49 protein-coding genes and 1 tRNA gene (2 of these 50 running past the window's edge) are annotated in these 57,671 nt (G+C 43.8%); 24 read left to right on the top strand and 26 right to left on the bottom strand.

Annotated elements, in window-relative coordinates:
- The 11 genes from GVT53_RS16720 to GVT53_RS16670 all read left to right on the top strand — a co-directional run.
- Positions 1 to 1,044: the 3' portion of a TolC family protein gene (locus GVT53_RS16720; RefSeq protein ID WP_166249628.1), read on the top strand. The gene continues 291 nt to the left of window position 1, outside the view; 1,044 of the gene's 1,335 nt are visible here — the last part of the coding sequence; the start codon falls outside the window, past its left edge; it ends in the stop codon at positions 1,042 to 1,044.
- An 8-nt stretch (positions 1,045 to 1,052) separates the two neighbouring features.
- Entirely contained in the window at positions 1,053 to 2,303 is a 1,251-nt protein-coding gene (locus GVT53_RS16715; protein ID WP_166249627.1) for an efflux RND transporter periplasmic adaptor subunit, read from the top strand.
- 64 nt (positions 2,304 to 2,367) lie between these two features.
- Positions 2,368 to 3,063 carry an ABC transporter ATP-binding protein gene (locus GVT53_RS16710; RefSeq protein ID WP_166249626.1) on the top strand — a complete coding sequence of 232 codons (696 nt, stop codon included), beginning with the start codon at positions 2,368 to 2,370 and terminating at the stop codon, positions 3,061 to 3,063.
- 28 nt (positions 3,064 to 3,091) lie between these two features.
- Complete coding sequence (locus GVT53_RS16705) at positions 3,092 to 5,473, top strand: ABC transporter permease (protein WP_166249625.1); 2,382 nt, start codon at positions 3,092 to 3,094, stop codon at positions 5,471 to 5,473.
- On the top strand, positions 5,356 to 7,914 hold the full coding sequence (locus tag GVT53_RS16700) for an ABC transporter permease (RefSeq protein WP_240905064.1): 2,559 nt from the start codon (positions 5,356 to 5,358) through the stop codon (positions 7,912 to 7,914). The genes GVT53_RS16705 and GVT53_RS16700 overlap by 118 nt, the downstream gene beginning before the upstream one ends.
- A 24-nt stretch (positions 7,915 to 7,938) precedes the next feature.
- Positions 7,939 to 10,338 carry an ABC transporter permease gene (locus tag GVT53_RS16695; protein WP_166249624.1) on the top strand — a complete coding sequence of 800 codons (2,400 nt, stop codon included), beginning with the start codon at positions 7,939 to 7,941 and terminating at the stop codon, positions 10,336 to 10,338.
- A gap of 21 nt (positions 10,339 to 10,359) precedes the next feature.
- Positions 10,360 to 12,807 carry an ABC transporter permease gene (locus GVT53_RS16690; RefSeq protein ID WP_166249623.1) on the top strand — a complete coding sequence of 816 codons (2,448 nt, stop codon included), beginning with the start codon at positions 10,360 to 10,362 and terminating at the stop codon, positions 12,805 to 12,807.
- Between the two features lie 20 nt (positions 12,808 to 12,827).
- Complete coding sequence (locus tag GVT53_RS16685; protein ID WP_166249622.1) at positions 12,828 to 15,266, top strand: ABC transporter permease; 2,439 nt, start codon at positions 12,828 to 12,830, stop codon at positions 15,264 to 15,266.
- Between the two features lie 47 nt (positions 15,267 to 15,313).
- Positions 15,314 to 17,725: an ABC transporter permease gene (locus tag GVT53_RS16680; protein WP_166249621.1), complete on the top strand. Its 2,412-nt coding sequence runs from the start codon at positions 15,314 to 15,316 to the stop codon at positions 17,723 to 17,725.
- Between the two features lie 45 nt (positions 17,726 to 17,770).
- Entirely contained in the window at positions 17,771 to 20,197 is a 2,427-nt protein-coding gene (locus tag GVT53_RS16675; protein WP_166249620.1) for an ABC transporter permease, read from the top strand.
- Between the two features lie 11 nt (positions 20,198 to 20,208).
- Positions 20,209 to 20,871 (top strand): ABC transporter ATP-binding protein, encoded by a 663-nt coding sequence (locus GVT53_RS16670; protein WP_166249619.1) that lies wholly within the window; start codon positions 20,209 to 20,211, stop codon positions 20,869 to 20,871.
- Positions 20,872 to 20,889: 18 nt separating this feature from the next.
- Here GVT53_RS16670 and GVT53_RS16665 read toward each other — a convergent pair whose 3' ends face one another.
- The 7 genes from GVT53_RS16665 to pdxA all read right to left on the bottom strand — a co-directional run bounded on the left by GVT53_RS16665 (position 20,890) and on the right by pdxA (position 27,082).
- Complete coding sequence (locus tag GVT53_RS16665) at positions 20,890 to 22,005, bottom strand: NAD(P)/FAD-dependent oxidoreductase (RefSeq protein WP_166249618.1); 1,116 nt, start codon at positions 22,003 to 22,005, stop codon at positions 20,890 to 20,892.
- 34 nt (positions 22,006 to 22,039) lie between these two features.
- Positions 22,040 to 23,398 carry an acetyl-CoA carboxylase biotin carboxylase subunit gene (accC, locus tag GVT53_RS16660; protein WP_166249617.1) on the bottom strand — a complete coding sequence of 453 codons (1,359 nt, stop codon included), beginning with the start codon at positions 23,396 to 23,398 and terminating at the stop codon, positions 22,040 to 22,042.
- A gap of 86 nt (positions 23,399 to 23,484) precedes the next feature.
- Positions 23,485 to 23,982, bottom strand: coding sequence for an acetyl-CoA carboxylase biotin carboxyl carrier protein (gene accB / locus GVT53_RS16655; RefSeq protein WP_166249616.1), 498 nt, complete (start codon positions 23,980 to 23,982; stop codon positions 23,485 to 23,487).
- 25 nt (positions 23,983 to 24,007) lie between these two features.
- On the bottom strand, positions 24,008 to 25,003 hold the full coding sequence (locus GVT53_RS16650) for a beta-ketoacyl-ACP synthase III (RefSeq protein WP_166249615.1): 996 nt from the start codon (positions 25,001 to 25,003) through the stop codon (positions 24,008 to 24,010).
- 174 nt (positions 25,004 to 25,177) lie between these two features.
- Positions 25,178 to 25,378 (bottom strand): 50S ribosomal protein L32, encoded by a 201-nt coding sequence (gene rpmF, locus GVT53_RS16645; protein ID WP_100816683.1) that lies wholly within the window; start codon positions 25,376 to 25,378, stop codon positions 25,178 to 25,180.
- Between the two features lie 7 nt (positions 25,379 to 25,385).
- Positions 25,386 to 25,919 (bottom strand): YceD family protein, encoded by a 534-nt coding sequence (locus tag GVT53_RS16640; protein WP_166249614.1) that lies wholly within the window; start codon positions 25,917 to 25,919, stop codon positions 25,386 to 25,388.
- Positions 25,920 to 26,029: 110 nt separating this feature from the next.
- The gene (gene pdxA / locus GVT53_RS16635) at positions 26,030 to 27,082 is read right to left on the bottom strand and encodes a 4-hydroxythreonine-4-phosphate dehydrogenase PdxA (RefSeq protein WP_166249613.1); all 1,053 of its coding nucleotides are present in this window, start codon (positions 27,080 to 27,082) and stop codon (positions 26,030 to 26,032) included.
- A gap of 58 nt (positions 27,083 to 27,140) precedes the next feature.
- Here pdxA and GVT53_RS16630 point away from each other — a divergent pair, with 58 nt between their 5' ends.
- Positions 27,141 to 27,731 carry a riboflavin synthase gene (locus tag GVT53_RS16630; RefSeq protein ID WP_166249612.1) on the top strand — a complete coding sequence of 197 codons (591 nt, stop codon included), beginning with the start codon at positions 27,141 to 27,143 and terminating at the stop codon, positions 27,729 to 27,731.
- An 8-nt stretch (positions 27,732 to 27,739) separates the two neighbouring features.
- Here the strand turns inward: GVT53_RS16630 and GVT53_RS16625 are convergent, their stop codons facing one another.
- On the bottom strand, positions 27,740 to 29,548 hold the full coding sequence (locus GVT53_RS16625; protein WP_166249611.1) for a sodium:solute symporter family protein: 1,809 nt from the start codon (positions 29,546 to 29,548) through the stop codon (positions 27,740 to 27,742).
- Between the two features lie 69 nt (positions 29,549 to 29,617).
- On the opposite strand from GVT53_RS16625, the gene GVT53_RS16620 reads away from it, so the two are divergent.
- From GVT53_RS16620 to GVT53_RS16610, 3 genes are all read left to right on the top strand, one after another.
- A complete protein-coding gene (locus GVT53_RS16620) occupies positions 29,618 to 30,373 on the top strand; it encodes a sulfite exporter TauE/SafE family protein (RefSeq protein WP_166249610.1) in 756 nt (251 codons plus the stop codon).
- Positions 30,374 to 30,628: 255 nt separating this feature from the next.
- A complete protein-coding gene (locus tag GVT53_RS16615; RefSeq protein WP_166249609.1) occupies positions 30,629 to 32,293 on the top strand; it encodes a SulP family inorganic anion transporter in 1,665 nt (554 codons plus the stop codon).
- Positions 32,294 to 32,523: 230 nt separating this feature from the next.
- A complete protein-coding gene (locus GVT53_RS16610; RefSeq protein WP_166249608.1) occupies positions 32,524 to 32,895 on the top strand; it encodes a hypothetical protein in 372 nt (123 codons plus the stop codon).
- Positions 32,896 to 32,945: 50 nt separating this feature from the next.
- On the opposite strand, the gene GVT53_RS16605 is transcribed toward GVT53_RS16610, so the two are convergent.
- The 8 genes from GVT53_RS16605 to GVT53_RS16570 all read right to left on the bottom strand — a co-directional run bounded on the left by GVT53_RS16605 (position 32,946) and on the right by GVT53_RS16570 (position 42,762).
- Positions 32,946 to 35,561, bottom strand: coding sequence for a M14 family metallopeptidase (locus GVT53_RS16605; protein ID WP_166249607.1), 2,616 nt, complete (start codon positions 35,559 to 35,561; stop codon positions 32,946 to 32,948).
- A gap of 135 nt (positions 35,562 to 35,696) precedes the next feature.
- Positions 35,697 to 36,104, bottom strand: coding sequence for an alternative ribosome rescue aminoacyl-tRNA hydrolase ArfB (gene arfB, locus GVT53_RS16600; protein ID WP_166249606.1), 408 nt, complete (start codon positions 36,102 to 36,104; stop codon positions 35,697 to 35,699).
- The gene (locus tag GVT53_RS16595; protein WP_166249605.1) at positions 36,082 to 37,077 is read right to left on the bottom strand and encodes an ABC transporter ATP-binding protein; all 996 of its coding nucleotides are present in this window, start codon (positions 37,075 to 37,077) and stop codon (positions 36,082 to 36,084) included. Before GVT53_RS16595 ends, arfB begins: the two co-directional genes overlap by 23 nt.
- A gap of 42 nt (positions 37,078 to 37,119) precedes the next feature.
- Positions 37,120 to 39,276, bottom strand: a complete 2,157-nt coding sequence (locus GVT53_RS16590; protein WP_166249604.1) for a prolyl oligopeptidase family serine peptidase — start codon at positions 39,274 to 39,276, stop codon at positions 37,120 to 37,122.
- Between the two features lie 76 nt (positions 39,277 to 39,352).
- Positions 39,353 to 40,366 carry an aspartate-semialdehyde dehydrogenase gene (locus GVT53_RS16585; RefSeq protein WP_166249603.1) on the bottom strand — a complete coding sequence of 338 codons (1,014 nt, stop codon included), beginning with the start codon at positions 40,364 to 40,366 and terminating at the stop codon, positions 39,353 to 39,355.
- Positions 40,367 to 40,551: 185 nt separating this feature from the next.
- Positions 40,552 to 40,962, bottom strand: coding sequence for a large-conductance mechanosensitive channel protein MscL (gene mscL / locus GVT53_RS16580; RefSeq protein WP_166249602.1), 411 nt, complete (start codon positions 40,960 to 40,962; stop codon positions 40,552 to 40,554).
- Positions 40,963 to 41,015: 53 nt separating this feature from the next.
- Positions 41,016 to 42,125 carry an alanine racemase gene (gene alr / locus GVT53_RS16575; RefSeq protein WP_166249601.1) on the bottom strand — a complete coding sequence of 370 codons (1,110 nt, stop codon included), beginning with the start codon at positions 42,123 to 42,125 and terminating at the stop codon, positions 41,016 to 41,018.
- On the bottom strand, positions 42,118 to 42,762 hold the full coding sequence (locus GVT53_RS16570) for a thymidine kinase (protein ID WP_166249600.1): 645 nt from the start codon (positions 42,760 to 42,762) through the stop codon (positions 42,118 to 42,120). Before GVT53_RS16570 ends, alr begins: the two co-directional genes overlap by 8 nt.
- A gap of 155 nt (positions 42,763 to 42,917) precedes the next feature.
- Between GVT53_RS16570 and GVT53_RS16565 the strand changes: the two genes are divergently transcribed.
- From GVT53_RS16565 to GVT53_RS16555, 3 genes are read left to right on the top strand one after another with little or no spacing between them, the layout of a single operon-like run.
- Entirely contained in the window at positions 42,918 to 43,610 is a 693-nt protein-coding gene (locus GVT53_RS16565; protein ID WP_166249599.1) for a hypothetical protein, read from the top strand.
- A gap of 48 nt (positions 43,611 to 43,658) precedes the next feature.
- Positions 43,659 to 44,330: a 16S rRNA (cytidine(1402)-2'-O)-methyltransferase gene (gene rsmI / locus GVT53_RS16560; RefSeq protein WP_166249598.1), complete on the top strand. Its 672-nt coding sequence runs from the start codon at positions 43,659 to 43,661 to the stop codon at positions 44,328 to 44,330.
- A 38-nt stretch (positions 44,331 to 44,368) separates the two neighbouring features.
- Positions 44,369 to 44,941 carry a uracil-DNA glycosylase family protein gene (locus GVT53_RS16555; protein WP_166249597.1) on the top strand — a complete coding sequence of 191 codons (573 nt, stop codon included), beginning with the start codon at positions 44,369 to 44,371 and terminating at the stop codon, positions 44,939 to 44,941.
- A 6-nt stretch (positions 44,942 to 44,947) separates the two neighbouring features.
- On the opposite strand, the gene GVT53_RS16550 is transcribed toward GVT53_RS16555, so the two are convergent.
- The gene (locus tag GVT53_RS16550; protein ID WP_166249596.1) at positions 44,948 to 45,550 is read right to left on the bottom strand and encodes a carboxymuconolactone decarboxylase family protein; all 603 of its coding nucleotides are present in this window, start codon (positions 45,548 to 45,550) and stop codon (positions 44,948 to 44,950) included.
- 55 nt (positions 45,551 to 45,605) lie between these two features.
- On the opposite strand from GVT53_RS16550, the gene GVT53_RS16545 reads away from it, so the two are divergent.
- The 3 genes from GVT53_RS16545 to GVT53_RS16535 all read left to right on the top strand — a co-directional run bounded on the left by GVT53_RS16545 (position 45,606) and on the right by GVT53_RS16535 (position 49,291).
- The gene (locus tag GVT53_RS16545) at positions 45,606 to 46,028 is read left to right on the top strand and encodes an OsmC family protein (RefSeq protein WP_166249595.1); all 423 of its coding nucleotides are present in this window, start codon (positions 45,606 to 45,608) and stop codon (positions 46,026 to 46,028) included.
- 308 nt (positions 46,029 to 46,336) lie between these two features.
- Positions 46,337 to 48,025, top strand: a complete 1,689-nt coding sequence (gene recJ / locus GVT53_RS16540) for a single-stranded-DNA-specific exonuclease RecJ (protein ID WP_166249594.1) — start codon at positions 46,337 to 46,339, stop codon at positions 48,023 to 48,025.
- 6 nt (positions 48,026 to 48,031) lie between these two features.
- Positions 48,032 to 49,291 carry an MFS transporter gene (locus GVT53_RS16535; RefSeq protein ID WP_166249593.1) on the top strand — a complete coding sequence of 420 codons (1,260 nt, stop codon included), beginning with the start codon at positions 48,032 to 48,034 and terminating at the stop codon, positions 49,289 to 49,291.
- On the opposite strand, the gene GVT53_RS16530 is transcribed toward GVT53_RS16535, so the two are convergent.
- The 6 genes from GVT53_RS16530 to GVT53_RS16505 all read right to left on the bottom strand — a co-directional run bounded on the left by GVT53_RS16530 (position 49,288) and on the right by GVT53_RS16505 (position 53,683).
- A complete protein-coding gene (locus GVT53_RS16530; RefSeq protein ID WP_166250520.1) occupies positions 49,288 to 50,046 on the bottom strand; it encodes a UDP-2,3-diacylglucosamine diphosphatase in 759 nt (252 codons plus the stop codon). The genes GVT53_RS16535 and GVT53_RS16530 overlap by 4 nt on opposite strands.
- Positions 50,047 to 50,060: 14 nt before the next feature.
- On the bottom strand, positions 50,061 to 50,327 hold the full coding sequence (locus GVT53_RS16525; RefSeq protein ID WP_166249592.1) for a type II toxin-antitoxin system RelE family toxin: 267 nt from the start codon (positions 50,325 to 50,327) through the stop codon (positions 50,061 to 50,063).
- Positions 50,324 to 50,590 carry a hypothetical protein gene (locus tag GVT53_RS16520; RefSeq protein ID WP_166249591.1) on the bottom strand — a complete coding sequence of 89 codons (267 nt, stop codon included), beginning with the start codon at positions 50,588 to 50,590 and terminating at the stop codon, positions 50,324 to 50,326. Before GVT53_RS16520 ends, GVT53_RS16525 begins: the two co-directional genes overlap by 4 nt.
- A gap of 394 nt (positions 50,591 to 50,984) precedes the next feature.
- A complete protein-coding gene (locus GVT53_RS16515; protein ID WP_166249590.1) occupies positions 50,985 to 51,752 on the bottom strand; it encodes an enoyl-CoA hydratase/isomerase family protein in 768 nt (255 codons plus the stop codon).
- A gap of 83 nt (positions 51,753 to 51,835) precedes the next feature.
- Positions 51,836 to 53,170 carry an MATE family efflux transporter gene (locus tag GVT53_RS16510; RefSeq protein ID WP_166249589.1) on the bottom strand — a complete coding sequence of 445 codons (1,335 nt, stop codon included), beginning with the start codon at positions 53,168 to 53,170 and terminating at the stop codon, positions 51,836 to 51,838.
- Positions 53,171 to 53,182: 12 nt separating this feature from the next.
- The gene (locus GVT53_RS16505) at positions 53,183 to 53,683 is read right to left on the bottom strand and encodes a GNAT family N-acetyltransferase (protein WP_166249588.1); all 501 of its coding nucleotides are present in this window, start codon (positions 53,681 to 53,683) and stop codon (positions 53,183 to 53,185) included.
- A gap of 53 nt (positions 53,684 to 53,736) precedes the next feature.
- On the opposite strand from GVT53_RS16505, the gene GVT53_RS16500 reads away from it, so the two are divergent.
- Both GVT53_RS16500 and GVT53_RS16495 read left to right on the top strand, forming a co-directional pair.
- Complete coding sequence (locus GVT53_RS16500; RefSeq protein WP_166249587.1) at positions 53,737 to 54,534, top strand: universal stress protein; 798 nt, start codon at positions 53,737 to 53,739, stop codon at positions 54,532 to 54,534.
- A gap of 57 nt (positions 54,535 to 54,591) precedes the next feature.
- A tRNA-Ala gene (locus GVT53_RS16495) sits at positions 54,592 to 54,665 on the top strand.
- Positions 54,666 to 54,871: 206 nt separating this feature from the next.
- Here GVT53_RS16495 and GVT53_RS16490 read toward each other — a convergent pair.
- The 3 genes from GVT53_RS16490 to GVT53_RS16480 form a co-directional block, all read right to left on the bottom strand.
- Entirely contained in the window at positions 54,872 to 55,396 is a 525-nt protein-coding gene (locus GVT53_RS16490; RefSeq protein WP_166249586.1) for a hypothetical protein, read from the bottom strand.
- 32 nt (positions 55,397 to 55,428) lie between these two features.
- Entirely contained in the window at positions 55,429 to 56,019 is a 591-nt protein-coding gene (locus GVT53_RS16485) for an RluA family pseudouridine synthase (protein WP_309474612.1), read from the bottom strand.
- A 276-nt stretch (positions 56,020 to 56,295) separates the two neighbouring features.
- Positions 56,296 to 57,216 carry a TolB family protein gene (locus GVT53_RS16480; RefSeq protein ID WP_240905062.1) on the bottom strand — a complete coding sequence of 307 codons (921 nt, stop codon included), beginning with the start codon at positions 57,214 to 57,216 and terminating at the stop codon, positions 56,296 to 56,298.
- 171 nt (positions 57,217 to 57,387) lie between these two features.
- Here GVT53_RS16480 and GVT53_RS16475 point away from each other — a divergent pair, with 171 nt between their 5' ends.
- A protein-coding gene (locus GVT53_RS16475) for an SDR family oxidoreductase (protein ID WP_166249584.1) crosses the window boundary here: on the top strand, positions 57,388 to 57,671 show its 5' end (the start). The gene runs 427 nt beyond the window's last position; only the first 284 of its 711 coding nucleotides appear in the window; it begins with the start codon at positions 57,388 to 57,390; its stop codon lies off the right edge, out of view.

The following is a 57,671-nucleotide window of genomic DNA, read 5'->3' as shown; positions in this document are numbered from 1 at the left end:
CTAAATGCCAGCTTGGACCTCTTCCGCGGTTTTCAAAAATTAAATTCGATAAGGGCGTCAAAATTTATTTACAAAGCCACCCAAGAGGATATTTTACAGGAAAAGTTCTTGTTGGCCTTTAGGGTGATGAGCGCTTTTTACGACATCAAGTTCTTCGAAGGATTGGTGGCCAACACCTTGGAACAACTCGAAATTTCGCAGGCCAATTACGATTTGGTCGAAAAACAAGTGGAATTGGGATTAATGGCCGGAGCCGATCTTTACGAAGCGGAATCCAATCTTTTGGGCGACAAATTTCTATTGACCCAAAACAAGAACCAATTAACAAATGCCAAATTGGTGCTCCTACAGGAAATGAACCTGATCGGTGCCACCGATATTAAAATTCAGGAAAGCCTTGAAGAAACATCGCTCAACCAACAAGTGACCCTGGATTCGCTGTACCGATCCGCACGCGGATTTGTGCCCTTGGTAAAAGCTCAGGAGTATCGGGTTTCCGCAGCCAAAAAGCAAATGCAGGCCACAAGAGGGGACCTGTTTCCATCTTTGTCCCTGTTTGCAGGTTACGGAACCAGCTATTTTGAGACCAATGTGGATGAGAATGGCAACGTGATACCATTTAAGACCCAGTTCAACGACAACCAATCCAAGTTTGTGGGCGCCCAGTTAAACATACCCATAAGCAATGGATGGGCCAACCATTCCAGGGTAAAGCAGCAGAAAATTGCGTATTTGCAGGCCAAGAACAATCTGGAAATACAGGAGCAGGAATTATTTCAGTTATTGCAACAATTGGTCCAGGATAATAGTGCATTGGTGGCGGAGTATGAGCAGAGCCTAAAAAAGGTAGAAGCCCAGGAATTGGCATTCACCATTGCGCAAAAAAGATATGAAAAAGGATTGATCAACGCATTGGAGCTGTTTCAGGCCAAGAACCTTTTTGGTGTGGCACAAAATGAGAACTTACAGGTGGGATTAAGGTTAAAAGTGAACCAAACAACGATTGATTTTTACAGCGGTCTGCCCATATTTAACATCAACTAAAATATACCATGGATATACAATTAGAAAAAAAGAAAGGACTTAAACTCAAGCATTACGGCTACATCGCTTTGGGCATATTGCTCTTGTTCGTTGGCTATAAGTTGATTTTTGCCAGTTCCATGTCCACCTTTAGGACAGAGAAGGACCGTTTGTCCATCTCCTCGGTGACCGAAGGTAAATTTGACGACTACATAACCATTAATGGAAACGTGGCGCCCATCGCTACGATTTATATGGATGCCTATGAAGGCGGGCGTGTTTCCGAAAAGTTGATCGAGGAAGGTTCCATGGTAAAAAAGGGGGACATTATCCTTAAGTTGGAGAACATGGCCCTGTACGAGCAGATTTTGGCAAGCGAAAGTAACTTGGCCCTTAAACAGAACGACCTGCGTTCCACCAAGCTTACTTTTGATTCCAGACAAGTGGAAGGAAGAAAATCCTTGGCAACCGCTCAATATGATGTGCAGAGGCTAAAACGCGCCTATGAGCAGAACGAGGAGCTGTACAAGGAAGAATTGGTTTCAAAAGAAACCTACCTAAAGTCAAAAGAAGATTACCAACTGGCAGAAAAGCAATTGGAAATCGTGAAGCTCCAAACAGAACAGGATGATGAATTAAGGAAAACATCCCTAAAAGGATTGGACACCGATTTGGAACGTATGCAAAAGACGCTTTCCATGGTGTATGAACGGTTGGACCACTTGAACGTTCGAGCCCCCGCAGATGGACAATTAGGGTTTTTGGATGCAGAAATCGGTCAAAATATTTCACAGGGACAGCGAATCGGCCAGATCAATGTGCTTACCGATTTTAAAATTGAGGCCGATATCGACGAGCATTATATCGATCGCGTAAAAAGAGACCTCTCCGCAACATTGGAGCGTAACGGGAACGAGTACAAACTGCGCTTGCGCAAGGTGTATCCCGAAGTTAGGAACGGAAGGTTCCGCGTAGACCTGGTTTTTGTGGATGAAAAACCGGAGACCATAAGAGCGGGACAGAGCTATAACATACGATTACAATTGGGCGAATCCAACGATGCCATTTTATTGCCCAAAGGAGGCTTTTTCCAAAGCACAGGTGGGCAATGGGTTTTTGTAGTGGGCCCTGATGGCAACGAGGCCATTAAGCGCAATGTACGATTGGGAAAACAAAACTCAAGATATTATGAAGTTCTGGAAGGGCTTCAACCAGGAGAACAGGTCATTACCAGTAACTATGATAGTTTTGGCGATGCGGAACGGATCGTGTTAAAATGATCCGTAGAATGTAACAATCATCAAAAATGAACAGTCTTTAAAAAACAATCAAACAACCATTACAATGATAAAAATTACAGATCTTAAAAAAAGTTTCCGAACAGAAGAGGTGGAGACCTTGGCCTTAAATGGAGTAAACCTAAAGGTGGAAGATGGGGAATTTGTGGCGATAATGGGTCCTTCCGGATGTGGAAAGTCCACCCTCTTGAACATTATCGGTATGCTGGACAACCCCACTCAGGGCAGCTACAATTTTGCGGGCCACGAAGTTGGCGGGTTAAAGGAAAGTCAGCGAACCCAACTGCGAAAGGGGAATTTGGGCTTTGTGTTCCAAAGTTTTAACCTGATAGACGAGCTCACCGTTTTTGAAAATGTGGAACTGCCATTGATCTACCTTAAAATGAACAAGGCAGAGCGCAAGGAAAAAGTACTGAAGGTTTTGGAGCGCATGAAGATCGCCCATCGCGAAAAGCACTTTCCACAACAACTTTCCGGTGGTCAGCAGCAAAGGGTGGCCATTGCAAGGGCCGTGGTCACCAATCCAAAACTGATCTTGGCGGATGAGCCCACAGGTAACCTGGACTCCAAAAACGGGATCGAGGTAATGAACCTGTTGACCGAGCTGAACCAAGAGGGCACTACTATTGTAATGGTAACACACTCCGATCGGGATTCGCATTACGCTCATAGGGTCATCAATCTCTTCGACGGTCAAATTGTGACCGAGAGCCAAAATAAGCCCATGAAAAGCATGGTATAGGAGTTTAATTCATCAATCAAATCAATTTATGTTCAGGAACAATCTAAAAGTAGCGTGGAGAAATCTCAAGTCCAATAGACTTTTTTCAATAATCAATATAGTGGGACTTTCAATAGGCCTCACTATTGTGATGATGTTGTTTCTGTTCATTTCGTACGAAAGGAGTTTCGACTCCATGTTCCCAAAAAAGGACAGGATACAACGGGTTTTATTAAAAACCAATGGAGATTTTGGTTTTGAGACTTGGGCCACAGTACCCCCGGTAACGGCCTTGGCCATGAAAGAAGAGGTTACGAATGTGGAAAGTGCCGCCAGGTTGTTGAAACACAATTTTGGCGATCCCGCCTCATTGCGCATAAACAATCAAAACTTTACCGAAAACCTGTTTTATTGGGTAGATAAGGAGTTGCTTACCATTTTTGATATTGAAATGGTTAAAGGAAGTTCTACCGGCGCCTTGGACAGACCCGGTACGGTAATTCTTTCTGAAAAAGCCGCCCAGACCTATTTTGGCAATCAAAACCCGATCGGACAAACCATCGTGGTCGATAACAATCGTGAGCTTGAAGTAACCGGGATATACAAGGATTTCCCTGAAAACAGTACCCTTGATGCGGACATTATGGCGTCGAGCAACGGATATTGGTTCTACGACAGAAAATCTTGGAGCAATGCCAGTTTTGAGACCTATTGTTTGTTAAAGGAGAATGTTTCTGTAGAGGCCACTCAGGCACAAATTGACCAAATGTTGAAGGCAAATATTGAAAAAGAGGGCCAATGGTACACTTTTGGTCTGCAACCTTTGGAAGAGGTACATTTATATTCGGCATCTTTTGCGAGCGGTTATGCTTCTCGCATTGGGGACATCAATGAGGTTCGCAACCTTACCTATTTGGCCATTTTGATTCTTTTGATTGCCTGTATCAACTATATGAACCTTACCACGGCCCGTTCCCAAAAGCGTTCCAAAGAAGTGGGAATCAGTAAAACCCTGGGAGCCTCTTCGAAGTCTCTAGTATGGAGATTTTATCTGGAAGCTGGACTCATTACGGCTATTTCCATTGTGTTGGGCATTGTGTTGACCGTGTTGTTGCTACCCAGCTTTAATGCCCTCACAAATCAAAATTTGACGATGGATTTATTGTTGACCCCGCCTTTTTTACTGGCAATATTGGGGATTTGGGTTGTTACCACCTTCTTTTCTGGCCTATACCCTTCCTTGTACCTATCCAGGTTTTTGCCCAAGGAAATCCTGTCGCCATCGTTAAAGCAAGGAAAAGGAAATTTATTGATCAGAAAGGGATTGGTAGTCATGCAATTTGCCGCCTCTGCCGCATTGATTGTCGGGGTCATGGTCATCTATCAACAAACAAAATATATCCAGAACAAAAACCTGGGCTTTGCCGCAGACAACGTTATGGCCATTTCCATTGGGGGATTGAATGGTGATGAAAACCGTAATGCCCTGGAACAGGAGTTCAAAAAACTATCGGAGGTAACCGCCGTATCCATGGTACAGGGGTATCCCGGAATGGATGTGAGCGGACGGACCCTTAGAAAAAACAGCACCGATGAAAAAGGGATCAACATCCAGACCAATGTATCGGATGAAGGTGTCTTGGAGGCGCTCAAACTACGACTTTTGGCGGGTAAAAGCTTGCCCAAAACCAAAAGTAAAACAGATACTCTGGTAGAAGTGGTATTGAACAAAAAGGCAGTTGATTTTTTGGGGTATTCCCCAGAAGAGGCCATTGGCAAGGAAGTATTTATCGGGGTTCCGCAAACGATAGTCGGCGTGGTGGATGATTTTAATTATGAATCGTTGCACCAACCCATAGGCGCCTATGCATTTCACAATAATTCAAGCGAAAACAAATCTCACATGCTTGTGCGGTTCAAGTCTGGCAATTTGGCCAATACAGTGGCCGACCTTAAGAGTACTTTTACCAGTGTGGCCACCCATCTGGATTTCAACTATTCTTTTTTGGACCAAAACATTGCAAGATTGTACGCCAAGGAAAAAAGGGCAGGACGGATTAGTGTTGTGTTCTGTATGCTGGCCATTTTTGTGGCAGCATTGGGCCTTTTTGGTCTGGCAGCCTATACAGCGGAACAACGAAGAAAGGAAATCGGCATACGAAAAGTATTGGGAGCATCTGTGGCAAAAATCAGCCAAATGTTATCTACGGATTTTACAAAGTTAGTGTTCGTAGGCCTGGTCATAGGATTTCCGGTGGCCTATTTTTCCATGGAAAATTGGCTGGAAGGTTTTGCTTATAGAATCCAGATTCAATGGTGGGTATTCGCTTTGGCCGGATGTATTGCTTTGGGCATAGCGCTTGTAACCGTCAGTTTTCAGTCGATAAGGGCGGCATTGGCCAACCCGACGAAAAGCCTGAGAACAGAATAGATCAATCAAAAATCATCAATCACATGTTCAGGAACCACTTAAATATCGCTTGGAGAAGTATCAAAAAGGACAAGCTCTTTACATTTATTAAGATAGGAGGGTTCGCCGTAGGTATTGCCGCTTGCCTATTGATAACCCTATTTATAGGTAACGAAACCAGTTACGATACCCACTACCAAAGGAAGGACAATATCTATAGAGTGGTATTTCAAGGAATGCTCCAAGGGGAAGTAATGAAAAGTACCCACTTTCAATTGCCTTTTGCCGAAGCACTTGAGTCTGATTTTGCCGAAATAACCAAGGCGGGAAAAGTGAACACTATTGAGATTTTTGGTGCGGGCAAGCGAGGTTTCAGGGTGAACGGCGCTCAGGAGAACACTTTTGAGGAGAACTTTATTATTGCCGACCAAGAGGCATTAGAAATATTGGAGATACAATTGGAACAAGGTGATGCGGCAACGGCCTTGACCAATCCAAAGAGCATCGTAATTTCTAGATCTAAAGCGGACAAATACTTCCCGAACGGAAATGCCATAGACCAAGTAGTTTTTTTGGACAATGACACTTCCGAACCCTACACCGTAACAGGGATAATGGAGGATATTCCAGAAAATATGCACCTGAATTTTGATTTTATGCTTCCAGTGGAAGATACCGAGGGTAGCTGGACCAATCAGAATTATTTCACTTATGTGTTGGTCAACCCTAATGCCAATATTGAGGAACTGGAGCAAAAAATGTCCTCAATTATTGAAAAATATATCATTCCGGCTCAAGTGGAGCGGGGTCGCTCGGCCAGTTTTATAGATGTGCTGCGTACCGCGGAATACAAACTGCAACCGGTAACGGACATTTATCTGAAGTCGGACCTTAAAATGCAGGATGGACTAAAGCATGGCGATGTTAAATTTGTTTGGCTATTTGCGGCCATAGCCATTTTTGTACTGCTTTTGGCCATTATCAACTTTATCAACCTTTCCACAGCAAAATCCGCCAACAGGGCCAAAGAGGTGGGTTTAAGAAAGACCATTGGGGCCTATAGAAACAGTTTGGTCAACCAATTTTTGACCGAATCGGTGATGTTCAGTATTATCTCGTTTGTTTTGGGCGTTGTTTTGGCTTGGGCGCTCTTGCCTTTCTTTAATGAGATTGCCTCCAAGAGCATCGAACTGCCTTGGTCCCATTGGTGGTTTGTGCCCACCTTGCTTGCTGCTGCATTGTTCGTGGGTCTTTTGGCAGGAATTTATCCCGCATTTTACCTTTCGGCATTTAAACCTGCAAATGTTCTCAAGGGGACGCTGAGCGTGGGAAGCAAAAGTGGAAGGCTGCGTAGTGGATTGGTCATCTTTCAGTTTACCACTTCGGTCATCTTGATTATTGGCACATTGATCATTTACCGCCAGATGGATTATATCGTCAGCAAGGAGTTGGGATATGACAAGGAACGGGTCGTGGTACTTGAAGGGACTAATATCCTTGGCAACAAAACCGAATCCTTTAAACAACAATTATCATCCTTATCGCAGGTAAAAAGTGCAACATCGACCAACTATTTGCCTATTGATGGAGGTAGCCGAAACGGAAACACCTTTATGGTCGATGGCCAAGATGATGGGGGAAGAGGCATCCCGGCCCAAATATGGCGGGTGGACTATGATTATATCGAAACCTTGGGCATTCAGCTTGAAAAGGGAAGAAGTTTCTCCAAAGAGTTTGCTTACGATTCCGTCAATTCAATCGTCATCAACAGTAAAATGGTGAGGGATTTGGGATTACAGGACCCAATTGGCAAAAAACTGAACAACAACAGTGAGGTTTTTGAAGTTATAGGGGTAATAGAGGATTTTCATTTTAAATCCTTGAAAGAAGATATTTCCGCATTGTCGTTGGTGATAGGCAAAGATTATGGAGCTGTTTCGGTAAAACTCCAAAAAGGAAACCCTACCGATGCCCTGGCCGCTATTGAACAAGTTTGGAACAGAAATGTTCCGAACCAAGCACTCAACTATTCTTTTCTGGAGCAGGAATTTGCCCAAATACACGAAGATGTGCAGCGCATGGGCAAAATATTCAACAGTTTTGCGCTGTTCGCCATCCTTGTGGCCTGTCTGGGGCTGTTTGCCCTATCTGCCTTTATGGTGGAGCAGCGAAGAAAGGAGATAAGTATTCGCAGGGTGCTCGGCGCGCCTTTCCAAAATATTTACAAACTGCTCACTTTCGATTTTCTGAAACTGATCATCATTTCCATTGCGATTGCCACGCCCATTGGCTGGTATTTAATGAACAGGTGGTTGGAAGGCTTTGCCTACAGAATAAGTATGGGCTGGGAGATTTTTTTAACGGCAGGACTCATCGCTCTTTGCATTGCCGTACTAACCATCAGCTATCAATCAATAGGTGCGGCCTTTTTACAACCGACCAAAGGCCTGCGCAATGAATAAATCAATCAAAAAACACCATCAATCATGTTAAAGAACTATATCAAAATCGCCTGGAGAAACCTTGCCAAGAACAAGGGCTATACCATAATCAATGTAGGGGGGCTTGCCTTGGGCATGGCGGTAACGCTCATTATCGGTCTATGGGTAAAAGATGAGCTGAGCTACAACAATTACAACACCAACAAGGACAAAATTGCCCAAATATTCCAATCGCAAACATTCAATGGTGAAACTGGTACCGGGCCTGCTATACCAAGGCCATTGGAGAAAGCCTTCAGGGATGGCTATATGGATAATTTTGAGTATTTGGTGATGTCTTCGTGGAATACCGCCCAATATTTGAAATACAAGGAAACAAGCATCTCGCGCGACGGTTATTTTATGCAGCGGGAAGCTCCCGAAATCCTTGATATAAAAATTTTAAAGGGAGAAAGGGACGGTGTTCGGGAAATCAATTCCATAATGTTGAACGAGTCCACCGCAAGGGCACTTTTTGGGGAGGAAGACCCGATCGGGAAGGTGGTTGAAGTCAATAGCCAATACGATATGATGGTCTCCGCCGTTTACGAGGACCTTCCTTTTAACGCCTCTTTTAATGATGCAGAATTTATTATGCCATGGGACAAATATGTTTCGGTGAACGAATGGATAAAAAATGCCGAAGATCAATGGGGAAACAATTCGTTTCAGATGTTTGTCCAAATCGCGGATAATACAACCATGGAATCCGTTACCTCAAAAATTCTGGAAGTAAAACAAAAGCTAAACGAAAACTCCAGGGAATTCAACGCACAAATGTTTCTATTTCCAATGAAGGATTGGCACCTGCGCAGCAATTTCGAAAACGGGAAGCAGGCTGGGGGCAGAATCAAATATGTTTGGTTGTTTGGAATTATCGGAGGATTTGTACTGCTTTTGGCCTGTATCAACTTTATGAACCTGAGTACGGCCCGCTCCGAGAAGAGGGCCAAGGAAGTAGGGATTAGAAAGTCTATCGGCTCACAGCGTTCCCAATTGATCAACCAGTTTTTGGGCGAATCCTTTTTGGTGGTATTATTTGCATTCGCGATCGCGGTATTGATTGTTGTGGCGTCGTTGAGCGGGTTCAATAATTTGGCAAGAAAAGAAATATCCTTCCCTTGGGGCTCCCTTGCATTTTGGGGAGTTTCTTTGCTCTTTATAATGGTCACCGCTCTTTTGGCGGGCAGCTATCCCGCTCTTTATTTATCTTCTTTTAGACCTGTGGACGTTTTAAAGGGAACTTTCAAGGCAGGAAAGCACTCCGGTTTACCAAGAAAAATTTTGGTGGTGGTTCAGTTTACGGTTTCCGTGGCATTCATAATTGGGACCGTGATCGTAATGCAACAGATCAATTATGCAAAAAACAGACCCATTGGGTACGATAAGGAGGGTCTGGTACAGATCCCGACAATGAGTCAAGATTTTACGGGCAAGTTTGAATTGATGCGGGATGAGTTTATCAATTCAGGTGCGGTTGTGGAAATGTCCACATCCAGCGCCCCGACCACGAATATTTGGTCCAACCGGAGCGGATTTGTGTGGGAGGGCAAACCAGAAGGGTTCCAAGAAGATTTGGCATGGACCGAAGTTTCCCCAGAGTATGCCAAAAGCCTCAATTTAAAGATTGTGGAGGGAAGGGATTTTTCACGAGAGTTTCCCTCGGACTCCAATGCAGTGCTGATCAACGAAACAGCAGTGAAATACATGGGGCTCAAGAATCCAATTGGAAAGTTTATTAAGGATGATGATGAGGAAGACCCGTCCCCACCTTTAAAGATCATTGGTGTGGTCCAGGACATGATTGCACAATCACCGTACGAACCGGTTAAACAAGGGATGTATGTTTTTGATAAATACGGCAATGCTTCCTATTACAATATGAGATTGAACCCGAACCAAAGTGCCAGCCAAAACTTGGCCGTGATTGAGAGGGTTTTTAAAGAACATTTCCCGAACATTCCTTTTCAGTACGATTTTGTGGACGAGGAATACGCTGAAAAATTTGCGTCCGAAGAACGAATAGGCACGCTATCCGGTATTTTCACCGCACTTGCCATATTGATAAGCTGTTTGGGGCTTTTTGGACTCACCTCTTTTGTGGCCGAGCAGCGCACCAAGGAAATAGGGGTCCGAAAAGTACTCGGAGCCTCGGTATTCAATGTGTGGAACATGTTGTCCAAGGACTTTTTAAAGTTGGTGATTATCTCGTGTTTTATCGCGGTCCCCATCGCTTATTATGTGATGAACGGGTGGCTTCAAGAATATCCGTACAGAGTGATTTTGAAATGGTGGATTTTTGGTTTGGCCATGCTCGGGGCACTTGCAGTAACGGTGCTCACGGTAAGTTTTCAAGCCATACGGGCAGCAAAATCCAACCCGGTCAAAAGTTTAAGAACGGAATAACATCATCAAAAAACGAGAACCATGTTCAAAAACAACATAAAAATAGCCTGGAGAAGCCTAAAAAAGCAGCCATTCTTCACCTTCCTCAACATATTTGGATTAGCTATAGGAATGGCTGGTGGGCTTTTGCTAGGCCTTTATATTTATGATGACCTGAGCCACGACAAAATGTTCACGGATGCGGAACGCATCTACCGAATAAATGCATATATGAAATTCGGCGGTACCGAGGAAAATACATCAGAAGTATCGGCCCCCATGGCACAGGCATTGGTAAACGACATACCCCAAGTGGAAATGGCCACAAGGTTCAGGAACATAGGGAGCGTATTTATCCGCCCCCAAGAGGTAACGGACAACGTGCGAGAGCCGCAGGTGGCCTATGCAGACTCTACATTCTTTAAAATGTTCGGAATCGACCTGTTGTACGGCGATGAGCGTACCGCATTGGTAGAGCCCAATACCTTGATCATGACACGCACCGCGGCAGAAAAACACTTCCCTATAAACCAAGCCGTAGGGCAAACATTGATAATCAATGATGATGAGGTCTACACAGTTACAGGTGTATTGGACGATTTGCCCAAAAACTCCATTTTTAGGGACAAGACAACTTTTTTATCTATGTCCGGATATGAAGATGCACAACTTGCGGAATGGGGAAACCATAATTATTACACTTTCGTAAAACTAGTGCCCGGGGCCAAGGGAGAGGATATACAGCAAGAGATGCAGACCATGGTCGGCAAGTACCTGATTCCATATGCGCAACGGTTTTTTCCCGGTATAACGGAACAGCAGTTTTTGGATTCGGGAAATTATGTGAACTACTCCACCATCCCATTAATGGATATTCATTTGTATTCAAAGAGGAGCCCAGAGTTCAGTACGGTTAGCGATATCAAAAATGTTTATATCCTTGGCGCTATCGCTTTGATTCTTTTGGTGCTGGCAAGCGTTAATTTTATGAACCTTTCCACGGCCCATTCCCTTAAACGGTCAAAAGAAGTCGGTATCCGAAAAACATTGGGTTCCCAGCGTAGTGGATTAATTGGTCAATTCTTGACCGAATCTGGACTGATAGCTTTAGGCTCATTGATTTTTGCACTTTTGATTGCCGCCCTTGTAATGCCACTGTACAACGACCTTGCCGGCAAAGAGTTGTCCATCCCCTATTCCAACCCTGTCTTTTGGCTGATTTTGATCCTGGCAACTTTGGTTCTTGGATTGTTCTCGGGCAGTTATCCGGCATTCTTTATGTCGCGTTTTGTTGCCGCAAAGGTACTGAAGGGCCAAGGGGACAATTCCATTGGCGGCGGTAGGGTAAGAAACGCACTTGTCATATTTCAGTTTAGTATATCCGTATTTCTGATTATGGGAACCCTAACGGTTTTTCAGCAATTGCGTTTTATACAAGGAAAAGACCTTGGTTATGGAAAAAACCAAGTATTGGTTATTGGCGGTGTAAACGGACTGGAAGGGAAAAGGCAGGCGTTTAAAGATGCGGTGGTTCGACTTAGCCAGGTTAATACCGCTACGTTGAGCAGCTATTTGCCCACACCATCTTCGCGTAGCAGCGGAACCTACATGTTAGCGGAAAATCGTAGTCAGGAAAAATCCATCAATATGCAACAATGGACGGTTGATGAAGATTATCTATCAACAATCGGACTATCCCTTGTTTCCGGTAGGGCTTTTGATCTGGACAGGTTTGCTACGGATTCTTCGGCAGTAATTCTTAATGAAAAAGCCGTCGCCGTTTTGGGAAAAACACCAGAAAGCGTAATCGGCACCCAGTTTGTGGGAGGTTTGGTGGGAGTTGAGGAAGAAGAGGGTAATTTCACCACTGTAATTGGGGTGGTCAAGGATTTTCATTATGAGACGCTTAGGGATGAGGTGGGCTCATTGGCCCTTTTCCATGGGGGTGAATCTGCCAGCAACCTTGCCATTAAACTCAATGGTGGAGATGTTTCCCAGACCGTCGCCCAAATTGAAAACATTTGGAGGGATATGGCGCCGACCCAGCCATTTGACCATTATTTCATGGATGACTCCTTCAATTCCAGTTATGATGCGGAACAGCGCTTGGGACGGATATTTATGATATTTACCCTCCTATCCATTATAATCGCTTGTTTGGGATTATTGGGTCTGGCCACCTTTAACGCTCAAAAGCGGGTGAAGGAAATCGGGGTGAGAAAAGTATTGGGTGCCGGTGTTGGACAGATCGTTTACAGACTGTCCGTAGACTTTTTAAAACTTGTTGGCCTAGCTGTGGTTATCGCCTTGCCCTTGGGCTGGTACGCCATGAATAGATGGCTGGAAGACTTCTCTTACCGAATAGACATTCCGTGGTGGATTTTTGTGCTATCGGCATTGTTGGCCGTGGGAGTGGCATTGGTAACAGTGAGTTATCAAAGTATAAAAGCGGCAATCGTGAATCCGGTGAAGAGCCTAAGAACGGAATAAACCAACCAAAACTAGACAGCATGTTTTTGAACAACCTAAAAATAGCTTGGAGAAGTATTCTCAAGAACAAATTGTTTTCCTTTATCAATGTGATCGGGCTTTCCATTGGGCTCTGTTCCGCCCTTGTAATAGGAGCCATTGTTTATTTTGATTTTTCGTTTGATACATTTCATAAAGATAGAGACCGCATCTACCGGGTGACCACGCTTTTTGAATCCGGTGAGAATGAATTTTCGAACCGTGGTGTCTCCGTGCCCTTGATGAAGGAGTTCAAGGACGGAATTTCGGATGTAGAGGTATCGGCTCCATTTATGAGCACCTTTTTCTCTACCATCGAAAACAAGTCCCAAGATCTTGTTTTCAGAAATGAGAACGATGCCATTTTGGCCGATGGGGCCTATTTTGAGATTTTCGATTACAAATGGTTGGCCGGAGATAAAAAAACGGCCCTATCCGAACCCGCCCAAGTCGTGTTGACAAAGGTCAAGGCCGAGAAATATTTCCCCCATAAGAACACCACCGAGGTAATAGGGCAAACCTTGATCTACAACGACTCCATTAGCGTAAAGGTGATGGGCATTGTGGGTGACCTCGAACAAAACAGTGATCTCAGGTTTACCGAATTTATGTCCTTGTCTTCGGCCAAATTTTTTGGCGAGAGTGATTTTACAACCAGCGATGCCTGGAACAGTACAAGCTCGGGAGACCAGCTTTTTTTTAAGGTAAGGGAAGGAGCCGGTGTTTCCAACATTCAATCTCGGTTGGATGATCTGGCCAAAGAACATAAAAACAGGGAACCTTGGGCCATTAATGATGAAAGATGGTTCAAGATTCAACCATTTTCTGAAATACATTTCGGCGGAGCACATGGCGATTACCCCTTCAATAATTCCAACCATGTGGCAAGCATGAAGGTGTTGAAGAGCCTTGCCTTTATTGCACTGTTCTTATTATTGTTGGGTTGTGCAAACTTCATCAACCTAAATTCCGCGCAGGCACTTACCCGAGCCAAGGAAATAGGGATAAGGAAAACACTGGGAAGCTCCAAAAAACAAGTGGTTCGACAATTCTTCGGCGAAACGTTCATACTGACTTTATTGGCAACGGTACTATCGCTAGTGATGGCACCATTTCTTTTGCGCCAGTTCATGGATTTCTTGCCAAGCGGCATTGATTTATCGGTACTGTACAGCGCACAGGGCATATTGGGAATATTGCTCTTAATGCTCTTGGTGTGCCTGCTCTCTGGATTTTATCCGGCCTTTGTATTGTCCAAATTTAGGCCGGTATCGGTGCTTAAAGGTCAGTTTTCAAAAGGGGATAAAGGAGTCCGGTTACGTAAAACACTTACCGCTTTCCAGTTCGTCGTAGCGCAAGTATTTGTCATCGCCACCCTCTTGGTCGCAAAACAGTTACATTTTTTAATGGAGAAGGACATGGGGATAAAAACAGATGCGGTTGCTTATGTAAACCTGCCTTGGGACGATAGGTCCGAAGTCAAGAAAGAACGGGTCTTTAACCATATAAAGAACATAAAAGGGATTTCAAATGTGAGTTTGGGCGATAATCCGCCCGCCTCCAACAATATGTCCTCCACCATGCTTTCCTATTATAAAGATGGCAATGAAACACATCAGGAAGCGCAAATGCTCACCGGGGACACATCCTATTTAAAAACGTATGGCATCCCTCTGATTGCCGGCAGGGAAAGGTTAAACGACAGTATCGATGAATACGTGGTCAACGAAACATTTGCACGGGCCATTGGTTTTCAGAATACGCAAGAGGTCGTCGGGACCACCGTTAAATTGGACACTGTAAAAATTTCCATAGTAGGACTAATGAAGGATTTCAATCAAAGATCTCTCCGTTCAGAAATAAGGCCCTTGGCCGTGAGAGGCCATTATGGAAGCGGATTTGGCGGTATCCATTTTGATCTGGGCAAAAACCCCGAACAGTGGACCCAGATTGTTGATGAGGCGGAGCAAGTATTAGCCTCCGTTTATCCAGACGAAGAGTTGGAGGTTAGGTTTATGGATGAAACGGTGAAAGGATTCTACAGACAGGAGAAAAGTACCGTCCAACTTTTAAAATGGGCAACAGGATTGGCCATATTGATCAGTTGTCTGGGGCTTATGGGCCTTGTAGTCTATACAACGGAAAGAAGAGTAAAGGAAATAGGGGTACGTAAAGTGTTGGGGGCCAACCTGGCCCAATTGAACGTCTTGTTGTGCAAGGAGTTTTTGGTCTTGGTAGGCGTCGCCTTCGCCATCGCAGTGCCCATCTCTTGGTATCTGGTGGAGGAATGGATTCAAAACTTTGCTTACAAGACCGAACTGAGCTGGTGGGTTTTCTTGGCGAGCGGAATCGGAATGGCCGTGGTAGCTATGTTGGTTACCGGAGCAAGAACCTATAAAACAGCCAATATAAATCCAATAGAAAGCTTAAGGAACGAATAGTTAAACAGAGTTTAAAATATATAAGTTATCATCATAAAACGAAAACCATGCTCAAGAACTATCTAAAAATTGCCTGGAGAAACCTGATAAAAAACAAAATCTTCAGCATTGCGAACATTGTAGGCCTTACCTGTGCGTTTGCAGTGGCCATTCTGTTGAGCATGACGGCCTTGTTTGAACTGTCCTTTGATCAGTTCCACGAGAATAAAAATTCCACATATCAAGTTTACCTTACCAGTCAAACACCCAGGGGAGCGGAGGCAAGTACATCCAACCCGGTTCCCCTGGCAAGCGCTCTAAAAGAAGAAGTGCCCGGAATAAAACAGATTGCCCGGAGCTTGAGCGAGGATGCCTTGGTCAGCTACCAAGACAAAGATTTGGATTTGGATGCCGAATATGTGGATGCGGAATTCTTCAATATTTTTACATTTCCAGCAATTGCGGGGAATGCCAATAACCCATTACCTTCAAAAAATAGCGTTTCCATTACCGGGGAAACCGCCACAAAAATGTTCGGAAACACGGATGTGGTCGGGAAGGTGCTTCAAGTTAGGGTTGGCAGTGAAGTTTATCCGTTTACCATTGCAGCAGTTTTAGAAAACACACCCAGCAACAGCAGTATTGACTTTGATATTGTGATACCGTTTGAGAACCATCCAGAATATGAATCGAACAAGGACGTCTGGAACTCACAATTTCATCCCGTTTATCTACAATTGGAAGATGGAATGACTCCTCAACAGTTTGAAATCAATTCAAGGGCATTTGCCAATCTACATTATGAGGGGAGCATTGAAAGTGACAAAAGGGATGGGGCATCTCCCGATGAAAACGGACAGTACAAGCAGTTTCATCTCTTACCGGTTACCGATATGCATTTTGCATCCTTTAAAGCGGGGAAAGCCGATGCGGCCCGAACGTTTCCCTACATAATTCTTGGTGTGGCGTTGGTCATTTTATTCATTGTTTGCGCCAATTTCATCAACATGAACATTGCTTTGAGCGAAAAAAGATTGAAGGAAATAGGCATGCGAAAAACACTGGGAGCGGTTAAAAAACAATTGTTTTTCCAGTTTTGGATGGAAAGTGTAATCGTTTTCTTGATTGCCATAGGCTTGGGTTTGGTGGTCAGTAATTTGCTGATAGCCCCCTTTAAAACCCTTTTTGCCACCAAGGCCACTTTTGCCGAAGTGACCAAACCTGGGATTGTTGTACTGTTTGCAACATCCATTTTTGTAATCACCCTTATTGCAGGAGGCTATCCGGCATTGCTTCTGAGCAAGTTGAGTACCCTTCGAGCATTAAAAGGTAAGCTCGACCTGGGCAAGAACAGATTGCGCAACGGATTGATCGTACTTCAATTTGTAATTGCCATCATATTGATCAGTGGGACTTTGGTATTGCATGGACAGATAGATTTTCTGCGCAACAAGGATCTAGGGTACAACAAGGAACAAGTTGTATCCATTCCCCTGAACGGCAGAAAGGACAGTTATGCCGTACTCGAGTTATTGCGTGATGAGCTTTCCCGGAACCCCAATATTTTAAGTGTTTCCGGCTCCGACAGTAATTTAGGGCTGGGTAAGGACGGTAGTATTACCAGTAGTGCCATGGGCTTCGATTATAAAGGTAAGGGGCTGGTCACCAATGCTCTTACCGTGGATTATGATTATGCCAAAACCTTGGATATAGCGCTCCAATCGGGTCGAATGTTCAATAGGGAATACAGTACGGATAGTCTAAGTTTGGTAATCAACGAAAGTATGGCCAAACAATTTGGCGAAGAGGATCCTCTGTCCATCCGAATCAATATGGATGATTCCGTTACCTATTCCGTGGTCGGGGTTATAAAGGATTATTATTTCCAAGATGTAAAAAAGGATGTAAAACCTCTTACACTTTTCTTGAACCGCAACTGGGATCTGTATTACGCTTACGTAAAAATTGCCCCGAACAATACCGCACAATCTTTTGATGCCATAAAAAGTGCTTGGGAGAAGATTGAGCCCCAAGCGGATTTTTTAGGTTCCTTTTTAGATGAAAATGTAGACCGTACGTTTAGAAGGGAAAAATCCATGGCCACCATAATCACTAGCGGAAGCGTTTTGGGAATCATTTTAAGCTGTTTAGGGCTCTTTGCCATATCCATGCTCGTGGTAGCCCAGCGCACAAAAGAAATTGGCGTACGAAAAGTAGTTGGCGCCAGTGTGTCCTCCGTTACGTTTTTACTGACGAAGGATTTTTTAAAGTTGGTCGGTCTGGCGTTTATCATCGCAACCCCGATAGCATGGTATTTTTTAAATGAATGGCTACAGAACTATGCTTCACACGTAAATTTAAGTCCGCTGTTTTTTCTTACGGCAGGTATAACGGCTTGTTTGATTGCTTTTATTACGGTGGGATCTAGAACGGTAAAGGCAGCATCCGCCAATCCGGTAAAAAGTTTACGGGATGAATAGTCAAACAAAACAAATGGTGCATTCGCCAAAATAAAAACGAAAACCATGCTCAAAAACTATCTAAAAATTGCCTTAAGGTATCTGCTCAAGAACAAGTTGTATTCCCTAATCAACATTTTTGGCCTTGCAGTGGGTATAGCCTCATTTGTCCTCATAATGCTCTACGTGAATTACGAAAAGAGCTATGATACATTTGAAGGTTCCGAAAATGTGTATCGGACCTACATGGACTATCTCGAAGGGGACACTTTTGTGCCAGGTGACGCAATGACGTATAACTCGTCTGGACCCGCCCTAAAGGAAATGTTTCCCGAGGTAGTGGACTATGTACGGTTTTACTATTTTGAAAAATTGGCCTTTCAGGTGGGAGAGAAAACATTGGAACAGCCTTTGGGCTCTCTGGCCGATCCTTCATATTTTGATATATTCAATTATCCGTTGTTAAAGGGAGATCCCAAAACAGTTTTAGCGGAACCCAACGCCATAGTGCTTTCAAAATCGTTTGCCCAAAAACTTTTTGGAAACGAAAACCCTTTGGGAAAAAGAATTTCCGTTTTTGAAGATGGCACAAAAACCCAACTTACGGTTACAGGGATTATGGAAGATGTTCCCAAAACCGCCCATTTCAGGAATTCGTTTCTCATTTCCTACGAGACTGAAAAAACGTTGACCGATTTTGGCCCTAAAGCCCATGAGCTAAATTGGAACATGAACAACTATTATACCTATCTGAAGTTGGCCCCGAACACCAATATTGATGTCTTGCGTCAAAAAATAATGGATAGCGATATAGAGAAAAATGAAACCGAGAGGCACAATATAGAACCTATCGAAGCTATTCATCTGTATTCCGATAAACCCTATGAAGTTACTGCCAACGGCAGCATTCTCAGAATAAAATTCTTAACGGCCATAGCCTTCATAATTCTTGTTCTTTCTTGGCTGAATTATGTCAACCTCTCGACAACAAAGTCAATGGAAAGGGCAAAGGAAGCTGGTATTAGAAAAGTTGCGGGCGCAAAAAAATCACAGCTCATCGCCCAATCTTTAATGGAATCCATACTGCTCAATTTTATAGCCATGACCATTGGCCTATCATTGGTTTTTGCGGCAATGCCCCTCTATAACAAGATTACGGGAAATGAACTCTACCTTGATTGGGAGGCGCTCATCAATCTTACCCCTTATTTTATTTTCATAATAGGAGGAGTGATTTTGGCCGGGCTTTATCCCGCGTTATTGCTCAGCAGGTATTCGCCGGCAAAAGCACTGAAAGGAAAGGTAAGGGCCTCGACCGAAGGCATTGGGTTGCGGAAAGGACTTATCGTCACCCAATTTTTTGCTACAATCGTCCTATTAACGGGAACATTTGTAATCACCAAGCAGATCAATTTTTTGGATAATCAACCCATAGGGGCCAATGTTGACCAAATCATAGCACTGCACGGAACAGTGGTTTCGGACAAGGCGGATTCTTTGGTCGTTAATGAATTTAGGGTGTTGAAAGAGCAGTTGGAGGTGTTTCCTTTTGTTGAGAGCACGGCCATTGCACAGACGTATCCAGGAGATAGTTTTGACAATCTGTCTTCAACTCGCGGACTTTGGCTGCCCGACGGCAGAAAAGATGAAATAAACGTTTTCTATACCTACCATGCCCAACCGGATTATTTTGACTTAGTGGACATTGAGTTTTTAGCGGGAGGGACATTTATCCCAAATTCTAATTTGGGGGGAAATCAAATAGTGGTTAACGAGACATTTTTAAAGACCATGGGAATCTCTTCGCCCGATGAATTGCTCAATAAAACGTTGACTTTTTGGGGAAACAACGATTGGAGGGTTATGGGCGTTATCAAGGATTATTATCACTTTGGATTAAAAAGCCCTGTTTTGCCCACCATCATTAGATATCAGGACAACATCAGCAACATATTGATCAAACTGGATAAATCCGCCACATCGGTTGCCGGGGTTGCATCGGCTCTACATCAAATTGAAAATAAATGGCGAGAGGTCTTTCCGAAGAGTACATTCGATTATACGTTCTTGGACGAAAAGTTTGAAGCCCAATACGAGCAGGACAAAGCTTTTGGAAACGCCTTTCAGATTTTCACCGTGCTTTCCATCCTCATAGCATCATTGGGGCTTTTTGGCCTTACGGCATATACCGTAGTGCTACGTAAAAAAGAGATCGGGATAAGAAAGGTAAACGGCGCCACCATAACACAAGTATTGACCTTACTGAATAAGGATTTTGTGAAATTGTTAGGGCTGGCCTTCCTTATTGCCATACCCAGCGCATGGTATGTAATGAACCAATGGTTGGAAGGATTTACATATAGGACCAAATTTAGTTGGTGGATTTTTGCTTTGGCCGGGGTAACCGCACTTCTGATTACGTTTTTAACGGTAAGCTGGCAAAGTTTTAAGGCAGCTGTCACCAATCCTGTAGAATCATTGAAAGACGAATAAATAAACACATTATGCTTTTAGAACTCAACAATATTTTTAAATGGGTCACCACGGGCGGCCAACGTATATTTTTATTAAAGGACATCAATCTGGAGGTGGAAGAGGGCGAGTTTATCTCCATCATGGGGCCATCGGGATCTGGAAAATCCACTTTGCTCAACGTGATCGGGATGCTGGATACTTTTGATGAGGGAGCATACAACTTCATGGACGAATCAGTCCATTCCCTTAAAGAAAAACACCGTTCCAACCTGTACAAACAATACATCGGGTTTGTGTTCCAATCCTACCACTTATTGGATGAACTTACGGTTAAGGAAAATTTGGAAATGCCCTTGATTTATAAAAAAATCAAAGGCTCCGAACGCAAGGCGATGGTCGCCGACATGTTAGATCGTTTCAACATTGTGGGCAAAAAAGACCTTTTTCCGGCTCAGTTAAGCGGAGGCCAGCAGCAATTGGTGGGTGTGGCCCGTGCACTGATTTCCAACCCAAAATTGATTTTGGCGGATGAACCTACGGGAAACTTAAACTCCAAACAAGGTGAGGAGATCATGGAACTTTTCAAAAAACTGAATGAAGAGGGCGTGACCATCATCCAAGTGACACATTCCGAGAAAAATGCGGAATACGGTTCTCGAATCATCAATTTATTGGATGGGCGAATGGTTTGATTTGAAACTTGAACTTTGCTAAGCCATATCGGCCAATTCCTTGCCCACAAGACTGCCAAGGGCCACGCCCATACCGCCCAAACGGACACCACAGTAAACGGAGTTGGAAATCTCTTTTACTATGGGCGACTTTTGGGTGCCGACACCCATGATGCCGCTCCACCTTCGCTCAATTTTTACGGTTTGTTTGGGCAAAATCATATTACGGAGCAATGCTTCAAGCTTAGCTTGGATGATTTGTGTTTCCCCAAATTCGGTGGTTTCCTCGGTGTCAAAATCAAGATTTCTTCCGCCGCCAAACAAAATTCTATCACCAACATTTCGGAAATAGTAATAACCCTCATCAAAATGGAATGTGCCTTTTATATGTAGATTTTTGATGGGTTCCGTAACCAAGACTTGGGCCCTGGCCGGTTTTACGGTTTCTGATTTCAATAGTTTCGAAGCAAATCCATTGGTGGCCACAAATATTTTTTTGGATATAAACTCGAAGTCGGTCGTTTTGATGATTCCACCACCATTGGATTCTAAAATCTCATGGACCATCACTCCATTTAGGATGGGTATTTCCATGGATACACATTTTTGAATCAGGGAACGCATCATTTTGCCGGTGTCCAACTGTCCTTCAAATTGGTGGCTGATATATTTTTCTTGGATATGGCCAAAACCGAACCGATTTCCAGAACTAAGGAAAGGATGTTCCCCGAAAATAGGCGCCATCAAACTATTAAGATAAGAAATGGATTCCCTGCATTTTTCGTAGAGCTCAGGTTTGTACAAAGGGAAGAGTTCGTGGCTTCCATGCATTTGAAAGTCTATTGCTTCGTCCCCCAATAGGCCACGTAATCGCTGAATGCCATGCCATCGCTTTTCAACGAGTTTCACCACTTCTTCCTCTGAATGGTGCTCTAGATCGGACAAAATTTCGGAGGCGCTTCCAAAACAAGCAAAACCTGCGTTTTTTGTGCTTGCTCCCTGCGGCAAGCTGCCTTTTTCCAATATCAGGATGTTGCTCTTGGGATATTTTTCCTTGAGACGTATGGCACAATTGATACCGACAATACCACTGCCGATAATTGTAAAATCCACATCGGAGAACCAACTTTTATATTCCCAATAACTTAGCTGCATAAAAAGAAAAGCCCCGATAAATTCGGGGCTTTGATTAATGTTCTTCTTTATATTTTGGGTCCATTTTAAAATCCTCCATGAATTTGGTGGTATAGTTACCGGCCAAATAATCCGGATGATCCATCAATTGACGGTGAAATGGAATGGTCGTCTTCACACCTTCGATTACAAACTCGTCCAAGGCCCTTCTCATTTTGTTGATGGCCTCTTCCCTTGTTTGCGCGGTGGTAATCAACTTGGCGATCATGGAATCATAATTCGGAGGAATCATATAACCACTGTACACATGGGTGTCCAAACGAACACCATGGCCACCCGGAGTGTGCAAGGTTGTAATCTTGCCGGGAGAAGGCCTAAAGTCGTTATAGGGATCTTCCGCGTTGATCCTACATTCGATGGAGTGTAGTTTAGGATAGTAGTTTTTACCAGAAATCGGTACGCCACCGGCAACCAAAATTTGCTCACGGATCAAATCGTAATCCACGACCTGCTCTGTGATCGGGTGCTCTACCTGAATTCGGGTGTTCATCTCCATAAAGTAGAAATTTCGGTGTTTGTCCACCAAAAATTCTATGGTTCCCGCTCCTTCGTATTTAATGTACTCGGCGGCTTTAACAGCGGCCTTTCCCATATCTTCACGGAGTTTGTCCGTCATAAAAGGGGAAGGGGTCTCCTCGGTAAGCTTTTGGTGCCTACGCTGTACGGAACAATCCCTTTCGGATAGGTGACAGGCCTTTCCATATTGATCACCAACTACTTGGATCTCGATATGGCGTGGCTCCTCGATCAACTTTTCCATATACATTCCGCCGTTTCCAAAAGCGGCGGTCGCCTCGGTAACAGCACTATTGAAGCTTTTTTCCATTTGGTCCTCGGACCAGATGGCACGCATTCCCTTTCCACCACCACCAGCGGTAGCTTTGATCATAACGGGGTAGCCCATTTTTTTGGCTTCCTTTTTGGCGTGATCAACGTCCTTAAGAAGACCTTGGGAACCTGGAACGGTGGGTACACCGGCCTTTCTCATGGTTTCTTTGGCAGTTGCCTTGTCACCCATTTTGTCTATCTGATCACCGGATGCACCAATAAATTTGATGTCGTGCTCGGCACATATTTTGGAGAACTTGGAGTTTTCGGATAAAAATCCGTACCCTGGGTGAATGGCATCGGCGTTGGTGATTTCCGCTGCGGCTATAATATTTGGAATCTTAAGATAAGATTCGCTACTGGGTGCAGGGCCGATACAAACCGCTTCGTCCGCAAAACGGACATGGAGGCTCTCCTCGTCCGCTTTGGAGTAAACAGCGACTGTTTTAATGCCCATTTCCTTGCAGGTTCTTATGATCCGCAAGGCAATTTCGCCCCTATTTGCAATCAATACTTTTTTAAACATAGAACACAATCTTTAGTTAGGAATTCTAAATCTTAAATGGTTCTGGGCTGCGGGTTGGCGGCCCAAAATCTATCATTTAAAATTCACTACGACGGGTCTACCAAGAATAAGGGTTGGTCGAACTCAACAGGAGAGGAATCGTCAACCAAAATCTTTACAATCTTACCTGAAACTTCTGATTCGATATCGTTGAAAAGCTTCATTGCTTCTATCACACAAAGAACATCTCCTTTGTTGATGGAAGTACCTACCTCCACAAATGCCGGTTTGTCCGGCGAAGGCTTTCTATAAAAGGTTCCTATGATAGGAGATTTAATGGTAATGTATTTTGAATCATCATCCGCTTTTTTAGGTTCGGATGGTGCTGGTGCAGCGGTTTCTTGTGCTGCTGCCGGTGCCTGGGCCGCAGGAGCTGCCGCCGTTTGGGGCACAGGAATCTGTTGAACAATTGTGGTTTCTGGCGAACCTGAACCGGCGCTTCCCGTTCGAATGGTGATTTTGATATCCTCCATTTCCAGCTTCACCTCGCTGGCACCTGATTTGGCGACAAACTTGATTAAACTTTGAATTTCCTTAATGTCCATGGAATATAATTTGTTAGTTGCGTGATTATGAGTTATAGGCCCATTTTAAATAAATGGAACCCCATGTAAAACCACCTCCAAAGGCGGCAAAAATTATGTTGTCTCCTTTTTTCAACTGCTTCTCGAAGTCGTACAACAACAAGGGCAGTGTTGCGGAGGTCGTATTTCCGTAACGGTCTATATTGATCAATACTTTATCCGCCTCCACGCCCATTCTATTGGCGGTGGCATCAATGATACGTTTGTTGGCCTGGTGTGGCGCCAACCACTGTACATCATCCTTCGTCAAGTTGTTCCGTTCCATGATCAGTGCCGATACATCTGCCATATTGGATACCGCAAATTTAAAAACGGATTTACCATCTTGATAAACATAATGTTGTTTGTTCTTCACGGTTTCCTCGGAAGCGGGCAGAATAGATCCGCCTGCATCGATTTTTAAAAATTGTCGGCCAATACCGTCGGAGCGGAGATATTCATCCTGAAGTCCCAACCCTTCTTCATTGGGCTCAAAAAGAACCGCGCCGGCCCCGTCACCAAAAATAATACATGTGGTTCTATCCGTATAATCTATGATGGACGACATTTTATCTGCCCCAATGACCAATACTTTTTTATATCTGCCGGACTCTATATAGCTGGCTGCGGTGGACATCCCGTACAAAAAGCTGGAGCAGGCAGCCTGCAAGTCGTAGGCGAAAGCGTTCACCGCACCAATTTCCGAAGCCACATATGCAGCGGTGGATGCTACGGGCAAATCGGGGGTTGCGGTCGCTACAAGTACAAAATCTATTTCGGAAGCTTCAATGCCTCTTTTTTGAAGCAGGTCTTTTGCGGCCCTGATTGCCATAAAAGATGTTCCCGCGTTCTCTTCTTTTAAGATCCTACGTTCCTTGATTCCGGTTCGGGTAGTTATCCATTCATCGTTGGTATCTACCATGGTTTCCAGTACTTTATTGGAAAGTACAAAATCGGGAACATATCCTCCTACAGCTGTTATTGCTGCCGTTGTTTTCTTCATTTTAGCCTCTCTTTATTGTCAAAAAGAATCAAATTTGACCCAAAAGCGGTGAAAATTAGTCATTTTATATGACTTTATGGGCAAATTTAATCGTTTTTGGGTGTTAACGTGGGCCCATAAAAAAACTCCCGTTATTAATTGAACGGGAGTTGCTTTGTTTTAAGGTGTTTGCGTTTATGCCGCTGTTTCCTCTTCTGTTTTGTCAATCAAAACCTGACCTCTATAGTACAATTTGCCTTCGTGCCAGTGAGCTCTGTGGAACAAGTGCATTTCACCTGTTGTTGAGTCCTTGGCAATTGTTGGCGCAACTGCTTTGTAGTGGGTTCTTCTTTTGTCCCTTCTGGTTTTTGATATTTTTCTTTTAGGATGTGCCATTATAAACCTATTTATCCGTTAGTAACTTTTTTAAATCGTCCCACCTGGGGTCTGTGTCTTCTGATGGTTTTGTATTCTCTTTTGGCTGTAGCTCTTCGAGCTTGTCCAAGATTTCGGATTGCAATGTGCCATCTTCCACTCCGGGATGAACCCTTTTCTGTGGGACGGCCAGTACCAACATTTCGTATATGTACTGTGCAATATTGAATTGGTGCTCGCCATGTGGAATGATCAATATTTCGTCATCCTCATCATTATACTCATCGCCAAATTTGACGACTAGTTTTAAATTGGAATCGATAGGCTGGTCAAAAGGTTCGCCCGTCAAATCACAATCCACATTTATGGTTCCCTCCGCTTCGATCTGAAGTTCCATCATGGTGCTCATTTTATCTAAAACGGCATCAATTTTTACGGAAGCTCCGTTAAATTCTTGGTAGTCAAAAGATTCAAAGAACGCATCATCAATTTCGTACACAAAGTTATGTTTTCCCAACTTCAGACCTGAAAAAGGGATATTAAACTCTTTCAGCTTCATCATTTCTACACTTAAGGTTTGTGTACCAGCCTTTAAAGGCGGGTGCAAAGATACTACTAATTTACAAAACTGCAATTCTTGCCACAACAAATATCCAAAATGAATATAATTTTTTACCCTCCGCGCCTAATTTTCTGCTTTTTCAGGGGGTTTTCGGTAAGTTTTAGATACTCGGTCCTGTTTTTAAATACCTGAATGGCAGTAAAAACCGCTTCTTTAAAAGAGCTTTCATCTGCTTTGCCCTTACCTGCAATTTCGTAGGCGGTACCGTGATCGGGAGAGGTTCGGACTTTGTCCAGCCCCGCGGTGTAATTCACGCCCTTGCCAAAGGAAAGGGTCTTGAACGGAATCAATCCTTGATCGTGGTATGCCGCTAGTATGGCATCGAAATTTTTATGGTTATCCGAACCAAAAAAGCTGTCGGCCGAATAGGGCCCGTAGACCAAGGTCCCTTTGTTGAACAACTCTTGTATGGTCGGTTTCAAAATTTTATCGTCCTCTTCCCCAATGGTGCCGTTGTCCCCGCTGTGCGGATTAATGCCCAACAAAGCAATTTTGGGCTTGCGGATGCCAAAATCCATTTTTAGGGATTCTTCCATGGTGGCGACCTTGTTACGGATAAGTTTTGGGGTTATGGCCTTGGCCACATCCTTTACGGCAATATGATCGGTGAGCAAACCCACCCTTAACTCATCTGTAACCATAAACATAAGGCTTTCCCCCTTGAGTTCTTGGGCCAGAAAATCGGTATGCCCTGGAAACTTAAAATCCTCGGATTGTATATTGTTTTTGTTGATGGGTGCCGTGACCAAAACATCGATTTTATTCTCTTTTAGGGCATTTACTGCAAACCTCAGGGATCTAATGGCGAATTCACCGGCCTCCTTTGTGGCCTGGCCGTATTCCACGTTGGGGGCATCTTTCCCAACATTGACAATATTGACTTTCCCTTCCAAGGCCTGCTCGGCATCCCGGACGCCATTGAACTTGATGTCCAGCCCAAAATCTTTGATCTGTTGTGAAACAATCTTGTTGGATGCAAATAGTACAGGTGTGCAAAAGTCCAACATTCTTGCATCTTCAAATGTTTTGAGTGCTACTTCGCACCCAATTCCGTTAATGTCCCCTATGGAGATCCCCAATCGTATTTTTTGATTTTCCTTCATAAAATGAATGCCGATATGGCTACTTTTGCATTACAAAACTAGTCAATTAATAAGACACATGTTCACAGGAATCATAGAGACTTTGGGGAAAGTTGAAAAGCTGGAAAAAGAGGGAGGAAATCTTCACATTACCGTATCCTCTACAATTACTTCTGAATTAAAAATAGACCAGAGTGTTTCGCACAATGGGGTATGCCTTACCGTGGTTTCCATTGATGCCGATAAGTATACCGTGACTGCCATTGAAGAAACCTTGAGCAAAACCAATTTGGGAGAATTGAAGGTGGGTGAAGTGGTGAACTTGGAACGAGCCATGTTGATGGGTGCCCGTTTGGACGGACATATCGTGCAAGGGCATGTGGACCAAACGGCTACCTGCAAATCCGTTGAAGAGAAAGATGGGAGTTGGGTCTACACATTTGCATACGACCCCAAGCTGAATAATGTCACCATCGAAAAAGGTTCCATCACGGTTGATGGTGTTAGCTTGACCGTTGTGGATTCCAAAAAGGACAGTTTTAGTGTAGCCATTATTCCTTATACCCACGAACACACGCGTTTCCATACCTATAAAGTAGGCGATACCATCAACTTGGAGTTTGATGTTATTGGAAAATATGTTTCCAGATTATTGGAATTAAGAGATTAACCTGTTCCCTAGAACACATTCTTCATTCCTTGCCATACCTTTAATAGTACAAAAGCGGACACGGCTACCACAATGGTAAGAATGATGGCCAGTTGATATTTTCCATAAATCCAATATCCTGTGGCGAACATGATGGAGTAGATCAACACCACACCGGACAGCATCGCTTTAATTCCTGATGGTACGCTCCACTTTTCGTTGGTCTTGACAATTTCCACATTTTCCGCTTCGGCTTCATCTACAACTTTTGCCCAACCCGGACCTCCCGGTTGAATTTTTAGATAGAAGCTTCGAAGCACCTCTTTGCTTTCTGGTTGGGTTACAAATGTGGCCGTTAGCCATATAATTGTCGTCACTAACATTATAAATGGCAAATCGGCCCATTCTGGAAAAATTCCTGTTTCAGGTGCAAACAAATAACCTCTCAAGGGAGTTGTCTCCAATAAAACGGCTAGGATTCCAGAAGAAAACATGGCCGTAATTTCGCTCCACGCATTGATTCGCCACCAGAACCACCTTAATATAAAGATGAGTCCCGTTCCAGCACCAAAGGATAAAAGCAAGTTGAACACTCCCATGGCATCCTGTAGGGCCAGGGCCAAAAATGCGCTCAACACCATTAGCAGTACGGTAGAAATCCGTCCCACATTTACCATTTGTTTTTCTGTGGCCTCTGGATTTATTTGTTGCTTATAAAAATCATACACTATATAGGAAGAGCCCCAGTTCAACTGCGTAGAAATAGTGGACATATAGGCTGCGACCAATGAGGCCATTACTACACCTAATAGTCCTGTTGGCAATTTTGTCATCATGGCGGAATAGGCAAGGTCATGTCCCAACTTATCTTCCGTTACATTGGGGAAGGCTTCGTGTATGCTCGCTATGTCCGGGTACACCACCAAAGATGCCAAAGCGACTAGAATCCATGGCCAAGGCCTTAAGGCGTAGTGCATAATATTAAAGAAGAAGGTGGCTCCTATAGCATGGTTCTCATTTTTTGCCGCCAACATTCGTTGTGCGATATAACCTCCGCCACCGGGTTCCCCTCCGGGGTACCACGAACTCCACCATTGTACCGCCAACGGTATGATCAGTGCGGTGATCAAAGCTCTTTTATCGCTAAAATCGGGTAGTATGCTCAATTTATCTTTTACGTTTTCATTCTCCAAAACAGCTTGCAATCCGCCCACTTCGGGTAAATTGACCAGATAATAGGCAGCTCCTATTGCTCCGGCCATTGCCATAAAAAACAGGAAAAAATCACTATAGACAACGCCTTTAAAACCACCAAGGGCACTAAAAACAACAGTGATCAGGCCTGCACTTACCACGGTTACCCAAGGCTCCAGCCCCAACATAACGCCACCTATCTTTATGGCGGCCAAAGTAACGGAGGCCATGGTAATCACATTGAACAATACCCCAAGATAAATGGCCCTGAACTTTCTCAAAAAGCTTGCTGCCTTCCCTCCGTATCTTAGTTCATAAAATTCCAGATCTGTTTTTACATTGGACTTTCTCCAGAGTTTGGCATACACAAAAACGGTCAACATCCCTGTCAGCAAAAAGCACCACCAGCCCCAGTTTCCGGAAACTCCATTGGAGCGGACCAAATCGGTTACCAAGTTGGGCGTATCGGTGGAAAAAGTGGTCGCGACCATGGACAATCCCAAAAGCCACCACGGCATGCTTCTACCGGATAAAAAGTATTCTGTTGAATTTTGTCCGGATTTTTTGGAAACATATATCCCAATGAAAAGGACCAAGGCAAAAAATCCAAAAATGATGATGTAATCTAAAAGTTCAAGTTTCATTTGTTTAGTTTGGCTGGAGTTAAAGATAGTTTTTTTGGGTTACTTTTGTGAACCTGCAAAAAAATCCTCATGTTTCTTTCAACTTTCTCGGATATTTCTGTTGCCGCTTGGACCATGGCAGCTACCGCCGCTTTTTTAATGGGAGTCTCCAAAGCAGGGCTCAAGGGCATGTCCATTTTTAATGTGACCCTTATGGCCTTGGCCTTTGGCTCAAGAGCTTCAACGGGGCTTTTTATTCCGCTGCTGATTGTTGGGGATATTTTTGCGGTGGTCTATTACAACCGGCATGCCCAATGGAAATACATTTTTAAGTTTATTCCATGGATGATTTTGGGCATCCTCATCGGGGTTTTGGTCGGTAAGGACCTTCCCGAGCGTGAATTTAAATGGGGAATGGTGATCGTAATATTCATTAGTTTGGCAATGCTGATCTGGTGGGACAGAAGAAAATCCCAGACCGTACCTACCCACTGGGTCTTCTCCGGTTCCATGGGTGTTTTGGCGGGCATCTGTACCATGATCGGAAATTTGGCCGGCGCATTTACCAATATTTTCTTTTTGGCGATGCGATTGCCCAAGAACGAATTTGTGGGCACGGCGGCCTGGTTGTTCTTCATTACCAATCTATTCAAATTGCCGTTCCATGTTTTTATTTGGAAAACGATTACCGTCCAAAGTCTGTTGATCAACCTAAGATTGCTTCCTGCTATTATTGTCGGTTTGATTTTGGGTGTCTTCTTGGTGAAGAAAATCAACGAGAAAAATTACAAACGCTTTATTTTGATTGTAACCGCTATTGGTGCGGTAGCGATTCTTTTTAGATAACACATGGTTTTTCAGCTGGTCTGAAAATCATTCCTTCAGGGATTTCAAAGTATATAGTTTTAGAATCGCCTTAAATCAGAAAGTTTTTAAGAACATAAACAAAAGGGTATAAGCCTGTGGCCAAGACGCATTTTCATGTTCATTAAATTAAAAATGAATGTGTTGGGGTTAAGATAAAAACGACATGGACAAGGTTTGGTTTTGAAATTTGTTATTTTCGGTGAATATTAATCTTACAATAGAACCTTTCCGATCATGGCAAAATTTTACGACACAAAATACTTAAAAGGAGATATTACAGGCGGACTGGTGGCAGGAATCGTTGCACTACCGTTGGCATTGGCCTTTGGTGTACAATCTGGCCTTGGTGCAATTTCAGGTTTATATGGTGCAATTGCGATTGGTATCCTTGCCGCCTTGTTTGGAGGTACAAAAACCCAGGCCAGTGGCCCTACGGGACCAATGACGGTGGTTTCGGCAGCCTTGGTGGCCAGCGCCGTTGACTTGACGGGCAGTCTGGAAAATGCCATGGGGATTATTATATTGAGTTTTTTATTGGGCGGTGTGCTACAGATAATTTTCGGGCTTATCAATATCGCCGGATACATCAAATATTTTCCCTACCCTGTAATTTCAGGCTTTATGAGTGGCGTGGGACTTATCATCATTATCCTGCAAATATTCCCGTTCGTAGGATTGGATTCGGCAAAATCCACTATAAAGGTAATGTCGGATTTACCGAGATTGTTTTCGGAGTTTAATTGGCAGGCCTTGGTGCTGGGCGCAATGACGGTGATTATTTATTACGTGTTTCCAAAAATCAATAAAACCATACCCAGTGCACTTGTGGCCTTGATTGCAGTTTCCATCTTTTCCTATTTTATAAATTGGGCCGTTCCTATTATTGGCGAAATTCCATCGGGTTTGCCATCATTGCAAATAGATGGTCTTTTCAGCATTGATAGCGAAGCCTATTTTATGGTTTTGGAATATGGAATGGTCTTGGCAGTTTTGGGTTCCATTGACTCGCTGTTGACCTCGGTAATTGCGGATAACATGACCAAAACCAAGCACAACAGCAATCGCGAGCTAATAGGCCAAGGCATTGGTAACATGGTGGCGGCCTTGGTTGGCGGCATACCCGGTGCGGGCGCAACAAAGGGTACCGTGGTAAACATCAACAATGGAGGTAAAACAAGGCTTTCAGGAGCCTTGCACGGCACATTTCTTTTGGCGGTTTTATTGGGATTAAGTTCGCTCGCAGCATATATTCCCTTGGCTGTGCTTGCGGGAATACTTATTCCGATTGGGTTTAAAATTATCGATACACGTGGCCTTAAACATATAAAAATAATGCCCAAGGCAGATTCTGTGGTGCTGATCATTGTTTTATTGTGGACCACATTTGGCAGTTTGATCCAAGCAGTTGGTGTCGGGGTAACCTTGGCGGCCTTGTTGTTTATGAAACGCGCCAGCGATATTGGGGAAAAAGGCATGGAAGTTGGCACACTTGCGGGTTTTGATGGTGAAAGACCTTGGGTCGATGAAGAGAATTTCTACGAGAAATATAAGGACAAAGTATTTATCAAACATTTGAATGGCCCGTTGTTTTTTGGTTTTACGTCCTACTTTCAGGATCAGGTAAAAAATATTGATGAGCATATAAAAGTACTGGTCATCCGTATGGACCGGGTTCCACATATAGACCAGTCTGGTGTTTACGCCCTGGAGACCATCATATTCGACTTGTCCAAGAAAAATATAAAAACGGTTTTCACAGGGTTGAGAGAACAGCCCAAACAACTCATTGAAAATATTGACATCATCCCCGATTTGGTTCCGGTGGAACAAGTTTTTTCCACCGTTCAGGACAGTTTTTCTTGGATTGCGAGGGAATTGGAAGGCCAAGACCAGGCATAGCGTTTGCAAATATTGGCTTTAGCGCAAATAGAATAATGTTGCCATCTTGATAAAAAACTGCAAACATTTTATTCTGATGGCGACCGCTTATTGCTACGGCAGCGATTTTGTTTGAATTGCACCATTTTCTCTAGCAATGCTCCCATCTATCAATTGAAAAGGGGCATTCATCAATTGCCCCATATTTTTAAGAAAAACCATGTTAGTTTCGAAGAAACAAATTTATTGACATGGATACTTTCGAAAAAATTGTAAACATCGATTTGGAACTACATACCAGTGCATCCGATAATGAAAAGGAAAGATATGATGCTGTCCTTCCTATTATTTCACTAAGGTTGTTTCAAAAGAATATGGGGTCTTGGGGAGGCCGTGAAACCTGTATCGGCGTACCCGAAGATGGATATGTTCTTGTAAATTATTGGTATGTTCTGGAATCATGTGCAAAAAATGCAAAAGAACAGATTGAACAGGTCATCCAAAACTTTGATTTAAGTGCCTTTACCCGATTGTCTGTGAGCGATGCTTTGGAGACCGGGGAAGATTTTAAAAAGGAACTGGAAGAGACCGAAACCTTGGAATGGTGTTGGGTGAGGGAATAAAAAAAGCCGCATCAACTTGATGCGGCTTTCTTTTTATACATATATTTCTGCTACTCCGAAGCACCCTCATAGATTGCATTGAAAATCAATTTATAGGTACCTCTTGGTTGTGCCCTAAACTGTGGACGGAAGGCAAACAAGATGGCCGAGCCTTTTCCGTATTTGGCTTTCACCATCGCAGGTTTTTTGGCAATGTATCGGTCCTCGCCCATGGCCCAACCGCTCATCAATAGGTCTTTGGCGGCATAGGTGGCGATTACCTCAACTTCGGGTGTGGGTGCATCCTTAATGTCTTCTTTACCGCCTTCGCCGGATTTTCTTTGTTTGTCAATGGCAAAAGCCCTGCTTCTGTTGAAAGAAACGGCAACGGTATCCTTCATACCAAATGCCAATGGATGGGAAGTGTCCACACCGGCCTTGATCAAAGATCCAGGAATAAAAAAGTCGTTGCTGTCCGCACCTGCCACGGCGTCGCGCAAAGGCAATCCAAATTGCTCGATAACAAAGTCACTGGCCTCGTCAAAGGCAATTAGAGTCCCACCATTTTCCACATAGTCGCTCAGAGCTACGGAACCCTTCAGCCCAATTCCTCCAGTGAATTTTTCGGGCATGTCCATAGTTGAGTGTCCATGTAAAATGGAACCTGGTCTTTGCGATGGGATGATGATGGCATCATACTGTGACAAGTCTTTGGTTTTGATATCGGCATCGTGCAAAGTGTCCATATCAAATTCGTATTCGTCCATTACAAAACGGGTCCATCCTTCATCCATATTGGCCACCCAGGATTTGTAGAGTCCCACTTTGGGCAAATGGATTTTCTTCAACTGTACTTCTGGTTTGGCGGACAATCCTGTAAATTCAAGTCCGTACTCATCGGCCAAGGACTCCACCATTTCTTTGTCCCCGGAAACAATATATGATCCAGCGGGAAGTGTTACTTTGCCCGCTTTGAATTCCGCCATGCTTTTGTAAGCCGTTCCGCCAGCTTTCAATATTTTGTTGGTGGCCAATACCGAGGCATTGCTGTTAACACTCAACGCATAGCCGAAGGAACCGTTTCTGTTTACTTCGCCTTCATAATGTTTTACAAGCCCTGTAACTTTTTCTGTTGGTGCATTGAAAGACTCGGCAATTTTATCCACATCAATGCCCATTTGCAACGGCAATGTCCACCCAGCTAGATCGTAGGGAGTGTCAGGTGGTCCGCCGGGATATTGAAAACGGGTTGGGTAATCCTGTTTTTCCATCAGATCCAACAAATACGGTCTAAAGGCTTGGGCGGTATAGATGACATAAGAGCCTTCTTCGTATTCTTTACCATTGACCGTAAAGTCTTTGGTAGCTTTTTCAACTTCGATTCCACCGCGGAGCAAAACGTTTACCAAGTTTACCGCTTCAAAAGAATCCCATTGCTCCTTATCGATGATATAAGCGAACAGATCTCCTGTCTTTCCTTTTTCCACGGCTGACTTACCCATTTTATAAATATTATAAAGGTAATTGCTCTTGCGGTCGGCCGCTAGGTCCAAAGTGGCCCAGGTTGCTGTCAACATATAATCCACGGCATCCCTAAAATGGGATTCGCCACCCTTCCAAGGGTCTGGATACATAATGTCCGTGCCATCCGTAGGAGTTCCTCCGGCGACTGTTTTAGGCAGTTTTTCGGGGTCGTAATACCTTGGGGTGGGGGAAGCATGTCCTGTTTCGGTCAAAATACCGATCATGTTGTGGTAGTATGGTACGGTACGTGCCCCACCGTTCCAGAACATGGTGTAATAATTATCCGCTATGGCACCGGGCATGTTCTCCATGGAAAAACGCTTGGACATGGCAGAACCGACTTCGCTGACACTTGCAGTAATGGCAGGATGTATTTTTGGGTTTACCGGGTCAGCGTAGGGAGGAATGGAAATCTTGGTCCAAGAAGGTGAGGTTTGATGGTGATTAAAGACAATTTGAGGGTACCACTCGTTATATAAAATTTGGGTGACGTGATAGGTTTCGGGCATAGTGTTCATAAACCAATCCCTATTGTTGTCGTGCCCCACATAATGATGGTATAAAATCGGAGGGCGAGAAGTTTCATAAGGTGTTCCCAAGTTTTTTCGATACCAATCTGTTACGATGTCGAGGCCATCGGGGTTCATGTTGGGCATAATGATCGTTATCACATTTTCCCTTATTTTTTTCACTTCTTCGGATTCGGATGTCGCCAAAGTGTATGCCAACTCGGGAGTTACTTGGGTGCCGGCCAGTTCTGTGGAGTGGATTCCGCCATCCACCCAAACAATGGCCTTGCCTTCTTGCGAAAGTCGAACGGCATCATCATCGTCGACCTGCACCCTTGCAAGTTTGGTGCTGATGTCTTTCCATTTATCAAGTTGACGTAGGTTTTCTTCGGTGGAAACAAACACAATGTACATTTTTCTGCCCAGTACGGTTTCCCCGATTTCCTGCATTTTAACCCGTTCGGAAGCATTGTCCAGCTTAATCAGGTAATCTTCAATTTGTGAATAATCGGCCAGTTTGTAATCATCTCCCAGTTCAAAGCCGAGAACATCTTTTGGGGAGGGAACATTTTGTGCTACTGAAAATGCAGCGCAGGACAAAGACATCACTGCGAGGAGCAGCAATGTTTTGAGGTTTGCTGTTTTAGAAATCATTTTTTTGAATTAGTTATAATTTGACTGAAAATTAAGCATTTGTGGCGAGGATATTAAATTGGATACATGGGAAATGTCTCGGACTTAATTTTTTTGATGGGTTTATGATCTGAAGGATGCAAAACCATCAAATTCTTATTTGCCCAGATCTGGTTTTTTGCGCGAAGCTTTTTTGTCCGCGGTCATCTTTTTGGACTTTAACCGCTTTTCTTTGGAAGACTTCGTCGGTTTGGTCGGTTTTCGTTTCTTGGGAACTACAAGCGCATTTTTCAATATTTCAAAAAATCGCTTCACCACTAGGTCCTTGTTCCGGTGCTGACTCCGGGCTTCATCACATTGAAGAACGATGGCGCCATCGTTGGTCAACCTGGATTTGAGTTTTAATTGAATCCGCTGTTTTTCGCGTTCCGATAGTCCTTCTGATGCAGGGATGTTGAACGTAAGCTCCACTTTGGAGGAAACCTTGTTCACGTGTTGTCCGCCAGCTCCGCTACTCCGCATCGCCTTAAACTGAAGCTCTCTATGTATTTGTTTTTTGTCCAACCTGAAGCCTTCTGTTGATGGTTTCCAAAGATACATTAAGAAAAATGGTCACTCCTTTTTCCTGCTTTTTATTAGAATTAAAAAAGATAACGGTGCCATCGTCGGCAACCCCTTCGTTCAAGTGATGACTTCCTTTAAAAAAAGAGTGAATCACCTCGACCTTTAGCCCGGATGAATCCGAAAATTTGAACTCGTGCGGATACACCAAAATGGAACGATCAATTTCGGAATAGGATTTCAGCAACTTCATAGGTACCTTGTTCACCTGCCCAAACAATGATGCGGTATAGTAATTGGGCGGTCTTTTGTAGAGTTCTTGAGTGTTCTCGTTGGCAATGATCTGTCCCTGCTCCAAAATCAAGGTGCGTTCTGCGAAAGGCAATACATCACTAGGGTCGTGACTGGCCGTTAGTACTGTGACGCCCTGTTTTTTGAGATATAAAAAAAGATTTCTTCGTAGCGAGTTGCGCTTAAAATTATCAATGTGCCCAAAAGGCTCGTCCAGCAGCAAAATTTCTGGCTCTTGGGCCAAGACCCGAGCAAGTGCCACGCGTTGTTGTTGTCCTCCGCTGAGGTATTTCACCTTGGTTTTGGCAAAAGGTTTCATTTCAATCAAATCCAAGAGCTCGTTGATGCGTTCCTCGTGTGTTTCTCGCTCAAATACAGAAAGGAACTGCCCCACGTTTTCTTCCACGGAAATAAAAGGCATCAAATCAAAATCCTGCGCCAAATATTTCATGTAAGGCTCACCGGGAACCAGATTAAAGTTGGGTCCGAGGGCTTCCATATCATCCCAAAAAACCGAGCCTTCTTCCACGTGAAGCAGTCCGTAGATGATTTTGAGCAAGGTACTTTTGCCCGAACCGCTTTCGCCCATCAAAGCCACGTGTTCCCCTGGGGCCACTTCAAAAGAAATGTCCTTTAAAATAGTTTGGTCACGATAACCGAAAGAATCTACCTGGACTTTTAGCATAGAAAGAAAGGGCTACTAAAGGCGTAGCCCTACTAAACAAATTTAATCTTTAAACTCTTTGAGCACAGACTGGTTGGGCAGCTCATCATACCCCATATTATAAAAAGTAAACCCAAAAATATCGGCGTACTGCTCAATGGTTTTGCTCACGGGTGTTCCCGCTCCGTGACCTGCATTGGTCTCGATTCGGATAAGGGTAGGCTGATTACCTGCCTGTTTTTCCTGTAATTCCGCAGCAAATTTAAAGCTGTGTGCAGGAACCACACGGTCGTCGTGATCCCCTGTGGTAACCAAGGTTGCCGGATATTCGGTGCCCGCTTTCACATTGTGCACCGGGGAATAGCCCTTGATGTAGTCGAACATTTCCTCATTGTCCTCGGAAGTTCCGTAATCGTAGGCCCATCCCGCTCCAGCGGTAAAGGTGTGATAGCGGAGCATATCCAATACGCCAACGGCGGGCAATGCCACTTGCATCAAATCGGGACGTTGGGTCATGGTGGCCCCGACCAACAAACCGCCATTGGAACCGCCACGAATGGCCAAATATTCTTTTGATGTGTATTTGTTGTCGATCAAGTATTCGGCAGCGGCTATGAAGTCATCAAATACGTTCTGTTTGTTGAGCTTGGTTCCGGCATCGTGCCACTTTTTACCGTATTCGCCACCCCCGCGAAGGTTGGGAACGGCATACACACCGCCTTGCTCCATCCAAACGGCGTTCACGATGCTGAAAGAAGGTGTCAAACTGATATTAAAACCGCCATAACCATAGAGAATCGTCGGGTTTTTACCGTCAAGTTCCGTTCCTTTTTTATAGGTAATGATCATGGGCACTTTGGTGCCATCTTTTGAGTTGTAAAATACCTGCTTGGACTCATAATCATCGGGATTGAAATCGATTTGAGGCTTCCAATACTGCTCATACTCACCCGTCTCCACATTGTATTTGTACAATGAGCCTGGGGTGTTGTAATTGGTAAAGGAAAAATAGAACTCCTTGTCCTCTTTTTTGCCGCCAAAGCCTCCTGCGCTTCCTACGCCTGGAAGTTCCACTTCGCGGATCAACTTTCCGTCATAATCATACTGGAGCACTTTGGAAATGGCATCCACCATATATTCTGTAAAGAAATAGCCGCCGCCGGTTCCCGCGGTCAATACGTTTTCGGTCTCCGGAATCAAATCTTCCCAATTCTCCGGTGTAGGATTGGCGGCATCCACAACGACTACTTTTTTGTTGGGCGCTTCACGATTGGTGACCAAATATAATGTAGCACCATCGTTGTCGATGACGTAGGTGTCGGAATCGGTATCGTCCAAAATAGTGACCAGCTCAGGGTTTTCTTTGGATAGATCCATCATAAACAATTTGTTCCCGGAAGTGGAAACGGATGCAGAGATGAACAGATATTTTTGATCTTCGGAAACGGAGCCGCCCACATAGCGGTGCTTTTCTTCGGGTGTGCCCCCAAAGATGATTTTGTCTTCTGATTGAGGCGTACCCAACTTGTGGTAATATAATTTATGTTGGTCCGTTTTTGCGGAAAGTTCGCTTCCCTCAGGTTTGTCGTAGCTGGAATAGAAGAAACCATCGTTTCCTTTCCAAGAGATGCCGCTGAACTTGATATCCACCAAGGTGTCCTCCACAATTTCCTTGGATTCGGCATCAATGACGATTCCTTTTCTCCAATCGCTTCCCCCTTCGGAAATAAGGTAGGCCGCTTTGGAGCCGTCCTTGGTAAAACTGAGCCCCATCAAGGATGTGGTGCCGTCTTCGGAAAATGTGTTGGGATCCAAAAAGACTTCTTCTTCGCCGCCGTCCTTTTTGCGGTAAACCACATATTGATTTTGCAGACCGTTGTTTTTGTAATAATAGGTGTAGTCGCCTTCCTTGAACGGAGAACCTACTTTTTCGTAGTTCCAGAGTTTTTCCAAACGGTTTTTTAGGTCTTCTCGAAATGGAATCTTCTCCAAATACCCAAATGTGACCGAATTTTGCTTTTTTACCCAAGCTTCGGTCTCTTCGCTGCGGTCGTCCTCCAACCAACGGTATGGGTCGGGAACTTCGGTTCCAAAATAATTATCTACGGTGTCAACTTTTTTGGTAGAGGGATAGTTCACAGTTATGGGATCTCTTTTTTTGGTTTCTTCTTGGCAGGCTGCAAATAAAACCAAAGCAGCCAACAGACTTATGTTTTTCATGTTTTCTCGGATTGATTCCGATAAAAATACACAAAACACACAAACCTATTGGCTACAGTTAATGCTTTAACGATTTTTATGAAATTGCCTCAGAAGTATTCGAAACCAAATTGTGCTCCACCAAATACTCCGCAATCTGTACCGCATTGGTAGCAGCCCCTTTTCTGAGGTTGTCTGCCACAATCCACATGTTCAGCGTATTGGGTTGGGTTTCGTCCCTGCGGATCCTGCCCACAAAAACATCGTCCTTGCCATTGGCAAAAACGGGCATCGGATAGGTGTTGGTTTCAGGATTGTCCTGCACCACGATGCCTGGCGTTTCGCTGAGCAATTGTCGCACTTCGGCCAAGTCAAAATCGTTGTGGAACTCCACGTTCACGGATTCTGAGTGCCCGCCTGCGGTTGGAATACGAACAGCGGTGGCAGTTACCGAAAACGTACGGTCATCCAATATTTTTTGTGGCTCACGGGCCAACTTCATCTCTTCTTTGGTGTATCCGTTTTCCAAAAACACATCGCAATGCGGCAATGCGTTTCGGTTGATTGGATGAGGATAGGCCATTTCCCCCTCGATTCCAGCGGCTTCGTTCTCCATTTGTTCCACCGCTTTCACCCCGGTTCCCGAAACAGATTGATAAGTCGATACCACCACACGTTTCATTTGATATTTTTTGTGCAATGGGTCCAAGGCCAATACCATTTGAATGGTGGAGCAGTTGGGGTTGGCTATAATCTTATCATCAGCCGTCAACGCGTTGGCGTTGATTTCCGGCACCACCAATTTTTTGGTCGGGTCCATACGCCAAGCGGATGAGTTATCGATCACCGTGGTGCCCACCTCGGCAAATTTGGGCGCCCATTCCAAAGAAGTGTCCCCACCTGCGGAGAAAATGGCAATATCAGGTTGCGCTGCAACAGCATCGGCCAAACCGATTACGCTATGCGCTTCATTTTTATAGGTGAGCTTTTTTCCCACGGAGCGCTCCGAAGCAACCAACAACAATTCTGAAATGGGGAAGTTTCGCTCTTCCAATACTTTCAACATGACTTCGCCTACCATTCCGGTGGCACCAACAACTGCTACTTTCATTATAAAATTATTTCTTGTCGCAAAGGTACTTCAGTCAGCGAGTTAAACAAGCTTTTTCATCATCAATCAATAAAAAATAACAAAATGTTATAAATAAAACAACCATCAACATGTTAGCGAAAACACATTGATGGTTTTTAAAGGTTATTGTGATGTAGCGGTCGTACCGAAAAATACCGATACGCTTATTGTTTTTTCAACAAATCGCGGATCTCTGCCAACAGTTCCTCTTGGGTCGGACCCTTTGGAGGTTCTGGAGCGGGCTCCTCTTTTTTCTTCATTCTGTTTACGGCCTTCACTACAAGGAACATAACAAATGCGACGATGATGAAATCGATGACATTGGTCAAAAATGCGCCGTAAAGCACAGCGATTTCCCCGACAATTTCACCTGCCTCATTCGGCGTACCCTCTGTAATTACATATTTCAAGTCGTTGAAATCTGCGTTGAACAACAATCCGATCAACGGAGAGACTATCCCTCCCGTGAAGGATGAAACCACTTCTTTAAAAGCGGCGCCCATAACGAAACCTACGGCGATATCCACCAGGTTCCCTTTCATGGCAAACTCCTTAAACTCTTTTAAAAATCCCATTTATAGTTGAGTATTGGTTAATCCAACACAAATTAAGTAAATAAAGATAATATTCAAATCCCCGTAACCACTCTTTTTACCCGTTGCGATATGGCCGTGAGAATTTCGTAGGAAATGGTACCTGCCCCGGACGCAAATTTTTCCGCAGATTTTTCATTGCCGAACACAATTGCTTCGTCACCTTCTTTACAATCAATATTGGTAACATCCACCATGATCATATCCATGCAAACATTGCCCAAAATAGGCGCTTTTTTATTATTGATGGTCACAAAACCTTTGCCCTTTCCGTACTGTCGGCCAATACCATCGGCATGTCCAATGGGGAGGGTGGCACTTTTTATGGGGTGGTTGGATTTAAACGCCCTATTGTACCCTACGGACTCGTTGGCTTCAATTTGATGAATCTGTGAAATGACTGTTTTAAGGCTGGCCACCGGCTTGAGAGCAGCATCTATTTCAACTTGGTTACCATATCCGTAGAGTCCTATCCCACTGCGCACCATCTCAAACTGTGCTTCTGGATAATTGATGATGCCCGAAGTGTTCAGCATGTGTCGCATCGGGGCATGGCCCAATCTATCCATAAGGGCGCTGCTCAAATTTTTGAAAGATTCGATTTGCTTCAGGCTGAAGGTTTGTTCATTTTTATCCTCGGATGCGGCCAAATGCGAAAATGCGGAAACTATTTTGATGCATCCACTGCGCTTTGTTTCCTCTGCAATCAATTCAACATCATCTTTAGAAAAACCCAAACGGTTCAACCCTGTGTTGAATTTAATGTGAACAGGGTAATTGTTTTGTTCCCCCTCTTTGGCGGCTTCAATAAATTGATTCAAAATATTCCTGGAATAAATGCTCGGCTCCAAGTGGTATCCGATTAAATCATCAAAATTGGAAGCCAAGGGGTGCAGTACCAAAATCGGTAGCTGAACACCTGTTTTGCGTAACAGAACTCCTTCGCTAACATAGGCAACGGCCAAATAATCGGCGCCCAATTGCTCCAGTTTTTTTGCAATGGCCACCATGTCGCTTCCGTAGGCGAACGCTTTAACAACGCCCAAAAATTTGGTTTCGGGGGTTATTTTGGATCGCAAATAGTTATAATTGTGTTCCAGGGCGGCGAGGTCCAAGACCAAAGTTGTTTCCCCGACCTTACTCATTGGGTTTTTGTTTTTTGGAGAGCACCTCTTCGGAATCCACGTTGATCCCCTTAATTTTTTCGCGCAACATGGCCTTATAAAATGCGGCTCTGCTCAAGGGTTCATATTCCTCGGTTTCACCTAGCAGCACTAAATTGTCGTTCAAGGATTTCCTAAAACTGTAGTTGGCCAAATTTCCGGTACGGGTGCAAACGGCGTGTACCTTGGTCACGTATTCTGCTGTGGCCATCAACGCTGGCATAGGCCCAAAGGGGTTCCCTTTAAAGTCCATATCCAGGCCTGCGACCACTACGCGAATGCCCTTGTTGGCCAAATCGTTGCAAACGGTCACGATTTCATCATCAAAAAATTGGGCTTCGTCAATACCGATCACATCACAGTCGTCCGCCAAAAGCCGAATATTGGCCGCGGCGGGAACGGGGGTGGACCTGATTTCGTTGGAATCGTGGGAGACCACCATTTCTTCATGGTAACGAGTATCCACAATAGGTTTGAAAATTTCCACTTTTTGCTTGGCGAATTGGGCCCGTTTTAATCGTCGGATCAGTTCTTCGGTCTTTCCGGAAAACATGGAACCGCAAATCACCTCGATCCATCCAAACTGTTCCTTAGGGTTGACTGTGTTTTCGAGAAACATACCGTATTTTTGAAAGAAATTGTTTGTTTTCCCGTTATTTTGGGACGACCACAAAGCTACTAAAAAAATGCACCCCTGTTTTCAATAAGATTTTAACCTTTTGTTGATAGGGTATTCGCAAAATCGTTATATTTTTATAGTAAAGAAGAAAAGCTATGATACGGAAATTGAGGGAAGAGTTGATCAAGTTGTCCACGGAGATAATAACAGCACGGGAGGATACCGATCTTGCGGGATTGTATGAAAAATCCAGAAGGATTTATGAAAAGTTGGCCGTATTGAAGTTCATAGACGAAAAACTTAACGATGTAGAGGTGGATGTATCCCAAAACGTGATAGCCTCAAGGTTCGAGAAAATGGCCAATGCAGTTTTAAGTGGCAACACATCGGTACCGGAGAGCAATCCGCACCAAGAGGATATTATCACTACACCCTCTATGGATACGATCAAGGACATTGTTTCCGAAATGCCATCCAATATGGATCTGGAAAAGGTATTTGCCGAATTCGTGGCCAAACCCAATTTGATGAAGAACGACAAAGATGAGGTTACGCCCGATGAGAACGTGAGTGCACCTTCAAAAACAATCAAGCCAAAATCATTGAATGATCGTTTGGCCAAAGATTTTCAGGTGGGCCTCAACGATAAGCTTGCATTCGTAAAGCATTTGTTCAACAACGATATGGAAGACTACACCCGTGTGCTTTCCCAGCTCACCACCATTGATTCCGAAGAGCGTTCGGTTGCCTTCATCAACAATATGGTGAAACCCGAGTATAACAATTGGGAAGGAAAAGAAGAGTATGAGGCTCGTTTTATTGCCTTGATCGAACGCAGGTTCGCATAAATCCATTTTTTCAATTTTATTTTGATTGTAAGGCCTTAACTTTGGTTCATGGGAAAGTTATATCTAGTACCGACACCAATAGGAAATTTGGAGGACATGACGCTACGTGCCATCAAGGTGCTCAAGGAAGTAGATGTTGTTTTGGCGGAAGATACCCGGACCAGTGGCAAGTTGCTCAAACATTTCGAGATCAATACGCCTTTACAGAGCCATCACATGCACAACGAGCACAAACAGGTGGACACGTTGGTGCAAAAAATGAAGGAGGGGTCCGTTTATGCCTTGATTTCCGATGCAGGCACTCCAGCCATTTCCGACCCTGGTTTTTTATTGACCCGCGCCTGCGTGGAAAACGATATTGAAGTGGAATGTTTGCCCGGAGCCACTGCATTTGTACCGGCTTTGGTAAACAGCGGATTGCCCAACGACCGATTTGTTTTTGAAGGGTTTCTGCCCCTAAAAAAAGGCCGCCAGACCCGACTTCTGGAATTGGCCGAAGAAACGCGAACGCTGGTTTTTTATGAATCGCCCCACAAACTCCTTAAAACCTTGACCCATTTCGCCGAGTATTTTGGTGAAGACCGACCCGTTTCCGTATCCCGGGAGTTGACCAAGTTGTATGAGGAAACCGTTCGAGGGACTGTAGCCGAGCTAATTGCCTATTTTACCACAAAGGCACCGAAAGGCGAATTCGTGATTGTGGTCGGTGGCAAGAAATAGTTGTAAATTTCAAAACGACTTTACGACCCAATCACAAGATGGACGAATTACTATTCCAAATACGGAACTGCACCCATTGCCAAGAACATTTGCCCTTGGGGCCCAGACCCATTCTTGCCGCCCATCCAGCATCAAAAATTGTCATTATTGGGCAGGCGCCAGGAACCAAGGTGCACCAAACGGGGGTTCCGTGGGACGACCCTAGTGGCAAACAGCTCAGAAAATGGCTCAATGTAACGGACGAGCAATTTTACAATGAAAAGCTTTTTGCACTGATTCCAATGGGGTTTTGTTATCCGGGCAAAGGAAAATCTGGGGATTTGCCACCACGGCCCGAGTGTGCTCCTTTATGGCACCGATCTCTGGTAGAGCAAATGCCGAACCTTAAATTGACCATCTTGATTGGCCAATATGCACAGTCGTATTATTTGAAAAAAGCCCGAGAAAAGAATCTAACCGAAACAGTGAGGAACTATAAAAACTATCTTCCCAACTATTTTGTGCTGCCGCACCCATCGCCAAGAAATCGGTTTTGGTTGAGCAAAAACCCATGGTTTGAAGAAGACGTGTTGCCGGATTTAAGAAAAAGAGTTTTGATGAATCTTGATTAATGCCGTCTAGTATTTAGACCCATCGTGTTTCCCTTTTTGCCAGCCTACCTCGCCCAGATATTTTTCCGCACTTTCCACAGCACCATCTTCTATGGCTGTACCCATGGAATCGTTCCAGCGGTTCAAATAGCCAAAAAGTGAGATGACCCCCATCATTTCCACAATCTCACCATCATTCCAATGTTTGTGCAATCGTTTTTTAATATCGGCGCTAACGGTGTTCGGTACTTGCGAAGCGGCCAGGGCAAAATCCAACGCAGCCTTTTCGGCATCGGAGAACGCATTGTGGGTACGGTATTCCCAAATGTTGTCCAGTTGTTCCTGATTGGCACCATACCGTTCTGCCGCCCTAATGGCGTGTGCTTGGCAGTAACGACAGCCCGTAGCGTTACTGCTCACCCATGCGATCATACGTTTTAGGGCGGAAGTCACACGTCCCTCATTGGCCATCACGGCCTTGTTAAGGTTAATGAAAGCCTTGGAAATAGCTGGCCGGTGCTGCATGGTCAACACGGAATTGGGACAAAACCCAAGGGTCTCGTTAAAGAATTCCGCCAGTTCTTTTGTTTCTGCATCATGGTCGGGCGACAAGGGGTTTACTAAGGCCATATTTGAGATTATAAATTGTATTTTTGAACCCTACAAGAAACAAAAATTAATCATCATGACAAATCATGTGACAACCAAATGGTTAGGCGAAATGGCCTTTGAAAGCAACAACCCTTCCGGACATACCGTTCGAATCGATGCTGGGGAGGACAGTGGCGGTTCTGGAGCAGGTTTACGTCCCAAAGCCCTAATGTTATCAAGTTTGGCAGGGTGTTCCGGTCTGGACGTGGCTTCGCTCATCAAAAAAATGAAACTGGAAGTGGATGATTTCAAAATAGAGACCATAGCCAACCTAACCGATGAGCATCCAAAACACTATGATTCCGTGGTGGTCGAATATCATTTTACGGGAGCTGACTTAAACGAGGAAAAGCTCAAAAAAGCAGTGGATCTTTCCGTGGAAAAGTATTGTGGCGTTATGGAAATGTTCAGAAAATTTGCCCAGTTGGAAATCAAGACCATTTTTCATCATAAGTAAAAGTGTCACTTCGAGTAATTCTGATAAAATCAGAATTGTATCGAGAAGTGGCTTTCTTGGAAAACAAGCAATTCCACCTTTAAAGGGATAATTGTAGAATTGGTTTTTTGTACTAAGTTTACAAACATTGTAGTGGCCATCTTATTTTTAAAATATTGAATGAAATGGTCAAACCAAAAAAGAAACCTCATTAACGGTCATTTTATTTCGTTGCCCAATCTTGCTAAAAATGTTTAACCAATGGTTCTCGATACGTTTCGAACATCTTTCGAAACACTCGAACTGACCATTTCCAAAATCTAACATGGATGCGCTGGACCATAAAGCCAAAACCTGAACAAGAATCCATCGACCAACTTTCCGAAGCATTGGGCGTTGATGACTTGGTTGCCCAATTGTTGCTTCAACGGGGGATAAGCGACTATGAGGAGGCAAAGGCATTTTTCCGACCTGAATTAAGCCACCTGCACGACCCTTTTTTGATGAAAGATATGTCCAAGGCGGTGGAGCGTATCGAGCAGGCCATGGCCAACGAAGAAAACATAATGGTGTATGGGGATTATGATGTGGACGGAACCACTTCCGTAGCTTTGGTGAGTTCCTTTTTGATGGAAACGTACCCCAATGTGGCGACCTATATTCCAGATCGCTACGCGGAAGGATATGGTATTTCGTTTCAAGGGATTGATTTTGCAGCGGACAACGATATCGGTTTGATGATTGCCTTGGACTGCGGCATCAAGGCCATTGACCAAATAAGGTATGCCAAGGAAAAGGGAGTCGATGTCATTGTTTGCGATCACCACCGACCTGGGCAAGAACTGCCTGATGCCGTCGCAGTATTGGACCCCAAACAGCAAGATTGTTTCTATCCGTACAAAGAACTTTGTGGATGTGGTGTCGGCTTTAAACTCATTCAAGCCTTGGGTTCCAAGCAAGGAAAAACCATAGATGATTTGATTCTATATTTGGATTTGGTTGCTACGGCAATCGCAGCGGATATTGTTCCAATTACGGGAGAAAATCGTGTGCTGGCCCATTATGGATTGTTGGTCATTAACGAAAATCCAAGAACAGGGATCAAGGCACTTATTGATCAGACCAAAAAAAGGGAACTTACCATCACCGATGTAGTCTTCATCATTGCACCAAGAATCAATGCAGCAGGGCGTATGAAACATGGCCAACACGCCGTTGCACTTCTGGTGGAAACGGATATTGACCAAGCGCAACAATTCGCCTCAGAAATTGAACTGTTCAATACCGAAAGACGAAGTCTGGATCAAGAGATTACCCAAGAAGCTTTGGTCCAAATCCAAGAAAACGGAGAAGAAGAAAAGTTTACCTCCGTGGTCTATAACGAGAACTGGCACAAAGGTGTAATCGGCATTGTGGCCTCACGATTGACGGAGACCTACTACAGGCCCACTTTGGTCTTTACTAAAAGCGGTGACAAACTGGCTGCCTCTGCCAGATCGGTAAAGGGATTTGACATTTATAATGCCCTCGAAGGCTGTTCCGACTGTTTGGAGCAGTTCGGCGGGCATATGTACGCCGCAGGCCTTACCTTGTTGGAGGAACAGTACGAAGCCTTCAAAAATCAGTTTGAGAAAGTGGTGTCCGAATCCATCGACCCCATATTACTAAAGCCCGAAATTTCCGTGGATGCCAAAATCTCAATGCATCAAATCACACCAAAACTGATGCGCATCCTAAAGCAATTTGCACCCTTTGGTCCTGGAAATATGACCCCGGTTTTTATGGCCGAAGGATTAAAGGACACCGGTTATGCCCGTGGTGTTGGTGAGGGCGAAAAACATTTAAAATGTAGTGTATATCAACCAGGTTCCAACCCAATTGGGGGCATTGGATTTAATTTAGGCAATAAATTGGATGTGGTTAAGCGAATAAAACCGTTCGATGCCGTATTTTCGTTGGACGAGAATGAATGGAACGGAACGGTGAGCCTTCAACTAAAACTAAGAGATATTCGCTAGCAATTTATGGACCCCTACGCAGCACTTCGCTATAAGGAATTCAACATATTTTTGATTGTACGCTTCGCCATGGTATTCGCATGGTCCATGCAGTTTATTGTGATCGAGTGGCAAGTCTATTCGTTGACCAAAGACCCGCTTTCCCTTGGCATTATTGGTTTGATGGAGGTGATTCCTGCGGTGAGCATGGCCCTTTTTGCGGGGCATATTGTAGACCAGAAAGAAAAACGAAACCTTTTGATCACCTGTATTGCTGGATTCTCGGTGATTAGTCTGGGACTCTTTTTATTGAGCTGGCCCGGGCTTGAAGATGCCTGGGAATCCAAGACCATTTTGTATTCCATTTATGCACTTGTGTTTTTAGGCGGGTTTGTGCGCTCATTTTTGGGCCCGACCATATTTTCGCTGATTGCTTTGATCGTTCCCAAAAAGATATATCCGAATGCGGCCACATGGAGTAGCTCCACTTGGCAGTTAGCATCCGTATTGGGTCCTGCTTTGGCCGGTTTCTCCATTAGTTGGATTGGTGTGCATTGGAGTATGTGCGTTATTTTTGGCTTCTCGCTGATGGCGCTGTTTTTCCTTTTCCGGATACCCAGAAAACCCATTATGAACCCAAAACTTGGGGAACCCGTGTTCCAAAGTTTACGGGATGGACTCAAATTTGTTTTTGGCAACAAGGCGATATTTGGAGCGCTGACTTTGGATATGATTGCCGTTCTTTTTGGAGGCGCCGTAGCACTTTTGCCCATTTACGCACAGGATATTTTGCACGTGGGTTCCGAAGGATTCGGAATTTTGAGGGCGGCTCCTGCCGTGGGAGCTTCCATTACGATGTTGGGCTCCACACGATTTCCGTTGCACAAAAATGCAGGTAAAAAATTGTTGTGGGCCGTGTTTGCATTTGGGGTCTGTATCATCGTGTTTGGACTGTCAGAACTGTTTTGGTTATCCGTAATAGCCTTGTTCCTCAGTGGCGCAGTGGATGGCGTTTCCATGATCATACGCCAAACCATATTACAATTAAAAACGCCGGACAATATGAGGGGCAGGGTAGCTTCGGTAAATTCCATGTTCGTGGGTTCCTCCAACGAGTTGGGCGCTTTTGAAAGTGGATTGGCCGCCAAATTGTTGGGAACGGTCACAGCGGTGGTCTTTGGTGGATGTATGACAATCTTAACGGCGGGCACAACGGCGATTGTTTCGCCAACCTTTAGGCGATTGGACCTTCAAAAAGATATTGACGAGCACGAGAGGGAGGATTAATCCTCCAATTTTTCCAAAGTCAATTTTTCGCCATCAAAAACAGCATAGGTAAAATAAGAAATCCAATCCCCGAGATTGGTATAGGTCGATTTTTCGTTGAGTTTGATCTCCATGGGCAAATGCCGATGACCAAAAATAAAATGATCATAATGCTGCTCTTCCAGCTTGTGCTTGGCATACAAAATGAGCCATTCTTTATCTTCCCCTAAAAATTTAGCGTCCGCTTCGCCGGAAATAATTTTGTTGTTCACGGATAGATGTTGTCCCAAGCGAACGCCCAAATCAGGGTGAAGCCATTTAAAGAACCATTTGGCCACCGGATTCGTAAATACCTTTTTCATCCGTTTGAAGCCTTTGTCGTGTGGCCCCAAGCCATCTCCGTGTGCAATAAAAAAAGAAGTGTCGTTGATGCGAAACTGCTGCGGTTTATGGTACACGGGAATGTTGAGTTCTTCCTCAAAATAACCGTTCATCCAAAGATCATGATTGCCCACAAAATAGAAAATGGGAATGCCCATATCCGATAGCTCGGCCAGCTTACCAAGGGTTCGCGTAAAACCTTTGGGCACCACGGTTTTGTACTCGAACCAAAAGTCGAAAAGGTCGCCCATTAAAAAAATGGCAGCTGCATCTTCCTTTATGGAATCGAGCCAGGCCACAAATTTTTTCTCACGGGGCAAACTGTCTTTTCGGGTGGGTGCCCCGAGGTGGTTATCGCTCGCGAAATAGACTTTTTTGCCTTTAGGAAGTGAGATATTGTCCAATGGGTCTACGGAAAAAGTTTATAGATGTCATTTCGTTTTACAAAACGAGACAATATTAAGGTATTGTTTTCATAATAAAAACCCAGTCGGTAAGAACCTATCCTCATTCTGAAAGCGTTGGGGTGTCCTGCCAATTTTTTGATGGACGTAAGCTCATCCAAAACCTGTGCTTCTTTCATTTTGAGAATGATAAGCTTTAACTTTTGCTTTATCTTTTTATCATTAATCTTTCTTAAATCCTTTTCAAGTGATTTATGATATTTGATTTTCATTCTTCATCAAGGATTTTGAAAATATCATCCTCGCTGGCAAATTCTTTGGTATCTGCTTGCTGCATCAACAGTAAAAGGCCAAGATCTTCCTTTTCTTCTTCCGATAGTTTTTCGAAACGCTCCAGTTCTTTGTTCTTAACATATTCAACCACGGCCTTTTCCATCAAGGCCTTAACGCTCAAGTTTTCAAAAGCGGAAAGCACTTTGAGTTTTACTACGAGTGACTTATCGACTTCAATAAGTTTCTTTACATGCTGTTCCATAAAATTTGACCTTTAAAATCTTATATGAACAAATATATAAAATATATATTTTATATAAATCAGAATATATCTTAAAGTCAAAGCGCCTGTTCTCGATACTTTTTTCAATAGAAAAAAACTCGAACTGACTTTTCTTTGAAATTGAAAAAGAGCGTAAACTAATTTTACTTTTTATAACGTCGGTTGCTTCGTATTCTGTTGACCACATACACTATGACTACGAAAAGAGCCAATATCGGGAAAATCAAATCATTCATTTGTAAACTTTTTAATTCTTCTCTTATTGAAAATCGTCATGCTGAACTTGATTCAGCATCTCACAACCAATTTTTTTTGATGTGACCCTGAAACCAGTTCAGGGTGACGTGTATTTTTATAATTAGATAGCATTTCGCTACTTTTTAAATTTTTCCAATGCTTTTTTAGTGTTTGGGGACAGTGCCAATCTACCCGATGCTTCGGCACGTTCCAACAACAGGTCGTCCCAATGCTCGGTTCCTTCCCAGAGCACTTTTTTCATTTCTGCTAGTGCTTCTGGGTTATAGGCCGCCAATTTTTGCAGATGAATGTCCAGCTCTTTGTCCATTTCGGAAATGGAATCGTACACTTTGGCATATAAGCCTTGTTCCTTGGCCCAATAGGCATTTTTCCACTCCGTGGGATATAGAGTAAGCTCGGCCAAGGCTGCTTTGCCCATTTTGCGTTCCACTGCGGGTGCAATCACAAACGGGCCTATTCCTATGGAAATCTCGGATAGTTTGATGGCGGCTTCGACCGTTGCGTGCACATAATCACAGGCCGAGGCCAATCCGACCCCGCCACCAACGGTTTTCCCCTGTACCCGACCAATAATCGGTTTGGGGCATTTGCGCATGGCATTGATCACGTTGGCGAACCCGCTGAAGAACTGTTTGCCTTCCTCCAAGTTGGAAACGGCCACCAATTCATCAAAAGAGGCACCGGCACAAAAGGCTCTTTCGCCTTCTGATTTTAATAGAATAACGGAAACCTCTTCGTTTTCACCGAGCTTGTCAAATTCCTTGGCGAGTCTGGCCAAAAGTTCGGAAACAAAGGAGTTACTTGCTGGATGGCCGAATTCGACCGTAGCAATCCTATTTTCTATATGAGTATATAAACTTTCGTTGACTCTATCTGTGGACATTGTTTTCAATTAACATTAAACAATAATCAATAAACAATTATCAGTTATCTGAACTCTGAACTCTGAACTCTAATTGTGCTAAATTAAGGGTTTTGCACCAAGGGTCTGAACTTTCTTCTAAATTTCCAAACCAAGGAGAATCCGCGAATCATCATCCAGACCACAAAGGCGATCCAAATGGCATAAAAACCAAGACCCAGGTACATGCCCAAATACAGACAGGGAATAAATCCTAAAAAAGTGGCCGCCAAGAGCACATTTCGCAGATATTTCATTTCGCCCATGCCTTTGAAGATGCCATCAAAAATAAAGGCCAAAGTGTTCATGGGCAGACCCAGAATCACGATGAAGAAAATACTGTAAAAAGTATTGAGCACGATTTCCTCATTGGAGAAAAGGTGGCCAATGGGGCGGTAGAAAATAAATCCGAAACACATAAGAACAAGACTTACAATCATCCCGTATTTGAATATGGTCTTGGCCAATTTCCATAGTCCATCGTAATCGGCGGCACCCAAGAGTTTTCCGCCCATACTGTTGCCCGCTGCAGCATAGCCATCAATAAAAAATGCGGCGAACAACCATAGGTTGACGGCAATGGTGTGTGCTCCGATAAAGCGGTCGCCCAAGGTGGTTGCTTCGCGAACGGCCAGCATCAAAGCGGCATTGAGGGCCAAAGTCCTTACAAAAAGGTTGAGGCTCATAAAAATCAGCCGTTTGATCTCCTTGTTCAGCGGGAAGGTCAGTTTCATACTGATATCCGTCTTTTTTATCAATAAAATAAGGGACAAGATGGCCATGACGGCTTGGGCGATCAAACTGGCCCATGCGGCACCTTCCAAATAAAGTGCGGGAATGAATCCATCGATGCCATAGACCAGAACAAAATCCAAAAGGATATTGAGGCCTGCCCCCAGCATGGCGATGACCATGGGGTAGAAGGTGTTCTGCAACCCGCGGAATATGCCAAAAATGGCAAAAGTGAACAACGTAAGGGGAAATCCCCAAACGCGAATGGAGTAATAGGAGACACAATACTCCAAAATTTTTCCCGATGCATTGAAGAGCGTGAAAATTTCTTCGATGACAAAGATGGTGGAGAGGAGCACCACGATGCTCAAAAGAATGTTCAGATAAATGGCCTGTGCGGGCATATTTTTTACCTCGTCCAGCCTTCCTGCGCCCAAATATTGCGATATGATGGCTGAAATGGAGCTTCGCGTCTGGCCGAGCACCCAAATGAGCATGGATAAAAACGACCCCACGATGCCCGCCGCGGCCAAGGATTCCAGTCCGTCCACGGGAATATTGCCCACAATGGCCGTGTCCGTAATGGAAAGGATGGGTTCCGCAATGCCCGAAATGGTGGCGGGAATCGCCAATTGGTTGATGCTCCTAAAATTTACCTGCGTGCTCAAATCGGGCGCAAGTTACAGCACTAATTCATAACAATGAAAAGGATGATCGCTTTGTTTGGGAAAGTGGATGTCCCCCAATTTTTGATAGCCCCGTTGCTCATAAAAACGTTGGTTTCTCTTGTTCTGGGAAAAGGTGTCCAAGCGCACTGAAACAAATCCATTTTCCTTGGAATAATTTTCAGCAAAACCCATCATTTTTTGGGCCAGCCCCTTCCCTTGAAGGTCTGGGTGTACCGAAAGGCGATGAATGTAAGTGCTGTTTCCATTCGGGGTCAACCATTCAATGGGTTTGTATTCCTCATCCATTAGAGTGGATATGACGATGGTACCCTGAACAGTGTTATTCTCTTCTATTACGAAAAGTTCGTCACGTTGAATGTCTTTGATGAAGGCTTCTTTGGAAGGATAATGCTCGTTCCATTGAAAAATTCGGTTGGTCTGCATTTTTTTGGCACAGGCCTGGGTTATGGTCAAGATATCGGGGATTTCGGATATCTTTGCGCGTCTTATCATTGATTCGTTTCAATTAAATTGTAAATTTAAGGTTTAATCGTAATCACCAAACCATGAACAATATACTTGTACCCATTGGAACTTCTCCAGATTCTCATCAAACATTGCAATACGCTGTTGACTTTGCCTCAAATTTTGGGGCTCAGATCTATGTGATGGACGTATTTAATGTTACCACTGCCGTAGGAAGCTTGGCCAATGTGGAAGAAAAGGTCGCCAAGAGCAGCAAGGAACATTTAAAGGAAGTTATTGATCAGGTAGACACGAAAGGGGTCGAAATAAAATTGGCCACTTACAATGGTGACATCATCGATGGTTTAAAAAGCATCAATAAGGAACTTGGCATCGATTTGATCATTATTGCACCAAAAAGTAACGACATTCAGGAAGAACTTTACTTGGGTAACACTTCTGGAAGAATCATCAAACAGACAGAGATTCCTACGTTGATCGTTCCCAAAGGAACAACGTTTAAACCTGTCAAGAAAATATTGACGGCTTTTGGATCGGGAATCTTAAAACGAAGCAGCATTTTGACTCCATTGATCATGATCAAGAACAAGTTTAGATCGGAAGTGAGCCTGTTGTTGGTAAAAAGGCCGGGGTATACCGAAGATGATCTTAAGGTGAATACGGCTTTGATGGATTTGAGCTCGCAATTGACGATTACCGAGAACGGAACAACATATTTAGGGGTAACAGAATATTTCCAGAAGGAGCACCCGGATATGCTTTGCGTGTTCCGTAGAAAGCGGGGGTTCTTTAAAAAGTTATGGGAAAAGAACACGATACCCAAATCGGAGTTCTTCGTAAAAATACCTTTATTGGTACTTAGCGTTAAAAAAGATTAAGGAAGCGGCGCAATTTTTGATACTTTCAGAAAAAAGTAGTTCCTTTGCGCTCTCTTTGGGGGATTAGCTCAGTTGGCTAGAGCGCTTGCCTGGCAGGCAAGAGGCCACCGGTTCGAATCCGGTATTCTCCACGATCAAGCGCAAGGGATTGCGTTTAAAACCAAGAAAAGCCGCCAAATTAATTTGAGCGGCTTTTGTGTTTTAAATGCCCAGGACCTAAAGTCATGGCCCTTGCATTTGCAGGACTTGACTTAACGGAACAACCTGTTAATCCGGTATTCTCCACCAAAATTGTAAAAGCACCTCGAACGGGGTGCTTTTTTTGATGGTTATTAGCTTACTCTTTCTCCTTACCAATGAGCAGTTTAGAAATCTGTTTGTAATTAATTAAGATTATAATTCCAAACAAAACATTTAATCCAGAAATAATCCACCAATTATAATCTAATTGCTGATACAACATTGCGCCCTCAATCTCATCAAGTCCGTTTGAGGAAACTTGTTTTTTAAAGGCTAGGTAACAGAAATTTAGAAATTGGGCAATGTTGTCAACAATCATTAGAAGACCTATCATAATTAATCCGAGATTAAATAGGCCTTTTTTATTTAGGTCTTTGGTTTCTATATGTTCACTATCATACCCCTTTCCAAGCCTTAAGAACTTTATCAGTCTGTTCGTTTGAAACAACAACAGGTATGCGACTATAAGGGTTGATAATAAAGAAATCAGACTTATTACTAGCCTAGCGGAATCAAATCCCCATGAAACTGAAAGGTTTGGAGTAAATTGAAAAAGGGCCTCTATAAAGCAATAAAGACCAAACATTTTGATAATAATTCGGAAAAAATCTGTTTTGGACATATTTTAATATTAGTCGGATGGCTCTCACGAATTTACCTAAAAATTTTAGTAAACTTCTCTGGAAGCTCATCTGTAATGCAGACAACCTTTTTGGTAAATGGATGCTCAAATTCCAACGCGTAGGCATGCAAATACAGCCCTTTGCTTTTCAAAATTAAGCCCTCGAAGGCGTATTCCTTGTCTCCCAGTATAGGATTGCCCAAACTGAGCATATGTTTCCGCAATTGGTGTCTTCTGCCCGTTTTGGGGGCTAGTTCTACAAGGTTCAGGGTGCCGAAACGTTCCGAGGATACGGATTCGATTACTTTGTATTCTGATTGCGATGGCTTTCCGTCTATTTTGGAAGTTATGGTTCCGTTTTTCTGCATTTTACCAATGGTAACGGCATAATAGGTTTTTGCAATGGTTTTGTCCTCGAACATTTTGTTCAAGGCGCGGATGCTGCTGCTCGTTTTGCCCACCAGAACAATGCCCGTAGTGGAATAATCCAAACGGTGGACAGGTTGCGGTGTGGTAGCATCCGGCAGCGAACTCGGTTGCAGGTTTTGTGGCAAGGCGTTCGCGATGGTTTTAAACTTGTTACCGCTAACCTCAATACCGGCAGGTTTGTGGATAGCCGCCATATGTTTATCCTCGAACAAAACCTTTAATGGTAAATCGAGTTGCTTTTTGGGGCTGGTTTCCTTTGGAATAGATAGGCAAATATGTTCTCCGCCAACAATCAGGGTTGCCGTGGTTGCTATGACTCCATTTACGGTAATGTACTTTTTTTTGAGGGCTTTTTTAAGCGCGGATTTGGTGGGTAAGGCCTCAAAAATACCTACACCATATTCTTGTAAGCGTTGAGGTTTTGAAATCTTAGGGGCGGTATGGTTTTCTATATGATTATTAACGCTGTTTTATTTAAGTCTGTTGATTTTTAATTGGGTCATATAAATTTTGCTCAAGCCATTATTGCCTTCGTTGATGTAATCTTTGAAATCCGACACAGCATTAAACTGTTTGGGCAGCAAATCGTTCCTCTTACTGGTGAAGTACAGTGTTTGGTTCCGTTCATCATAATATGGGCAGTACTCCATATATTTTGTATTTATCGGTGCTCCAATGTTCTTTGCCTTTTCCCATTTTCCGTTCTCATCTTTTACGGAAATATAGAGGTCACCACTTCCCAGGCCATCTTCTTCATTATATCTGGAAAAAAGAATAAAATCCTCTCTTTTGGAGATAAATGCATTGAATTCGTAACCGGAACTATTGATGTTTTCATCCAACAGTTCTGGGGTTGAATAGGAACCATTTTGCCAACGGGAAATATAAATATCATCCTTTCCCATACCGTTGGGCGATTCCAAAGTGAAATATAGATTGTTGTTTGCACTAATGGAGGGGTAAAACTCATTAAGGTCAGAATTTATTGGTGGGCCAATATTTTTTGGGCTCGACCACTCTTTTCCATTACCACTGCGTTCCACATACCAGATATCAAAATCTTTTTTCTGCTCAGTGGAATCATCCAATGGTCTATCGGAAACGAAGAACAACCGTTTTCCATCTTGGGACAAGAAAGGTTCCAAATCCATATACGAACTTGAAAAGGGCATGAGTTTGGCCTCGCTCCATTGGTTATCCTTTTTTGTGATATAAGCGATTTGGGAAATATCCTGTAACGGACTCTGAATGGTGAAAAAAGCCTCGTCACCTTCCTCCGAGATGCAAAAATCACGAACGTTCAGGAATTGGTTGAGCGCGCTGTTGAACTGCGTGATCTTGGTTTCATTTTGTGCTGATAGTTGGGTTAAAACCAAAATCAACATAACCATTAAGCGTACTTTTAACATAACAAATAAGCCATTCAAACCAGTATAAATGTACCACATTTTACATCATGACAATAAGTGAATCAGGACACTTCAAACATTAACCATCCTTTAGGATGGAATTTTTGTATTTGCCCCGTGTTTTTTTGAACTTTACCTTAAAACAAAATCAATATGAAACTAGAAGGAAAAGTAGCATACATCACAGGAGGAACCAAAGGTATCGGATACGGAATTGCCGAAAGCTTATTGGAACAGGGCATGAAGGTTGCCGTGAGCGGGCGAAGCCAAGAAAGCGCAGATGCCGCTGTGAAAGGCTTAAACAACCCTGACAATGTATTGGGATTGGTATCCGATGTATCTAAATTGGAAGACGAGAAAAAGGCCGTGGCCGCCATTCTGGATAAATGGGGGCAATTGGACGTGGTGATGGCCAACGCAGGAGTGGGACATTTTGC

The sequence above is a fragment of the Flagellimonas oceani genome, assembly GCF_011068285.1.
Lineage (GTDB): Bacteria > Bacteroidota > Bacteroidia > Flavobacteriales > Flavobacteriaceae > Flagellimonas > Flagellimonas oceani.
This window is presented reverse-complemented; position numbering and strand designations above follow the sequence as displayed.

Coding starts and splice junctions, on each gene's coding strand:
- rpmF (WP_100816683.1), bottom strand. CDS start 25,378: ATGGCACATCCTAAAAGAAAAATATCAAAAACCAGAAGGGACAAAAGA.
- GVT53_RS16710 (WP_166249626.1), top strand. CDS start 2,368: ATGATAAAAATTACAGATCTTAAAAAAAGTTTCCGAACAGAAGAGGTG.
- GVT53_RS16695 (WP_166249624.1), top strand. CDS start 7,939: ATGTTAAAGAACTATATCAAAATCGCCTGGAGAAACCTTGCCAAGAAC.
- GVT53_RS16715 (WP_166249627.1), top strand. CDS start 1,053: ATGGATATACAATTAGAAAAAAAGAAAGGACTTAAACTCAAGCATTAC.
- alr (WP_166249601.1), bottom strand. CDS start 42,125: ATGAGTAAGGTCGGGGAAACAACTTTGGTCTTGGACCTCGCCGCCCTG.
- GVT53_RS16515 (WP_166249590.1), bottom strand. CDS start 51,752: ATGTCCACAGATAGAGTCAACGAAAGTTTATATACTCATATAGAAAAT.
- GVT53_RS16570 (WP_166249600.1), bottom strand. CDS start 42,762: ATGTTTCTCGAAAACACAGTCAACCCTAAGGAACAGTTTGGATGGATC.
- GVT53_RS16700 (WP_240905064.1), top strand. CDS start 5,356: ATGGTGGGTATTCGCTTTGGCCGGATGTATTGCTTTGGGCATAGCGCT.
- GVT53_RS16665 (WP_166249618.1), bottom strand. CDS start 22,005: ATGCAGCTAAGTTATTGGGAATATAAAAGTTGGTTCTCCGATGTGGAT.
- GVT53_RS16550 (WP_166249596.1), bottom strand. CDS start 45,550: ATGGCCTTAGTAAACCCCTTGTCGCCCGACCATGATGCAGAAACAAAA.
- GVT53_RS16625 (WP_166249611.1), bottom strand. CDS start 29,548: ATGAAACTTGAACTTTTAGATTACATCATCATTTTTGGATTTTTTGCC.
- GVT53_RS16705 (WP_166249625.1), top strand. CDS start 3,092: ATGTTCAGGAACAATCTAAAAGTAGCGTGGAGAAATCTCAAGTCCAAT.
- recJ (WP_166249594.1), top strand. CDS start 46,337: ATGCGCTGGACCATAAAGCCAAAACCTGAACAAGAATCCATCGACCAA.
- GVT53_RS16690 (WP_166249623.1), top strand. CDS start 10,360: ATGTTCAAAAACAACATAAAAATAGCCTGGAGAAGCCTAAAAAAGCAG.
- GVT53_RS16500 (WP_166249587.1), top strand. CDS start 53,737: ATGAACAATATACTTGTACCCATTGGAACTTCTCCAGATTCTCATCAA.
- GVT53_RS16605 (WP_166249607.1), bottom strand. CDS start 35,561: ATGATTTCTAAAACAGCAAACCTCAAAACATTGCTGCTCCTCGCAGTG.
- GVT53_RS16675 (WP_166249620.1), top strand. CDS start 17,771: ATGCTCAAAAACTATCTAAAAATTGCCTTAAGGTATCTGCTCAAGAAC.
- GVT53_RS16535 (WP_166249593.1), top strand. CDS start 48,032: ATGGACCCCTACGCAGCACTTCGCTATAAGGAATTCAACATATTTTTG.
- GVT53_RS16595 (WP_166249605.1), bottom strand. CDS start 37,077: ATGCTAAAAGTCCAGGTAGATTCTTTCGGTTATCGTGACCAAACTATT.
- pdxA (WP_166249613.1), bottom strand. CDS start 27,082: ATGAAGGAAAATCAAAAAATACGATTGGGGATCTCCATAGGGGACATT.
- rsmI (WP_166249598.1), top strand. CDS start 43,659: ATGGGAAAGTTATATCTAGTACCGACACCAATAGGAAATTTGGAGGAC.
- GVT53_RS16565 (WP_166249599.1), top strand. CDS start 42,918: ATGATACGGAAATTGAGGGAAGAGTTGATCAAGTTGTCCACGGAGATA.
- GVT53_RS16585 (WP_166249603.1), bottom strand. CDS start 40,366: ATGAAAGTAGCAGTTGTTGGTGCCACCGGAATGGTAGGCGAAGTCATG.
- GVT53_RS16505 (WP_166249588.1), bottom strand. CDS start 53,683: ATGATAAGACGCGCAAAGATATCCGAAATCCCCGATATCTTGACCATA.
- GVT53_RS16630 (WP_166249612.1), top strand. CDS start 27,141: ATGTTCACAGGAATCATAGAGACTTTGGGGAAAGTTGAAAAGCTGGAA.
- GVT53_RS16620 (WP_166249610.1), top strand. CDS start 29,618: ATGTTTCTTTCAACTTTCTCGGATATTTCTGTTGCCGCTTGGACCATG.
- GVT53_RS16485 (WP_309474612.1), bottom strand. CDS start 56,019: ATGGCGGCTATCCACAAACCTGCCGGTATTGAGGTTAGCGGTAACAAG.
- GVT53_RS16490 (WP_166249586.1), bottom strand. CDS start 55,396: ATGTCCAAAACAGATTTTTTCCGAATTATTATCAAAATGTTTGGTCTT.
- mscL (WP_166249602.1), bottom strand. CDS start 40,962: ATGGGATTTTTAAAAGAGTTTAAGGAGTTTGCCATGAAAGGGAACCTG.
- GVT53_RS16525 (WP_166249592.1), bottom strand. CDS start 50,327: ATGAAAATCAAATATCATAAATCACTTGAAAAGGATTTAAGAAAGATT.
- GVT53_RS16685 (WP_166249622.1), top strand. CDS start 12,828: ATGTTTTTGAACAACCTAAAAATAGCTTGGAGAAGTATTCTCAAGAAC.
- GVT53_RS16590 (WP_166249604.1), bottom strand. CDS start 39,276: ATGAAAAACATAAGTCTGTTGGCTGCTTTGGTTTTATTTGCAGCCTGC.
- accB (WP_166249616.1), bottom strand. CDS start 23,982: ATGGACATTAAGGAAATTCAAAGTTTAATCAAGTTTGTCGCCAAATCA.
- GVT53_RS16520 (WP_166249591.1), bottom strand. CDS start 50,590: ATGGAACAGCATGTAAAGAAACTTATTGAAGTCGATAAGTCACTCGTA.
- GVT53_RS16615 (WP_166249609.1), top strand. CDS start 30,629: ATGGCAAAATTTTACGACACAAAATACTTAAAAGGAGATATTACAGGC.
- GVT53_RS16555 (WP_166249597.1), top strand. CDS start 44,369: ATGGACGAATTACTATTCCAAATACGGAACTGCACCCATTGCCAAGAA.
- GVT53_RS16680 (WP_166249621.1), top strand. CDS start 15,314: ATGCTCAAGAACTATCTAAAAATTGCCTGGAGAAACCTGATAAAAAAC.
- GVT53_RS16610 (WP_166249608.1), top strand. CDS start 32,524: ATGGATACTTTCGAAAAAATTGTAAACATCGATTTGGAACTACATACC.
- GVT53_RS16480 (WP_240905062.1), bottom strand. CDS start 57,216: ATGGTTATGTTGATTTTGGTTTTAACCCAACTATCAGCACAAAATGAA.
- GVT53_RS16640 (WP_166249614.1), bottom strand. CDS start 25,919: ATGATGAAGCTGAAAGAGTTTAATATCCCTTTTTCAGGTCTGAAGTTG.
- GVT53_RS16650 (WP_166249615.1), bottom strand. CDS start 25,003: ATGAAGAAAACAACGGCAGCAATAACAGCTGTAGGAGGATATGTTCCC.
- accC (WP_166249617.1), bottom strand. CDS start 23,398: ATGTTTAAAAAAGTATTGATTGCAAATAGGGGCGAAATTGCCTTGCGG.
- GVT53_RS16545 (WP_166249595.1), top strand. CDS start 45,606: ATGACAAATCATGTGACAACCAAATGGTTAGGCGAAATGGCCTTTGAA.
- GVT53_RS16670 (WP_166249619.1), top strand. CDS start 20,209: ATGCTTTTAGAACTCAACAATATTTTTAAATGGGTCACCACGGGCGGC.